The 57,671-nt window shown below is 71.6% G+C and carries 45 protein-coding genes (2 of these 45 only partly in view); 24 read left to right on the top strand and 21 right to left on the bottom strand.

What is annotated here, in order from left to right:
- On the bottom strand, window positions 1–1,529 hold the 5' end (the start) of the coding sequence (locus WME76_RS13580; RefSeq protein ID WP_437960551.1) for a Kelch repeat-containing protein. It extends 1,888 nt beyond the left edge of the window; 1,529 of the gene's 3,417 nt are visible here — the first part of the coding sequence; its start codon is at window positions 1,527–1,529; its stop codon lies beyond the left edge, outside the window.
- A 208-nt stretch (window positions 1,530–1,737) separates the two neighbouring features.
- Between WME76_RS13580 and trpS the strand changes: the two genes are divergently transcribed.
- The 4 genes from trpS to WME76_RS13560 all read left to right on the top strand — a co-directional run bounded on the left by trpS (window position 1,738) and on the right by WME76_RS13560 (window position 7,963).
- A complete protein-coding gene (gene trpS / locus WME76_RS13575) occupies window positions 1,738–2,814 on the top strand; it encodes a tryptophan--tRNA ligase (protein WP_437960550.1) in 1,077 nt (358 codons plus the stop codon).
- Between the two features lie 771 nt (window positions 2,815–3,585).
- On the top strand, window positions 3,586–6,759 hold the full coding sequence (locus WME76_RS13570; RefSeq protein ID WP_437960549.1) for a DEAD/DEAH box helicase: 3,174 nt from the start codon (window positions 3,586–3,588) through the stop codon (window positions 6,757–6,759).
- A complete protein-coding gene (locus tag WME76_RS13565; RefSeq protein WP_437960548.1) occupies window positions 6,756–7,694 on the top strand; it encodes an SWIM zinc finger family protein in 939 nt (312 codons plus the stop codon). The genes WME76_RS13570 and WME76_RS13565 overlap by 4 nt, the downstream gene beginning before the upstream one ends.
- 137 nt (window positions 7,695–7,831) lie before the next feature.
- The gene (locus WME76_RS13560) at window positions 7,832–7,963 is read left to right on the top strand and encodes a hypothetical protein (RefSeq protein WP_437960547.1); all 132 of its coding nucleotides are present in this window, start codon (window positions 7,832–7,834) and stop codon (window positions 7,961–7,963) included.
- A 135-nt stretch (window positions 7,964–8,098) separates the two neighbouring features.
- Here WME76_RS13560 and WME76_RS13555 read toward each other — a convergent pair whose 3' ends face one another.
- On the bottom strand, window positions 8,099–9,400 hold the full coding sequence (locus WME76_RS13555; RefSeq protein ID WP_437960546.1) for a hypothetical protein: 1,302 nt from the start codon (window positions 9,398–9,400) through the stop codon (window positions 8,099–8,101).
- A gap of 895 nt (window positions 9,401–10,295) precedes the next feature.
- Here WME76_RS13555 and WME76_RS13550 point away from each other — a divergent pair.
- The 4 genes from WME76_RS13550 (at window position 10,296) to WME76_RS13535 (ending at window position 15,626) form a co-directional block, all read left to right on the top strand.
- Window positions 10,296–11,195, top strand: coding sequence for an MbnP family protein (locus WME76_RS13550; protein ID WP_437960545.1), 900 nt, complete (start codon window positions 10,296–10,298; stop codon window positions 11,193–11,195).
- 92 nt (window positions 11,196–11,287) lie between these two features.
- Entirely contained in the window at window positions 11,288–12,238 is a 951-nt protein-coding gene (locus WME76_RS13545; protein ID WP_437960544.1) for a cytochrome-c peroxidase, read from the top strand.
- 130 nt (window positions 12,239–12,368) lie between these two features.
- The gene (locus WME76_RS13540) at window positions 12,369–12,755 is read left to right on the top strand and encodes a hypothetical protein (protein ID WP_437960543.1); all 387 of its coding nucleotides are present in this window, start codon (window positions 12,369–12,371) and stop codon (window positions 12,753–12,755) included.
- Window positions 12,756–13,547: 792 nt separating this feature from the next.
- Window positions 13,548–15,626 carry a hypothetical protein gene (locus tag WME76_RS13535; protein WP_437960542.1) on the top strand — a complete coding sequence of 693 codons (2,079 nt, stop codon included), beginning with the start codon at window positions 13,548–13,550 and terminating at the stop codon, window positions 15,624–15,626.
- 242 nt (window positions 15,627–15,868) lie between these two features.
- On the opposite strand, the gene WME76_RS13530 is transcribed toward WME76_RS13535, so the two are convergent.
- The 4 genes from WME76_RS13530 to minD all read right to left on the bottom strand — a co-directional run bounded on the left by WME76_RS13530 (window position 15,869) and on the right by minD (window position 19,194).
- Complete coding sequence (locus WME76_RS13530; protein WP_437960541.1) at window positions 15,869–16,504, bottom strand: hypothetical protein; 636 nt, start codon at window positions 16,502–16,504, stop codon at window positions 15,869–15,871.
- Window positions 16,501–17,766 (bottom strand): AAA family ATPase, encoded by a 1,266-nt coding sequence (locus tag WME76_RS13525; protein WP_437960540.1) that lies wholly within the window; start codon window positions 17,764–17,766, stop codon window positions 16,501–16,503. Before WME76_RS13525 ends, WME76_RS13530 begins: the two co-directional genes overlap by 4 nt.
- A gap of 277 nt (window positions 17,767–18,043) precedes the next feature.
- Window positions 18,044–18,355 carry a cell division topological specificity factor MinE gene (minE, locus tag WME76_RS13520; RefSeq protein ID WP_433936556.1) on the bottom strand — a complete coding sequence of 104 codons (312 nt, stop codon included), beginning with the start codon at window positions 18,353–18,355 and terminating at the stop codon, window positions 18,044–18,046.
- Window positions 18,356–18,366: 11 nt separating this feature from the next.
- Window positions 18,367–19,194, bottom strand: coding sequence for a septum site-determining protein MinD (minD, locus tag WME76_RS13515; RefSeq protein WP_437960539.1), 828 nt, complete (start codon window positions 19,192–19,194; stop codon window positions 18,367–18,369).
- A gap of 400 nt (window positions 19,195–19,594) precedes the next feature.
- On the opposite strand from minD, the gene WME76_RS13510 reads away from it, so the two are divergent.
- Window positions 19,595–23,560 (top strand): serine/threonine-protein kinase, encoded by a 3,966-nt coding sequence (locus WME76_RS13510; RefSeq protein ID WP_437960538.1) that lies wholly within the window; start codon window positions 19,595–19,597, stop codon window positions 23,558–23,560.
- 33 nt (window positions 23,561–23,593) lie between these two features.
- On the opposite strand, the gene WME76_RS13505 is transcribed toward WME76_RS13510, so the two are convergent.
- Entirely contained in the window at window positions 23,594–24,163 is a 570-nt protein-coding gene (locus WME76_RS13505) for a dihydrofolate reductase family protein (RefSeq protein WP_437960537.1), read from the bottom strand.
- A 398-nt stretch (window positions 24,164–24,561) separates the two neighbouring features.
- On the opposite strand from WME76_RS13505, the gene WME76_RS13500 reads away from it, so the two are divergent.
- From WME76_RS13500 to WME76_RS13485, 4 genes are all read left to right on the top strand, one after another.
- Window positions 24,562–25,077: a hypothetical protein gene (locus WME76_RS13500; RefSeq protein ID WP_437960536.1), complete on the top strand. Its 516-nt coding sequence runs from the start codon at window positions 24,562–24,564 to the stop codon at window positions 25,075–25,077.
- 16 nt (window positions 25,078–25,093) lie between these two features.
- Complete coding sequence (locus WME76_RS13495; protein WP_437960535.1) at window positions 25,094–25,978, top strand: hypothetical protein; 885 nt, start codon at window positions 25,094–25,096, stop codon at window positions 25,976–25,978.
- Window positions 25,979–26,132: 154 nt separating this feature from the next.
- On the top strand, window positions 26,133–26,762 hold the full coding sequence (locus tag WME76_RS13490; RefSeq protein WP_437960534.1) for a winged helix-turn-helix transcriptional regulator: 630 nt from the start codon (window positions 26,133–26,135) through the stop codon (window positions 26,760–26,762).
- Window positions 26,763–27,076: 314 nt separating this feature from the next.
- Window positions 27,077–28,951 carry a c-type cytochrome gene (locus WME76_RS13485; protein ID WP_437960533.1) on the top strand — a complete coding sequence of 625 codons (1,875 nt, stop codon included), beginning with the start codon at window positions 27,077–27,079 and terminating at the stop codon, window positions 28,949–28,951.
- A gap of 45 nt (window positions 28,952–28,996) precedes the next feature.
- Here the strand turns inward: WME76_RS13485 and WME76_RS13480 are convergent, their stop codons facing one another.
- Window positions 28,997–29,947, bottom strand: coding sequence for a LysR family transcriptional regulator (locus WME76_RS13480; protein WP_437960532.1), 951 nt, complete (start codon window positions 29,945–29,947; stop codon window positions 28,997–28,999).
- Window positions 29,948–30,070: 123 nt separating this feature from the next.
- Between WME76_RS13480 and WME76_RS13475 the strand changes: the two genes are divergently transcribed.
- The gene (locus WME76_RS13475; protein WP_437960531.1) at window positions 30,071–30,919 is read left to right on the top strand and encodes an oxidoreductase; all 849 of its coding nucleotides are present in this window, start codon (window positions 30,071–30,073) and stop codon (window positions 30,917–30,919) included.
- Window positions 30,920–31,013: 94 nt separating this feature from the next.
- Here WME76_RS13475 and WME76_RS13470 read toward each other — a convergent pair whose 3' ends face one another.
- Entirely contained in the window at window positions 31,014–32,087 is a 1,074-nt protein-coding gene (locus WME76_RS13470) for a hypothetical protein (protein ID WP_437960530.1), read from the bottom strand.
- A 200-nt stretch (window positions 32,088–32,287) separates the two neighbouring features.
- Here WME76_RS13470 and WME76_RS13465 point away from each other — a divergent pair, with 200 nt between their 5' ends.
- The 4 genes from WME76_RS13465 to WME76_RS13450 all read left to right on the top strand — a co-directional run bounded on the left by WME76_RS13465 (window position 32,288) and on the right by WME76_RS13450 (window position 37,097).
- Window positions 32,288–33,064, top strand: a complete 777-nt coding sequence (locus tag WME76_RS13465; protein WP_437960529.1) for a hypothetical protein — start codon at window positions 32,288–32,290, stop codon at window positions 33,062–33,064.
- A 221-nt stretch (window positions 33,065–33,285) separates the two neighbouring features.
- Window positions 33,286–33,723 (top strand): NADAR family protein, encoded by a 438-nt coding sequence (locus tag WME76_RS13460; RefSeq protein ID WP_437960528.1) that lies wholly within the window; start codon window positions 33,286–33,288, stop codon window positions 33,721–33,723.
- Between the two features lie 160 nt (window positions 33,724–33,883).
- Window positions 33,884–36,010, top strand: coding sequence for a hypothetical protein (locus tag WME76_RS13455; RefSeq protein WP_437960527.1), 2,127 nt, complete (start codon window positions 33,884–33,886; stop codon window positions 36,008–36,010).
- 565 nt (window positions 36,011–36,575) lie between these two features.
- Window positions 36,576–37,097 (top strand): hypothetical protein, encoded by a 522-nt coding sequence (locus WME76_RS13450; RefSeq protein ID WP_437960526.1) that lies wholly within the window; start codon window positions 36,576–36,578, stop codon window positions 37,095–37,097.
- 115 nt (window positions 37,098–37,212) lie between these two features.
- On the opposite strand, the gene WME76_RS13445 is transcribed toward WME76_RS13450, so the two are convergent.
- Entirely contained in the window at window positions 37,213–37,764 is a 552-nt protein-coding gene (locus WME76_RS13445) for a hypothetical protein (RefSeq protein ID WP_437960525.1), read from the bottom strand.
- A gap of 288 nt (window positions 37,765–38,052) precedes the next feature.
- The gene (locus WME76_RS13440) at window positions 38,053–38,736 is read right to left on the bottom strand and encodes a hypothetical protein (protein ID WP_437960524.1); all 684 of its coding nucleotides are present in this window, start codon (window positions 38,734–38,736) and stop codon (window positions 38,053–38,055) included.
- Between the two features lie 109 nt (window positions 38,737–38,845).
- Between WME76_RS13440 and WME76_RS13435 the strand changes: the two genes are divergently transcribed.
- Window positions 38,846–39,811, top strand: coding sequence for a DUF4423 domain-containing protein (locus WME76_RS13435; protein ID WP_437960523.1), 966 nt, complete (start codon window positions 38,846–38,848; stop codon window positions 39,809–39,811).
- A 73-nt stretch (window positions 39,812–39,884) separates the two neighbouring features.
- On the opposite strand, the gene WME76_RS13430 is transcribed toward WME76_RS13435, so the two are convergent.
- Entirely contained in the window at window positions 39,885–40,556 is a 672-nt protein-coding gene (locus WME76_RS13430; RefSeq protein WP_437960522.1) for a cyclase family protein, read from the bottom strand.
- A 303-nt stretch (window positions 40,557–40,859) separates the two neighbouring features.
- On the opposite strand from WME76_RS13430, the gene WME76_RS13425 reads away from it, so the two are divergent.
- Window positions 40,860–42,587: an ABC transporter substrate-binding protein gene (locus tag WME76_RS13425; protein WP_437962110.1), complete on the top strand. Its 1,728-nt coding sequence runs from the start codon at window positions 40,860–40,862 to the stop codon at window positions 42,585–42,587.
- A gap of 47 nt (window positions 42,588–42,634) precedes the next feature.
- Here the strand turns inward: WME76_RS13425 and minC are convergent, their stop codons facing one another.
- A complete protein-coding gene (gene minC, locus WME76_RS13420; protein ID WP_437960521.1) occupies window positions 42,635–43,474 on the bottom strand; it encodes a septum site-determining protein MinC in 840 nt (279 codons plus the stop codon).
- A 221-nt stretch (window positions 43,475–43,695) separates the two neighbouring features.
- Between minC and WME76_RS13415 the strand changes: the two genes are divergently transcribed.
- The gene (locus WME76_RS13415; RefSeq protein WP_437960520.1) at window positions 43,696–44,475 is read left to right on the top strand and encodes a hypothetical protein; all 780 of its coding nucleotides are present in this window, start codon (window positions 43,696–43,698) and stop codon (window positions 44,473–44,475) included.
- 16 nt (window positions 44,476–44,491) lie between these two features.
- Here WME76_RS13415 and WME76_RS13410 read toward each other — a convergent pair whose 3' ends face one another.
- The 4 genes from WME76_RS13410 to WME76_RS13395 all read right to left on the bottom strand — a co-directional run bounded on the left by WME76_RS13410 (window position 44,492) and on the right by WME76_RS13395 (window position 48,409).
- Complete coding sequence (locus tag WME76_RS13410) at window positions 44,492–45,064, bottom strand: hypothetical protein (RefSeq protein ID WP_437960519.1); 573 nt, start codon at window positions 45,062–45,064, stop codon at window positions 44,492–44,494.
- Between the two features lie 2 nt (window positions 45,065–45,066).
- Complete coding sequence (locus tag WME76_RS13405) at window positions 45,067–46,425, bottom strand: hypothetical protein (RefSeq protein ID WP_437960518.1); 1,359 nt, start codon at window positions 46,423–46,425, stop codon at window positions 45,067–45,069.
- A complete protein-coding gene (locus WME76_RS13400) occupies window positions 46,422–47,375 on the bottom strand; it encodes a hypothetical protein (RefSeq protein ID WP_437960517.1) in 954 nt (317 codons plus the stop codon). Before WME76_RS13400 ends, WME76_RS13405 begins: the two co-directional genes overlap by 4 nt.
- Window positions 47,376–47,455: 80 nt before the next feature.
- Window positions 47,456–48,409: an STAS domain-containing protein gene (locus WME76_RS13395; protein ID WP_437960516.1), complete on the bottom strand. Its 954-nt coding sequence runs from the start codon at window positions 48,407–48,409 to the stop codon at window positions 47,456–47,458.
- A gap of 174 nt (window positions 48,410–48,583) precedes the next feature.
- On the opposite strand from WME76_RS13395, the gene WME76_RS13390 reads away from it, so the two are divergent.
- Together WME76_RS13390 and WME76_RS13385 are read left to right on the top strand one after the other, a co-directional pair.
- A complete protein-coding gene (locus tag WME76_RS13390; protein WP_437291151.1) occupies window positions 48,584–49,435 on the top strand; it encodes a DUF350 domain-containing protein in 852 nt (283 codons plus the stop codon).
- Complete coding sequence (locus tag WME76_RS13385; RefSeq protein WP_437960515.1) at window positions 49,432–50,676, top strand: glutathionylspermidine synthase family protein; 1,245 nt, start codon at window positions 49,432–49,434, stop codon at window positions 50,674–50,676. Before WME76_RS13390 ends, WME76_RS13385 begins: the two co-directional genes overlap by 4 nt.
- Before the next feature lie 67 nt (window positions 50,677–50,743).
- On the opposite strand, the gene WME76_RS13380 is transcribed toward WME76_RS13385, so the two are convergent.
- On the bottom strand, window positions 50,744–53,515 hold the full coding sequence (locus WME76_RS13380) for a DUF2961 domain-containing protein (protein WP_437960514.1): 2,772 nt from the start codon (window positions 53,513–53,515) through the stop codon (window positions 50,744–50,746).
- A gap of 289 nt (window positions 53,516–53,804) precedes the next feature.
- On the opposite strand from WME76_RS13380, the gene WME76_RS13375 reads away from it, so the two are divergent.
- Window positions 53,805–54,926 (top strand): ADP-ribosylglycohydrolase family protein, encoded by a 1,122-nt coding sequence (locus WME76_RS13375; protein WP_437960513.1) that lies wholly within the window; start codon window positions 53,805–53,807, stop codon window positions 54,924–54,926.
- On the opposite strand, the gene WME76_RS13370 is transcribed toward WME76_RS13375, so the two are convergent.
- The 3 genes in view from WME76_RS13370 to WME76_RS13360 are tightly spaced (at most 7 nt apart) and all read right to left on the bottom strand, a layout consistent with a single transcriptional unit that may run on beyond the window.
- The gene (locus WME76_RS13370; protein ID WP_437960512.1) at window positions 54,907–55,848 is read right to left on the bottom strand and encodes an ABC transporter permease; all 942 of its coding nucleotides are present in this window, start codon (window positions 55,846–55,848) and stop codon (window positions 54,907–54,909) included. The two genes, WME76_RS13375 and WME76_RS13370, sit on opposite strands and share 20 nt — an antisense overlap.
- Window positions 55,845–57,347 (bottom strand): sugar ABC transporter ATP-binding protein, encoded by a 1,503-nt coding sequence (locus tag WME76_RS13365; RefSeq protein WP_437960511.1) that lies wholly within the window; start codon window positions 57,345–57,347, stop codon window positions 55,845–55,847. The genes WME76_RS13370 and WME76_RS13365 overlap by 4 nt, the downstream gene beginning before the upstream one ends.
- 7 nt (window positions 57,348–57,354) lie before the next feature.
- A protein-coding gene (locus tag WME76_RS13360; protein ID WP_437960510.1) for an ABC transporter substrate-binding protein crosses the window boundary here: on the bottom strand, window positions 57,355–57,671 show its 3' end. 703 nt of this gene lie beyond the right edge of the window; the window shows 317 of its 1,020 coding nt (coding positions 704–1,020); its start codon lies off the right edge, out of view; it ends in the stop codon at window positions 57,355–57,357.

Raw genomic sequence — 57,671 nt, 5'->3', positions numbered from 1 at the left:
CAGGCGCCCCCCACACAAGCGCTCGCCGTCGAGCACGCGTCGCCGCCGCTGCACGGCGTCCCATCCGGCGCGGCAGCGCCGCCGACGCACGCCCCTGCCTCGCAGACGCCCCCCGCGATGCAAGCGTCCGCGTCGTCGCAGGCGACGCCCGTGAGCGGCGCGCAGACGCCGTCCTGCGGCGCGCCCGAGGCGGCCGCGCAGGCGTCGCAGGGGCCGGCGCAGCGCGCGTCGCAGCAGACCGAATCCGCGCAGAAGCCGCTCCCGCAATCGCTGTCCGCGTCACAGCTCGCGCCGAGCTGCGATCGCTCGCGGAAGAGCACGGCGGACGCCGTCGGGGTCGAGGCGCCGACGTACCCGCCGGCGACGAGCACGCTGCCGTCCCTGAGGAGCGTCGAGGAATGGTACGCGCGCGCGATCGTGACCGGCGGTTCCACGTCGAGGCTCGACCAGGCGCGGGTCGCCTCATCGAAGAGCGCCATGGTCGCGTAGAAGGGAACGATGAACTCTGACGAGTCCTTCGGGCTGCAGGGCTCCACACCGCCGGTCAGCAGCACCCTCCCGCTCGGGACCAGCGATGTGCGCATCCCCCGGATGCTCGAGCTGTTCGGCCGGCACGGCGTCGAGGCCGGAGCATACGGCCCGGGCGTCGCCTCCCAGCGGTCGTCTTGCGGGAGGTAGATCTGCGAGAAGGCGTGAACCTCCGGGTCCGGCCCGTATTGGGTACCTCCCACGACCAGGACACCGCCGCCCGGGAGCGTCGTCGCGTCAGGGTAAGCGTACCCCGCCGTCGCCAGCACGGCCCCGCGCTCCACGGTCCAGAGGCGAGTCTCCAGGTCATAGAGGCTGCAGTGGATCCCGACCGCCATCACCCGGCCGTCGTGGAGCAGCGTCGCGGTCATGGGGGTGAGTCTGGATTCGCCGTCGCAGCGCGGGAGTCCGGTCCACCTGCGCGACTCCGGGTCATAGACGGCCGCGTCCAGCTCGGGGGTGAACAACTCGATCTCGGACGAGGCCATGCCGACCAGCACCGGCCTGCCGCCGGCGAGCATCATCGAGGGCGAGGGGTGGGGCACGCGCAACCGCTCCACGAGCGTCCACGTGTCGCTCGTCGGGTCGTAGATCTCTGCCGAGCTGAGCTCTGGCGCGTAGGACCACATGCTTCGTCCCCGGCCGCCGGCCACGAGGACCTGGCCGCTCGGAAGGAGGATCGCCGCGTGTCCGCTGCGGCCGTGGGAGAGCGGCGCCGCGGGCGACCACGTCCTGGTCGCCGGATCGTAGATCTCGACCTCCCGGAGGCTCACCGCCGTGTTCCCTTCGGTGTACAGCCCCACCTCGTCCACCTCCGTGTACCCACCCGCGACGAGCACCCGGCCGTCCTGGAGCACCGTGGCCGTGTGCTCGCCCCGCGGGGTGATCATGGGCGGCGCGCTCTCCCACGACGGCGCGCCGTCCGCCCGCGCGACGCCCGTGGGCAGCATCGCGAGCCCGCCGGCGAGCACGCTCCCGAGCCTCCACATCGATGGTTTCATCGTCATTTCCCTCCGCCGCCCTCAGGTGCCTTCGGCCCGGTGGGCATTCACCGCAGCACGAAACCGCCCGGCGCGACGCCACCTCGGCGAGCCGCCGCGCGCGCTCGCGCTCCGGTCGTCCGAACCGGGGAGCCCGCCCCGCTCCCGCGCGGGCCCAGGACAAGGCGGGCGTTTTCCCGTAGAGTGCCGCCGCCACAGGAGACCCAGCATGGACGAGAACTACTCAGGAACTTACGAGGCCGCGCTCGAGCGGAGCGCCAAGCTCGAGGCCGATCTCATCGCGAATCCCGGGAAGTACCGGGTCATGACCGGCGACCGGCCCACCGGGCGGCTCCATCTCGGGCACCTCTTCGGCTCCCTCCAGAACCGCGTGCGCCTTCACCGGCTCGGGGTCCACACCTTCATCCTGATCGCGGATTACCAGGTGCTCACCGACCGCGACACCTTCGAGAACATCTCCGAGAGCATCAAGCAGCTGACGATCGACTACCTCGCCGCGGGCATCGACCCGGAGGACGGCAAGACCTTCATCTTCCCGCACAGCCACGTTCCCGAGCTGAACCAGCTCCTCCTCCCGTTCCTCACTCTCGTCACGAACGCCGAGCTCGACCGCAACCCGACCGTCAAGGAAGAGATCCAGGCCGCTGGCCTCAGCCGCGTCAATGCCGGCATGTACACCTATCCGGTGCACCAGGCCGCGGACATCCTGTTCTGCAAGGGCAACGTCGTGCCGGTCGGGAAGGACCAGCTGCCGCACCTCGAGCTCATCCGCACGATCGCGCGCCGCTTCAACGAGCGCTTCGCCTCGAAGAAGGCCGTGTTCCCCGAGCCGCAGCCGCTCCTGAGCAAGGCGCCGGTCGTCCTCGGGCTCGACGGCTCGCAGAAGATGAGCAAGAGCCGGAACAACGCCATCATGCTGAGCGCCACCGCCGACGAGACGGCTGGCCTGATCAAGAAGGCGAAGACCGACTCCGAGCGCGTGATCACCTGGGACCCCCAGAACCGCCCCGAGGTCGCGAACCTCCTCACGCTGCTCTCGCTCTCCACGGGGAGGGACCAGCGCGAGATCGCCGACTCGATCGGCGACGGCGGCGCGGGGAAGCTCAAGGCCCTGCTCGCGGAGAGCCTGAACGACTACCTCGCCCCGCACCGCGCGAAGCGCGCCGAGCTCGAGGCGAACCCCGACTACATCCGGAGCGTGCTGCGCAAGGGCATCGAAGAGGCACGCAAGTTCGCGAGCGCGACCCTCGACGAGGTGCGCGACGTGATGAACATGAGGTTCTGACCGCGTGTCACGGGCGTGACAGGCTCCCTGTCGGTCTGCCGCGGCGCGCAGCGCCGCCGGCGGCAGCGGCTTGTGGGTCGGGAGACAGAGAAAGAGAGAGTGCACAGGGAGGCGGGGAGGCGGGGAGGCGAGAAGAAGAGAGAGAGAGTACATCGACCGACCCGAAGCAGCTGGCGCTGAGGCTGCTGGTCCGAACGACTGATCCCGGCTCTCGCCTCCCCGCCTCCCCGCCTCCCCGCCTCCCTGTGAATCTCTCCCTCTCCATCCTCCTCTCCGCCCAACCACCTCTCCGCCCAACGACGCGCTCGACCCCACGCTCCCGCCCATCGTGGCCGACGAGACCTTCGAGACGCGCGGCCTCTCCGTGTGGCTCCTGTTTCCGAAGCACCTCTCCCGGCTCCAGAGCGACATCCGCGCGGCGTGAGCCGATTCAGGTCGGCGCGTGACGCCGAGGGCGTCGCTCCGGCACGAGCGACCGGACCGAACCGCGCTGGTCACGCGAGTACAGCGACGGATCGCGGATCGAGCAACAACCCACGCACCACCCATTCCCTTGAACGATGTCGGTTTCTACGATCCTGGCGCCGGGTCGGGTGGGCATCAGGGTTTCCAAAATAAACAGGCAAATCGAGACATCATCTCGCAAAGAGTCACAGGGCCGCTGGGACGATGTCTGCGGGTGCGCTCCTGCCCGGTCCATTGTTTTTTCGACCTCGCGACGTGCGAAGTCCCTTTTCCTCCGCGTCGGTTGTGCAATGAATTGACGCGCCGATGCCGCTCGTCTTCCTGCCCGACGATGTCCGGTTGTTCTTCTGGGGCGACACCGATGCTGACCGGCTCGCGGCCCGGTCGCTCGGCGCGACCACCCCGGCGGAGGCGATCGTGGTGTCCGAGGCGGGCCGGGTCGAGCGGACGGCGGGCGAGGCCGCCCCGCTGCTCGACGGTGTCGCCGCGCTCGCCAGCATGGCCCAGGAAGACCTCGGGCGAGCGCCGCCGTCCGTCGCGGCGTGGAGCCTGGCGAGCAAGCTGGCGCTCGACCTCGTGGTGCGCGAGCGGGTCGTGCCCCGCGTCACGCCCGGCGACGGAGGCGCCGCGGAAGCGCGCTGGGCGGTGTCGCTCGCCGCCCCGGAGGACGCCGCGCGCGTCGCCGCGCTCGCCCGCGCCATGCCCGTCGCCGCGCACGCGGTGGCCGCGCACGCCGAGCCGGCCGCCGCCAGGGACGGGCGCCCGCGGGCGGCCGCCGCCCCGGAGGTCTGGTCCGCCGAGGCCCTGCTGCGCGCCTTCCTGGACGCCGTGGCCGACGCGCTCGCGCGCGGCAGCGCGACGAACCCCCCGAAGACCCCGCCGCGGCCGACGCGCGACCCCTGGGAGCACCGGCTGGTCCTCGCCCTGACCGGTGAGCGGCGCGCCTTCGCCACGGCGGGGCTCGCCGAGCGGGCGCTCGTGGCCGACCTCGACGCCTGGGTCCGGCCGGCGCTCGGCGTCTGCGACGCGCTGCGCGCCTGCTTCCGGCTGGAGCTGCCGGAGGGCGACCGGGGCTTCGCGCTCGGCTTCCTGCTGCAGGCGACCGACGATCCGAGCCTGCTCGTGCCCGCCGCCGACGTGTGGAAGGCCAGGGGGCGCACGCTGAAGGCGCTCGGGCGCGCGTTCTCCGACCCGCAGGAGGCGCTCCTCGGCGCGCTCGGCGCCGCGGCGCGGCTGTTCCCGCCGATCGCGCGGGCGCTCGGCGAGGCGAAGCCGGAGCGCGTGGCCCTCGATCCCGCCGAGGCGTGGGCGTTCCTCGCGCAGGCCGCCCCGGCGCTGGGCGAGGCCGGGTTCGGCGTGATCGTGCCGGGCGAGCTCCTGGCCTCGGGGCAGCGCCGCCTGCGCCTCCGCATGCGCGTCGGCGCGACGGGCCGCACCGCCGGCGTCGTCGCGGGCAGCGCCGGGCTCGGCCTCGACGAGGCGCTCGACTTCCGGTGGGAAGCAGCGCTCGGCGACGAGGCGCTCTCGGCGCGGGAGCTCGCCGCGCTCGCGCGGCAGAAGTCGCCGCTCGTCCGGCACCGCGGGCAGTGGATCGTCGTTGTCCCCGAAGAGCTCGCCGAGATCCAGCGGCGCCTCGAGGCAGGCGGCGGGCGCCTCCCGACGCGCCAGGCGCTGGAGGTCGCGCTCGCGGGCGAGGCCGAGATCGCCGGCGTGGCGGTGTCCGTGGTCGCCGAGGGGCCGCTCGCGCGGGCGATCGAGCAACTGCGCGCCGGCGCGGAGCGCGCTGCCGCGCCGCCGGAGGGGTTTGCGGGGACGCTGCGCCCGTACCAGGCGCGCGGCGTCGCCTGGCTCCAGACGATGGCGGGCCTCGGCCTTGGCGCCTGCCTGGCGGACGACATGGGGCTCGGTAAGACCGTGCAACTCCTCGCTTTTCTGGTCGGCCGGCGGGCGGCCGCGCCCGGGGACGCGCGCCCGACGCTGCTCGTCGCGCCGACGTCGGTGGTGGGCAACTGGGAGCGCGAGGCGGCGCGCTTCGCCCCTGCCCTGCCCCTCGTGCGGCACCATGGCGAGGGGCGCGCCCGCTCCGCCGACGAGCTCGCGGCGCGCGCGGGCGGCGCGAACGGCGACGGCGCGGCGAACGGCGACGGCGCGGCGAACGACAACGGCGCGACGAACGACGACGGCGGCGCAGGCGGCCCGAACGGCGCTCGCGCCGCGCACGGCGCGCTCGTCATCACCACGTACGGCCTCCTGCGCCGGGACGCCGCGATGCTCGCCAGGGTGGACTGGGCGGCGGTCGTGCTGGACGAGGCGCAGAACATCAAGAACGCCGCGTCGCGCACCGCCGCCGCCGCGCGCGCGCTCCGCGCACCGCACCGCTTCGCGCTCACCGGCACGCCCGTCGAGAACCGCCTCGCCGAGCTCTGGTCGATCCTCGAGTTCGCGAACCCCGGCCTGCTCGGCCCGCTCGAGGCGTTCCGGCGCGCCTACGCGGTGCCCATCGAGCGGTACGGCAACCGGGAGGTGGCGGAGCGGCTCCGGCGCGTCGTCGGGCCGTTCTTGCTGCGCCGCGTGAAGAGCGACCCGGCCGTGGCCGGGGACCTCCCGCCGAAGAGCGAGGCCAGGGTCTACTGCACGCTCACGCGCGAGCAGGTGACGCTCTACCAGGCGGCGCTCGACGAGGCGATGCGCCGCATCGAGGAGGCCGAGGGCATGGCCCGGCGCGGGCTCGTGCTCGCGCTCCTGACGATGCTGAAGCAGATCTGCAACCACCCCGCGCAGTGCCTCGGGGAGGCGGGGCCGCTCGCGGGCCGGTCCGGCAAGCTCGCGCGCCTCACGGAGATGCTCGAAGAGGCGCTCGCGGCCGGCGATCGCGCGCTGGTCTTCACGCAGTACCGCGAGATGGGCGACCGGCTGGTCCGGCACCTCGCGCCGGCGCTCGACGCCGAGGTCCTCTTCCTCCACGGCGGCACGCCGCGGCCCGCGCGCGACGAGATGGTGCGGCGATTCCAGGAGGATCCGCGCGGTCCGCGCATCTTCGTCCTCTCGGTCAAGGCCGGCGGCGCGGGGCTCAACCTGACGGCGGCGAGCCACGTGTTCCACTTCGATCGCTGGTGGAACCCCGCGGTCGAGGACCAGGCGACCGATCGCGCGCACCGGATCGGGCAGCGGCGCGCGGTGCAGGTCCACAAGCTCGTGTGCGCCGGCACCGTGGAGGAGAAGGTCGACCGGATGCTGGAGCAGAAGCGCGATCTCGCGGCGCAGGTGGTGGGCCAGGGCGAGGCGTGGATCACCGAGCTCGACAACGTCGCGCTGCGCGAGCTGTTCGCGCTGTCGCGGGACGCCGTGGCGATCGCGGGCGAGCTGGACGATCGCGACGAGCCGGAGGGCGACCCAGGTGACGAGCGCGAACCGGCAGCGCGGCGCGCGGGGAGCCGGCGGCAGGGCGCGCGGCGCGCGCGGGGGGAGGCGCGGACATGAGCTCGCCGGCGCGCTGGGCGCCGTTCCGCCGCGAGGCCGGGCCGAAGCCGCCGCCGCCGGCGCGGGGCATCCGGATGAAGAGGGCCGGCACGACCTGGTGGGGCAAGCGCTGGGTCGAGGCGCTGGAGCGGATGGCGCCGGACGAGGTAGGCCGCCTCGCGCGCGGGCGCACGTACGCGCGCGCCGGGCGGACGCACGACCTCACGGTGAAGCCGGGCCTCGTTGTCGCGCGCGTGACCGGCTCGCAGCCGAAGCCGTACAAGGTGATCCTCACCCTCGCGCGGCTCGACGACGCCATGTGGGCGAAGGCGATCGCCGCCATGGCGAAGCGGGCGAAGTTCGCGGCGGAGCTCCTCGCGGGCCGGATGCCGGAGGACATCGACGAGGCGTTCCGGAGCGCCGGGACGAGCCTGTTCCCGGCGAAGCCCGAGGACCTCACCACGGCGTGCTCGTGCCCCGACTGGGTGAACCCCTGCAAGCACGTCGCGGCGACCCACTACGTGCTCGGCGAGGCGCTCGACAAGGACCCGTTCCTGCTGTTCGAGCTCCGCGGGCGCACGCGCGAGCAGGTGATCGAGGCGCTCCGCGCCGCGCGGAGCGGCACGGCGCCCGGCAAGCCCGGCAGACGAGCGGGCGCTGGCAGGGCCGCCCCCTGCGACAAGGAAGCGCCGCCGATCGCGACCGTGACGCTCGGCAAGATGGCGGCGAGCGACTTCGACGCCTGGCGCGAGCCGCCGCCGGCGCTCGATGTGGCGCTGGCGCCGCCCGCGGCCCACGCGGCGCTGCTGGCGCAGCTCGGCGAGCCGCCTGGCTGGCGCGAGGAGCGATCCCCCGCGGAGCTGCTCGGCCCGCTGATCCGGGCGGCCTCCGAGCGGGCGCGCGAGATCGCCCTCGCCGAGGGCGCCGGCGCCCCGCCGCGCCCAGGCCGCGGCTAGTCGAGAGCGCGCGGTCTTGTCCGGGCGGGCGGCGCGGCGGATAGCCGCCCCTGACGCCGCCTGCCCGGCGGCCCCCGTCGAACCGTGCAGCCGCCCCAGCCGAGCCCCGAACGCGAGCGCGTCCTCGCGTTGCTCCGGTGTCACGGCTGGAACGCGACCTCGCTCCAGACCCTGGCGTGGCGATCGCCGCGCCCGCGGTGGCGGCGATCCTGCTCTGGAGCGCCCGGACGCACGCGCCCGGCGGGCTCGCGCGGGCGGGCAAGCCGTGAGGAGCAGCCGAGTCCTCCGGCGACCTGCGGCAACGACGGCCGGCCCGAGAGCGACGGCTGGTCTGACCACGCCGAGGCGCCGTTCGGGTGGGAGCAGCGCTCGCGACCGCCCCCCACGGAGCCCGGCCTCTACCTCTAGTAGAAGTCCGGGTGCACGCAGACGTCGACCGCGCTGTCATCGAAGCCGAAGTGGTGGCCGACGTTCGCCTTGCACTTCAGGAAACCGCGACACGTCCCGTGATTGCTGGAGTCGCAATCGCCGTCGCCGAGAGCGCACGGCTCGTCCACCGTGCATCGCCCCTGTGTCGAATACCGGTACTCGTTGAACTCCCTGGTCCCCGGCATCCGCGGCAGGTCGCACACGTTGGTCGTGTCGCTCTCTCCGATGGCGTACCCGACGTCGGGACGACACACCAGACCCTCCTTGCACTCGCTGTGCTTGTTGCAGTTCCCCTCGTAGATCTGGCATCCGCCGACCGAGGCGCAGAACCCGCTCGCGCTGCTCGACTGGCGAGCGCCGGGCTCGACGCAGACGTCGAAGACGTCGGGCAAGCCCACGAGGGCGCCGTTGTTGTTGCCACAGACGAGACCGGCCTTGCAATCCAAGTCCGTGTCGCAGTCGCCCTCGCCGACGCCGCACTTGCAGTCCGGGGAGCAGAAGCCGTCATCGATGTCGCTGGTGTCGAACGGCCCGCACTTGAGCGCGTCCATGACCCATGCCGCGAAGCTGTAGCTGTGGGTGGCGCCGGCACTCGTGTCAACCCCCTCGAGCGTCCACTCGCCGCTCGGATGCTCGCTCTGCCAGACGGGGCCGCCTTCATCGGCGGCGTAATAGTCTGGCACCACTTCGTTCACCATCATGTGAGACTTCCACTGGGAGTCCGCCTTGCCGGTCGCCGTGTCGTCAAACGAGAACCCCCACACCCTGTCATCTATCGCGCTCTCCTGGATCACGCTCCTCTCGCTCCTGAAGAACGAGAAGGTCATCGGAGGGGCGTTCAGGTCCACGGTGCTCGCGAGATGAGCGAGCACGATGTCAACCTTACCGTAGCTGTCGACCAGCCCAAGGTCCCATTCGGCGAGCGGGTGGTAGTAGACCTTGTCCACGTTGGCGACGGCGCCGGTCGTGGAGACCACCGAGTAGGTCGAGCCCAGGTCGCTGGTGCAGTACTCGCTCGTCAGGACCCAGTTCGAGTCGCCGCCCTCCAGCAGTTGGTCCGGGAGGAACACGGCGGAACACCAGTTGTCGCCATTCATTCTCCAGAGGCCGACGCGGCCTGATAAGCTCCCGGCGATGCCGTTGTGCAGCGCGGACTGGGAGGTCTGCAGCTCCTCGGCGCCCGCGGCGTCGGAGCTCTCGGTCTCCGGTGTCTCTGAGACGCAGCCAGCAAGCGCTACCGCGAGCATCGCGAACCTCAACCGAACGATCTTCTTCATGTCTCTCTCCTCGCTGCCATCTCTCGATGGCGGGCATCGGAAGATGGCCCCATGCCTTCTCCTCTGCATGGGGCCGTGTTGGCGCGCTTTCGAAGTCGCGGTTGCGGCATGGGCTGCCGTTCGTTGGCGCTTCCGGGCTCCCCCGGCCATCCAGCAACGCGCATGCCGGGCAAGGCTCCGCGGATGTCTCGCCCGGCCCATGACGGCTCGGGAGAGAACGCCGGAGCGCCACCGCGGCGAATCGCGCGGAGAGGAGAGGCGTCCCGACGACTGAGCTCTTCCGCGAGGGCAGCGAGAGCGCGCCGCGCGCAGGTCACCGCAGCACGCTGGCACCCTGGCACGCTGGCACTCTGGCACTCTGGCACGGACGCCACCGGGGGGCGCGCGCGCCTCGTTGGAACGGACCGGTGCTCCAGCACGTCCCGGTGCGCCAGCATCTCGCCGCTGGCCACGCGCGCCGGCGCGTACCGCATGAGCAGGAGGTGCGTCTTCACCGCCTCCTCGCCGAGCGCCGCCCGCTGCGATCCTCACCTTCGCGCGGCTCGACGACGCCACGTGGACGAAGGCGATCGCCTCCATGGCGAAGCGGGCGAAGTTCGCGGCGGAGCGCCTCGCGGGCCGGATGCGGAGGACATCGCCCGCTGATGCGGGCGGCCTCCGAGCGGGCGCGGGAGATCGCGATGGCCGAGGGGCCCCCGCTGCACCGGGCGTCGCCGTGCGCCGGCAGCGCGCCCCCCGCGTCTCGCCCAGCAAAATCCCAGCGGAGCGTCATCTGTTCCCGCGCGGTGCGTCAACGCGTACAATCGATCTCACGATGAAATATCCTGAGTTGTTCCGATTCATCGGGTGGCTATTGGGCGCGGCAGCCGCTTGCGGCGCGTGCTCGTCTCAGCAGATGGCGTCCGGGACCGGCGGGGCCGGCGGCAGCCAGCCCGACGGATCCGGTGGGGCGGGCGGCACGGGTGGAGCGGCCGCCCAGCCCGACGCCGCCGGCGCGGGCGGCCAGGCCGAGGCCACCTGGCCGACCGGTTGCGCAGAGCGGCCGGCGTCCATCAGGACCCAGGGCACCATCGTCGAGCTCGCGTTCGAGCTTGTCCTCGGCGACGAGCCGTTCGTGTTCGGCGAGCCGAACGTCGCGCCGGACGGCAGCACCGTCACGCCGCTCAACGTTCGCTTCTACGTCTCGCACGCGGCGCTGATCGGGGCGGACGGAGATCTCGTGTTCGTCGATATCGTCGGCCCGGACGGCGCCCCCACTCCTTACGGGGTCCACTTCTACAACGCCGAGGACCCCGGCTCAGCCACGCTCCGGCTGCGCGCTCCGGCTGGCAGCTATGAAGGCGTCAGCTTCGTCTGGGGCCTGCACCAGGCCTGCAACATCTCCCGGCCCGAAACGAGCGTCGCGCCTCTGTCGGAAGCCTCCCAGATGACGTGGCCGCACACTGGCTACCTTTTCCTGCGCTACGAGGGCAGCGTGGCTCCGCCGGCCGGGGGTGGTCCCGTCGATCCGGACGGAGGGACGGACAGCGTTCCGCGGGCGATCCACATGGGAGGCAACCTGGTCATGGATCTCGCCCCCACCGTCGAGGTACGAGGCGCCCTGTCCGTGCCCGCGAGCGGCGCGACGGCCAAGGTCGTCCGGGTCGTCATGGACGAAGTCTTCGAGGGCGCCACGGCGGACGTCGACTTGACCGGGTTCGTGTCGCCGCCCGGGCCCGTGGGAGACGAGCTCCTCGCGGGTGAGCGCCTGCGGCGCGGCATCCCCGACCTGACGGTGTTCGCCTTCGGCCCGTGATGCCGCGCTTCAACCGTGGAGGGGCCATCGGCCTGGCGGCGCTGCTCCTTGCGGGCGGATGTGGCGACGACGGGGCGGCGGCCCCTGCACCTTTGCCGCCGCTCGTCACGGACGCCATCCCCGCCGGGTTTCCGGCGCGCAGCGCGGCGGCCAGAGCGCCGGCCGAAAGCGCGCTCACCGAGGCGAGGGCCCAGCTCGGCAAGAGGCTCTTCTTCGACAAGCGCCTCTCTCGCACCGGTGAGATGGCGTGTGCGAGCTGCCACCGCCCGGAGCACGCCTTCGCCGATCCGGACCCCGTCTCCCGGGGGGTCGACGGCCGCCTGGGGCAGCGGAACGCGCCCGCGCTGGTGAACCTGGCCTGGGGCGAGAGCTTCTTCTGGGATGGCCGCGCGGCCACCCTGGAAGAGCAGGCCGGCAAGCCCATCGAGCACCCCGACGAGATGGATCTACCGCTCGCCGAGGCCGTCGCTCGCGTCGCCGGCGATGACGTCTATGTGAAGGCGTTCGCGGATGCCTATGGCGGGCCTCCGGGCGAGGCGTCCTTGCGCCAGGCCATCGCCAGCTTCGTCCGTTCGATCGTCAGCGCCGACAGCCCTTACGACCGGCACCAGCGCGGGGATGACACGAGCTTCGGAGACGCCGAGCGCCGCGGCGAGGCGCTGTTCCTGACCGAGCGGGCTGGGTGCTTCCATTGCCACCCGTCCGGAATGCTCACTAACGAAGGCTTCTTCAACAACGGCACCTACCTCGACGGCGGTGACGTCGGCCGGCAAAAGATCACCGGACGGACGGGAGACCTTGGCAAATTCAAGGTGCCCGGCTTGCGGAACATTGCGGCGAGCGCCCCCTATATGCACGACGGATCGCTGGCGACGCTGGAGGAGGTGGTCGACCATTACGATCGCGGCGGGCTGGGCCATTTCTCCACCGATCCGCAGATCGATGAGCTGGGGCTCTCTCCGGACGAGAAGGCCGATCTGGTGGCGTTCCTGCGGTCGCTGACCGATCCCGCCTTCCTCGACGATCCGCGGTACCGCCCCTGAGCGGCAAGCCAGGGGCATGGCGCGATATACCCGGATGCCCTCTGTGCCGCTGGTGGCGAACCTGCCGAAGCCGTGCGGTGATGGTCGAAGGTGGCGCGCCTGCACCTCCAGTGGGATGCAGCCGCGGACCGTGGAACCAGCTCTCGTCGCCGGCAAGGCCGCAGCCTGCGAAAAGGACGCGCCGCCGATCGTGACCGTGACGCTCGCCAGGAGGGCGGCGAGCGACTTCGACGCCTGGCGCGAGCCGCCGCCGGCGCTCGACGTGGCGCTCGAGCCGCCCGCGGCCCACGCCGCGCTCCTGACGCAGCTCGGCGAGCCACCGGGCTGGAACGAGGAGCGCTCGCCGGCGGAGCTCCTCGGCCCGCTGATCCGGGCGGCCTCCGAGCGGGCGCGGGAGATCGCGATGGCCGAGGGCGCCCCGCCGCGGCGGACGTCACCGAGCGACGGGAGCGCGCCGGGGTCGTCGGCCACCTCGGCGCGTCGCGCCCGCGGCGTCCGTCATCGGCGCCTTGCCTGACCGGCTCGACCTCCTCGGACCTGGGCGCGGCGGGGACATGGCAAACTTTGCCATCGCACCATGGCAAGAATTGCCAGCGAGGCAAACGTTGCCAGCAGGCGTCGCTGCGGCGACCTCGGCGACCTCGACGTGGGTCGCGTCGGGATCCGGCAACCAGGCCATCCCTCCCGTGGGATCGCGCGCTCGGCATACCGGATGCTTCCGGCGGGGATCCAGGCCGCGCGAGGCTCCCCCTCGCCGCTGGCCCGGCTATCGGATCTGGCTATCGCATCTGAGAGACCCAGGACGCATCTTCCCGCCACAGCCCGGTGACCGCAGCGTGGACGCGGCCCCTTCGACACGGCCCGAGCCGCCATGGCGGTGCGCGTCGGCGTCACCCATTTTGTGCACCGAGCAAAGCATCTTCGCGGCGGCGCGCGAGCCGGGAACAGAGAAGCTCGCGACAGAATGTAATGCTTGCCCCGGACGTAAACACCATCCATATTCCCGTCGCGCTCGGTTGTAACTGATCGCGAGAGCGACCGGCGCTCGAGCAGGGCATCGCAGGATCGTCACCTCGAACGATCCAGAAGGCCGCGCTGCACGACAGCGCGGGCCACGGCGGCGCGTGTCCAGGCCATGGCGAGCGTGATTGATCCGCTCATCAGGCCGGCGCGCGGCGTTCTCCAGCGCTCGCCTCGACTCCATCTCTCTTTGTCCTCGAGCGCGCGCCCATCGGCGGGCGCGCGCTCGTCATCATGGTCGTTTCCAGGAGGTCTCATGTTCTGCAAGCGTTCGAGTTCGAGCACTTCGGTGCGCTCGTTGTCTGTCTCTGGCTCCGCCGGGACATGGCGGAGGGCGCGGCACGCCGCGCTGGCCGCGCTCGCGCTCCTGCCTGCTGCGTGCGCGGACTTCGAGCCGGAGGACGGGGACGTGGACGGCTCGAGCGAGCTGTTCGACGCGACGGAGGTCGAGCTCGGCGAGGCCGCCGAGGAGCTCTCGTTGCAGTTCCCGATCGACCCCCTGAAGTCGCTCACCGTCACGGAAGTCGACATCGTGTCCCAGTTCTCGCTGAAGGACGTCCTTCAGCAGCTCGTCACCCAGTCGGGCGTCCCGGGCCTCACGCCCCTCACGCTGTTCCGGCGGTTCATGGACACGTACCGGGAAGCCCCCGGTCTCTTCCCCTCCGTCGCGCATTGCAATGACGTGGCCGCCAACCCGAACGACGTGTTTCCTCCCCCGCAGCCCGGCGAGACGCCCACGACGGGGTCCATCAACGGGTGGCCGGTCCGGTGCCCCCGGACCGTGGGACAGGAGTCCGCCAGCGATCCGTTCTCCACGACGGCCGGCGACAATGCGTACATGGCGACGACGCTGGCGAACCGCTTCGATCTCGCCCCTCCGGACGGCGCCCACTGCGGGGAGTACCGGATCGTGTTCGCGCGGAAGTCGGGCCACCCCGACTTCGACTCTGCGAGGCCCGACCAGACCTCTCGGCGCAATTTCATCATCTTCGAGGGCCGGCTGCCCAACCCGACCCCCAGCCTCGGCCGGGAAGGATGCCGTCCCATCGTCCAGTTCTGGCTGAACCAGTCGAGCCCCTCGAAGAGCGTGGCGACCCGGGCGGCGGAGCTGAAGTCCTTCTACTTCAATGGCCTGCCCGCGTCCGGCGTCGGGCCCGTCATCCACATCGACAACTACGGCCACACGCCGGGCCCGAACAACGGCCAGATCCGGACCAACGAGTTCCTGCTGTTCCAGGAGGCGTTCGACGCCTGGTCGCTCCGGGAGTACAGGCTCACGCACGGCACCAGCGTCAGCCCCTCGCTGAACGTCGTCCCGTCCTTCGTGAAGGACAACCCGTCAGCGAAGCTCTTCGCGCCCGGCATCTCGGGCGATTCGCGGGTCACCAGCTTCCAGAGCACCGTCCTCCCGAACATGGTGGAGAGGCTCGCCGCGGCCGATGACGTCAACCGGTTCGCGTACCCGTCGGCCCTGCCCAGCTCGATGAACGCGGGCGAGAGCCTGATGATCCCCCTCCAGAACAACTACCTGAACGCGATCGGCAGCGGGACGTCGACCCTGAGGACCAACATCGCGAACAAGCTGACCGCCATGGGCAGCAACCTGTCCGGCACCCCCGGCAACCTGTCCGTGGATCAGATCGTCGGGCGCGCTCAGTCCCTCGCCTGCGCGGGGTGCCACGAGCCCGTGGACGCCAGCAACAGCCCCAGCAGCAGCCTCAACGTGGGCCTGTCGGATCCGTTCCCCAAGACGCTGATCTTCACCCACACCTCCGAGAAGACGGAGCCGGTCGACCCGAACAACGTGAATGGTCCGCGGCGCTTCATCCTGTCGACGGCCGTCCTCGACGTGTTCCTCCCGTTCCGCGAGAGGGTCATGACCGACTTCCTCCTCGACAATGCGACCCTCGGGTTCGAGAAGCCGGGCGCGTGGACCTCATCGCAGGCCCTGCTCGCGACCCACACGGGCCGGGTGCAGGAGGGCATCGCGTCGCTGGAGGTCCGGACGCCGAGCTCGTTCAACGCGATCGTCAGCCCGAACTTCAGCACCTCGGGCCTCACGCCGGTGGGCAACAAGATCAAGCTCGATCTCTTCGTGTCGAAGCAACAGCCGAACCCGAGCTGGGTCGGCAACCTGGAGGTGCTGATCTCGATCCCGTCCGCCGGCATCAACAACCAGTGGGTCGGCAACGTCGTGCTCAACGGCCTCACCCGGGGCGTGTTCAACACCGTCTCGTTCGCGCAGCTCCCGGCGGCCACCTTGGCGGCGCTCAACGCGGCGCCGAGCGACGTGAAGCTGCAGTTCAACTTCAACGTGACCGCCAACTCCGGCCCCTACTACATGGACAACATCCGGTTCGAGAACTGATTCGCGCCGCGCTCTCGTGAGCAGGGTCCCGGCGTCCCCGCGCCGGCCCCCTGCCTTGCGTGGCCGATCTACCTCGACCCTCGCACGATCCGCGCCCCCTCGCGGGCCCCTGCTACGAGACCCCACAGGACGAGCACATCCGTTGCCTCGAGCGGGAGCGGGAGATCGCCACGGCCGAGGGCACCCCGCCGAATACAGCAGTCAGGCACGCCGCAATCGTCAAGTCCAGGAACGATCCCGGGTCATGCCCCTCCGGGCAATCCTGGCGAGGGCGCGAGCGCTGCCTGGGCGGTATCTCTCCAGCGGATGAGCCCCTTCGCGTCGTCGGGCACCTCGCTCAGATCCGGGCACTGCTCGACGACACGCACCATGGACGCCGTGCTCTTGAGGGCGAGCCCCGCTTTTTCTATTTCCCGACACGCGCGCGCCGGAGTCATGCCCTCTGTCCCACGCTGGCCGAGCAGCGCGAGGATCCATCCCTCGAGCGATGGGAGCGCAACCTCTCCGACCACCGCGAGCGGCCTGGACAGCCCCGCGCGGGCACGTTGAACCCCCACGAGGACGGCTTCTTGCCGCGCCGCGCCTTCATCGTCGCCGTCCCGGCTGAAGGCGACGATGTCCGCCTCGGCTTCCTCCGCGCGCAGGATGAGCCGCTCTATCTGCTCCGCTTCGGTGGGCGAAGGGCCGCGCGCCCGCAGCTTGCAGAGGTGCTTCCATTGAAGTGCACCCACGACGGTCCAGCCGTCGCGGCGAATCCGAGCGAGCAGCGCCTCGAGGATCCCGACCTCCACGTTCGACTGGTACGACGGGTGCCCGGCTCGCGAGCCGAGCTCGTTTCGCCCTTCGCCTGCCAGGAAGACGCGCAGCGGGCCACTCACATGCGCACCTGGCCGTGAAGCAACGGGGCCTCGTCGGTGCCATTCGCGTAGCTCACCCACAGCTCACCGAGGGCGTAGACCTTGGAGCGCTTCTCGAAGCCGGGCGTGTCCTCGAGCAACGTGCCCTTCGATCCCTGCTCCTCATCGCGCACGACGACGGTGACCTCGCTACCCGAGAGCTCGTTGACCACGAGGGGGCTGTGCGTCGCGATGAGGACCTGCGTGGTCGTCGATATCTCGCGGAGCACGCTCATGACCTCGCCGATCCGCGAGGGGTGAAGGCCGTTCTCCGGCTCCTCGACGAGGAGGACGGGCGCGCGATCGGCGTTCGATGACGCGAGGAAAGCCAGGAAGTAGAGCATTCCTTCGCTCATCAGCGCGGCCGGGACCGGCTTTCCGCTGTGCAGCGTCACCTCGACGCTCTTTTCGGTCTCGCTGATCGAGGGGATATGCAGGCTTCGCACGCGTGGAAACATGCGCAAGAAGCGGTCGCGCAGCGCGAGGTAGCCGGCCTCGTCGCGGTCGCGGATCGCCTCCAGCACGCCGGGCAAGCCGTAGCCACGCTCGTCGCGGAACCCGATCCGTACGTTCCGCGGGATCAACGAGCACGGGCGGCGGAGCGCGTCCGGGTCGAGACGGAGCAGGCTTGCTGGGGCGATCCACGCGGCGAGCTCGTGGGCTTCTCGGTCGATGTCGGCTGCCACGGATGCCATACCGCCATCGACGAGCCTGCCGACGTCCGTAGAATTGACCAGCGCGAGGTTCCCGGGTTTTATGGGAGTGCTTCCGGACGGTGTCTTCGATGACACAGAGCCGTGGACAACCCTCACGACCGCGTGCGTGGCGACCGAGGGAAGCAACCCGGGCAGGTTGCCGTGCTGGAGCGGCCACTCGATCGCTTCTTGTCCCTGCGTGTCGGAGACACGCAGTCGTTCGACGCTATGACCGCCCTGCCGCGCCAGCTCGTACCACGTCGAGTGTCCGCGGAGGCGTGCCCGGATCCGTGCTTCTCCTGCGTCCGGCGCGGGCCAGCGAGCATCCCCTCCGGCCAGGAGCTGCATCCCCTCGCCGCCCCTGGCCGCCCCTGCGATGAGCAGCGTCTGTACCGCGCGGAGGATCGTACTCTTGCCGCTGTCGTTCGGCCCGACGAAGGCATGGAGGGGCGACAGGCGAAACGAAGCGTTCGAGACGCAGCCATAGCCGCTGATCTCGAGATCCTCGATGAATCGCTGCGAGCCGGCCTCTGGAGCGGTTGTGGTCATGGCGTTCGCTGCGGGCAATGAGACGAGGGGCGTCAGCCGTCGCGCGCGCGAGTGCGTCCCACGGCGCGGCTACGCTCGCCAGAGAAGGGAAAGCAAGGGGCTTCGACGATGTCAAGGGTGAACCGCCGCGTCCGCCCTCGGCGCATCCGGAGCCGGATGGCCGCCCTCTTCGATGGGCGCGACGCGGCCCGCAGGGGCCCTCGGGCCTTGCTCATCCACGCGGTGACGGGGTGCTCGGCACCCCGCGCCGCCAGAGCCGCGCCTGGGCGACGAGCGTCTAGACCCGCGCTCCGGTCGGCGCCCGCGTCGCCGCCGCGGCGCGCACCGCCGCCTTCTCCGACTCGGACAGCACCACGTTCAGCTCGAGCACGTCGCAGTCGCCGCTGCGCTCGACGTTGACGCTCACCTGATCCAGGTCGATCCGCTCGTACTTCGAGATCACCTGGAGCAGCTCCTGCTTGAGCCGCGGCAGGTAGTCGGGCTCGCCCGTCGGGCGCACGCGCTCGCGCGCCACGATGATCTGCAGTCGCTCCTTCGCCACGGTCGCCGACTTCGGCTGCGACCTCCGGAAATAATCCATGATCGACATGGCAGAACCCCCTAGGCGGTAGCCGCCTGGCCGCCGAAGATCCGGCTGAAGAACCCCTTCTTGGCAGGCTCCAGGAAGCGGTGCGGGCGCTCCTCGCCGAGGAAACGCTGGACCACGTCGAGGTAGGCCTGCGCCGCGTCGCTCGTCGGATCGAGCACCACCGGCGTCCCGGCGTTCGACGCCTGGAGCACCGCCGTCGACTCCGGGATCACCCCGAGCAGCGGGATGCCGAGCAGCTCGAGCACGTCCTGGTGCGCCAGCATCTCGCCCTTCGCCACCCGCGACGGCGAGTACCGCGTCAGCAGGAGGTGCGTCTTCACCGCCTCCTCGCCGAGCTCCGCCCGCCGCGTCTTCGCGTCGAGCAGGCCGAGCACGCGGTCCGAGTCGCGCACCGACGAGACCTCGGGGTTCGTCACCACGATCGCCTCGTCCGCGAAATACATCGCCATCTGGGCGCCCCACTCGATGCCCGCCGGCGAGTCGCAGAAGATGTACTGGAACCCCGCCGCGCGCAGCTCGTCGAGGATGCGACCCACGCCGTCCAGCGTGAGCGCGTCCTTGTCCCGCGTCTGCGACGCAGGGAGCACATAGAGGGTCTCGATCCGCTTGTCCTTGATCACCGCCTGACGAAGCGTCGCCTCGCCGCGGATCGCGTTGACGAGATCGTAGACCACCCGGCGCTCGCACCCCATCACGAGATCCAGGTTGCGCAACCCCACATCGAAATCGATGGCGATCGTCTTGTAGCCGAGCGCCGCGATGCCGGACGCGAGGTTTGCGGTCGTGGTGGTCTTGCCGACTCCGCCTTTGCCCGAGGTGACGACGACTACCTTTGACACCAGAAACCTCCTTGAATGGTTCGTAAGACGTGGCTTGTCCGACGGCCGAGCCCGCTCGGATGCCCGTCTGCCGGCGTTCACTCAGCGCCGTTGACGCAATGGGAGCTCGGCGCCCACCGGATTCCATCGAGGCCGGGGACGCGCTCGACTGGGTACGTCATCGCGAACCGAACGAACAACTTTTTCGCGGCGAATCTTGCAGCGTACCTCGGCTTCAGAACTGGATCCAAGTTCCCTACATGTAGGACAACCCAGCGCCCCCTGCACGCCGCGGATTTCTGCCCATGGACGCGGCAGCCCGGCCGCTGGATCGGTCGATCGGCGCCATCGCGCGCCGGGCCCGTGATGCGCCGGGCCGGCGACGCGCCCACCTGTACGCTCATGCGATACTGTTGCGCCGATGACACCGGGGCAGCGGATCGGACCGCACTACGAGGTGGAGCGGCGGGCGGGGGCAGGCTCGCTCGGGACCGTCTATCTCGCGCGGAACGTCGCGACCGGCGCGCCGGTGGCCATCAAGCTCCTGAGGGATCCGAGCGAGGAGGCGCGCAACCGGTTTGCCCGCGAGGCGCGCGCGCTCGCCGCGCTGGATCACCCCCATATCGTCCGGTACGTCGACGACGGCGCGATGCCGGACGGCGAGCCGTACCTCGTCATGGAGTGGCTCGACGGCGAGGACCTCGCCGCGCGGCTCCTCCGCGGCCGGCTGGAGCCGACCGCCGCGCTCCGGCTCGCGGCCCGGGTGGCCGAGGGGCTCGCCGTCGCGCACGCGCGGGGGGTCATCCACCGCGACATCAAGCCGCAGAACCTCTTCTTGCCTCACGGCGATCTCGACCAGGTCAAGATCGTCGACTTCGGCCTCGTCCACCTCCACGACGCGACGTACGCGCTGACGCGCACCGGGCAGACGCTGGGCACCCCGTCGTTCATGCCGCCCGAGCAGGTCACCGGGGAGCAGGAGATCGATCCCCGCGCGGACCTCTACTCGCTCGGGTGCGTCCTGTTCACGTGCCTCGCCGGCCGGCCCCCGTTCGCCGCCGCGCAGCTCGTGGCCACGCTCGCCAAGGTGGTGTTCGACGAGGCGCCGCCGCCCAGCGCGCTCTGCCCCGGGCTGCCGCCGGCGCTCGACGCCTTCGTGGCGAAGCTGCTCGCCAAGAAGCCCGCCGCGCGCCCCGGCGACGCCCTCGCGGTCGTCGACGCGCTGCGGGCGCTCGAGGCGAAGCTCTCCGGGCCTGTCTCGTCGGCCGCGCCGGCGTCGTCGGCCGCGCTCACCGGCCGCGAGCGGCGCCTCGCCAGCGTGATCCTCGCCGCGGACGTCGGCGACCTCGGCCGCGGCCTCCTCGCCGCCGGCCTGCTGCGCGACCGCACCGTCCCGCTCTCCGACGGGCGCGCGCTCGACAGCGCCGGGCTGACGGCGCAGGCGCTCCGGCAGGTGGTGACGCGGCACGGCGCGCAGCTCGAGCTGCTCGGCGACGGCTCGCTCGCGGCGGTGCTCTCGGGCGCCGGCTCGCCCACCGAGCTCGCCACGAGCGCCGCGCGCTGCGCCCTGACGCTGCGCGGCCTCCTGCCCGGCGCGCGCGTGGCCCTCTCGACCGGGTGGGACGAGATCGAGCGGGCGCAGCCCATGGAGCAGGTCATCGACCGCGCCAGCGCGCTGCTCGAGGGCCGCGCCAGCGCGCTCGTCGAGGGGCGCGCCGCCGACGCGGTCGACGGCGCGCCGCCGATCCTGCTCGATCCGATGACCGCCGCCCTGCTGAGCGACAGGTTCGAGGTCGCGCGGGCTCACGACGGGCTCGTCCTCGTCGACGAGATCGAGGCCGCCGACGAGGCGCGCCGGCTGCTCGGCAAGCCGACGACGTGCGTGGGCCGCGAGCGCGAGCTGCTGCTGCTCCAGGCGACGTTCGAGGAGTGCGCCGCGGAGTCCGAGGCGCGCGCGGTGCTCGTCACGGCCGGCGCCGGGGTGGGCAAGTCGCGCCTGCGCCACGAGCTCGTGCGCCGCCTCGCCGGCCGCGGCGAGCCCGTCGAGATCTGGACGGCGCGCGGCGACTCGATGCGCGTCGGCGCGCCGTTCGGCATGCTCGGCCAGATCGTCCGGCGCGCCGCGCGGCTGCTCGACGGCGAGCCGCTCGAGGCCCGGCGGCAGAAGCTCGCCGCGCGCGTCGCGGCGCACGTGCCCGAGCACCTCCGGCGGCCGGTCACCGAGTTCCTCGGCGAGATGGTGAGCACGCCCTTCCCCGACGAGGACAGCGTGCTGCTCCAGGCCGCGCGGCAGGACGCGAAGCGCATGGGCGACCAGATGCAGTGGGCCTGGGTGGAGTTCGCCCGCGCCGAGTGCGCCGCCCGGCCGCTGCTGCTCGTCCTCGAGGACCTCCACTGGGGCGACCGGCCCACGGTCGAGTACGTCGACGCGGCGCTCCGGCTCCTCGTCGACCAGCCGCTCATGGTGCTGGCGCTCGCGCGCCCCGAGGTGCGCAAGGCGTTCCCGGGCCTGTGGGAGGAGCGGGCGCTCACCGAGCTCCGCCTCAAGGAGCTGTCGCGCAAGGCGTGCGAGCGGCTCGTGCTGGAGGCGCTCGGCCCCGCGACGCCGTCCCCCCTGGTCGAGGAGCTCGTGGGGCGCTCCGCGGGCAACGCGTTCTTTCTCGAGGAGCTCGTGCGCGCCGCGATGGAGGGCCGCCCCGACGGCGTGCCGGAGACCGTGCTCGCGATGACGCAGGCGCGCCTCGCGGGGCTCGTGCCCGAGGCGCGGCGGCTGCTCCGCGCCGGCAGCATCTTCGGCGAGGTGTTCTGGCGCGGCGGGGCGCAGGCGCTGCTCGGCGACCCGGTGGACGAGGCCGAGCTCGACGCCTGCCTCGCGGACCTGGAGCAGCGCGAGCTCGTCGCGCGCCGGCCGGACGCGAAATTCCACGGCGAGGTGGAATACATCTTCCGCCATGCGCTGCTGCGGGACGCGGCGTACGAGATGCTGACCGAGGACGATCGGGCGCTCGGGCATCAGCTCGCGGGCGGGTGGCTCGCGCGGGCGGGCGAGACCGACGCGATGGTGCTGGCGACGCACTTCGAGATCGGCGGGGAGCGCGAGCGCGCGATCAACTGCTACCGGCGGGCGGCGGAGCAGGCGCTCGGGGGCAACGACTATGCGGCGGCGATCGAGCGCGCCGAGCGCGCGATCGCGTGCGGGGCGGCCGGCGAGGAGCTCGGGGAGATCGCGACCATCCAGGCGGAGGCGCACCGGTACCGCGGGGATTTCGCGTCGGCCGAGCAGCACGCGATCGCGGCGATGGGGGCGCTGCCGGAGGGGAGCATCCGCTGGTACCGCGCGGCGAACCTGGTGGCGCTGGCGGCCTGCCCGCTGGGGCACGAGGAGACGGCGACGGGGCTGGCGAGGGCGCTGTGCGAGCGCTGGTCGGAGCGGGCGGCGCGCGGGCCCGAGCTCATCGTGATGGCGCAGGCGGCGAGCGGGCTTTTGGTGCTGCGGGGCGAGTGCGAGGACGCGGCGGCGCTGTGCCGGCGGATCGACGCGGTGGAGGGGCGGTTCCGGACCGATCCGGCGGTGAGCGCGGCGATCCTGCGGCTCGGGGTGCACCGGGCGATCCTGGCGGGGGATCTCGGCACGGCGCGGGAGCGGTGCGAGGCGGCGGCGCAGCGGTTCACGCACGCGGGCGACGCGCGCATGGCGTGCAGCTCGCGGAGCAACGCGGGGCACCTCTGCAACGAGCTCGGGGCGTACGCGGAGGCGGCGGCGCTGCTGCGGGCGGCGCTGGCGGACGCGGAGCGGCTGGCGCTGGCGAACACGGTGGCGCACGCGAAGGAGAACCTGGGGCGCGCGCTGCTGCACCTCGGGGCGCTCGAGGAGGCGCGGGCGCTGGAGGTCGAGGCGCGGCGGCACTTCGTGGCGGCGGGGCAGCGGCGGCTCGAGGGGGGGACGTACATCTACCTGGCCGAGGCGTTCCGGCTCGCGGGGGACCTCGCGGCGGCCGAGGCCGAGGCGCGGCGGGCGTGCGAGCTGCTCGCGGACATGCCGCCGCTGGCGCCGTGCGTGCTCGCGACGCTCGCGAACGTGCTGCTCGCCCAGGGGCGCACCGCCGAGGCGCTGGAGCACGCGGGGCGCGCGGCGGAGCTGGCGTCGGCGGTGGTGACGTCGCTGGGCCACCTGGAGACGGGCGAGTCGCTCGTCTACCTGGTGCACGCCGAGGCGCTGGCGGCCTCGGGCGACGGGCGGAGGGCGCGCGCGGCGATCGCGCTCGGGCGCGACCGGCTGCTGGAGCGCGCCGGGAAGATCGCGAACCGGGCGTGGCGGGCGTGCTTCCTGGACAACGTGCCGGAGAACGCGCGCACGCTGGCGCTCGCGCGCGCGTGGCTGGGGTAGCGCCGCGGCGCGCGTGTTCATCCGGCGCGCGCGTCACCTCGGCTCGTACGTCGCGACGATGTTGCCGTTCTCGAAGGTGCGCTCGGAGACGCGGCGGAGCCCGATGGCGTGGTCGAGGCCCTCGAAGAGGGTGCGGCCGCCGCCGAGCAGGATCGGCACGATGACGAACGTGTAGCCGTCGATGAGCCCGGCGCGCGCGAGCTGCGCCACGATCGTGCCGCTCCCCATCACCAGGATCGGCTCGCCGCTGCCCTGCTTCATCGCGGCGATCCGCTCCACCAGGTCGTCGCGGAGCAGGGAGGCGTTCGTCCAGCCGACCTGCTCGAGCGTGCGCGAGACGACGAGCTTCTCCATCCGGGCCATGCCCTCGGCGACCTCGGGCATCTGCTGGCGCGCGGCCTCGGTCGTCCAGAAGCCCGCCATGAGCTCGTAGGTCTTGCGGCCAAAGAGCAGCGTGCCCCGGCCGCGCCTGGCGTTCTCGGAGGTGAAGCGCGCCCACTCGGGATCACCCGCGGAGGACGCGTGGGCCCAGCTCATGTCGCCTCGCGCATCGACGAAGTAGCCGTCCAGCGAGACGTTCTCGAACACCGTCAGCTTTCTCATCGCAACCTCCTCGCGTGACCTCGTCGTCAGGCGTCAGTCCTGAATTAGGACTTGGTGGTCCTGAAGTCAAACTCCATCGTTGGCCCCATGCGTAGCTACCAGGATCCGTGCGGGATCGCGCGCGCCCTCGACCGCGTGCCCTCGACCGTGTGGGAGCGCGGTGGCGCTCCTCGTCGTGCGCGAGCTCCTCCTCGGCCCGCGGCGCTCCACCGATCCGCGCGCCGGGCTCCCTTCCACGCGACCAGACGCTCGAAAGCGCGGCGCCGACGGCGCAAGGGCCGTCCGTCCGAGGTGAATACGGGCGCCCCATCGTCACCGCGCGCGCCGTTCAGCGCAGGCGCTGCGGACCGGGTGCGCTATGGTCGCGGCGCGCTCGCAAGCGCGAAGGAGGAGCGAAGATGCTCGAATGGCGATGGCTCGGCGCGCTCTGTCTCGCCGGGCTGCTCTCGGGAGCGACCGGCTGCAAGGACAAGAACGAGCGCTGGGAGGGGGCGCAGGAGGCGGCCGAACAGCGCGCCGAGGAGAAGGCCAAGGGTGACGCGCCCAAGGCGGTCGAGGGCGGCAAGCTGAACGCCTTCTTCCCGTCCGACGGCGTCGATGGACTGAAGCGCACGTTCGAGCAGGAGAAGGACGGCTTCGTGCAGGCCAAGTACGCGAAGGAGGGCGCCGAGGCCACGCTCTCGATCAGCGACCTCGTCCAGAACGAGGACGCTCGCAAGAAGTTCGCCGACGCCACCGAGAAGCTGGGCAGCGACCCGCTGACCACGGTGGGCAAGAACCAGACGACGGCGCTCGTCGCCGACCGCTGGCAGATCAAGGTCTCGTCGCAGGCCATGGATCACGCCGCGCGCAAAGCCCTGATCGAGAAGTTCGATCTCGGCGGGCTGCGCTCCTTCAATCCCCCCACCAAGTAGCCACCGGAGAGAGTCCATGAGCGACAGCGACGATCCCATCTTCAAGCTGGTCAACGACCTGCCCGGCACCAGCGTCACCGGCGCCGTGCTCCACGCCCTGGACTGGATCGCCCCCGGCCAGTGGAAGAACATCACGAACTTCGACGAGCTCATCGCCGACGAGACGGGCGAGAGCGACCAGGACCTCATCCAGCAGGTCGGCCAGCGCGCCATCCAGCTCTACACCGACCCGTCGAACGGCTACCAGAAGGCGGTCTGGTGCTTCCAGATGGTGGACAGCCTGGACAAGACCATCGCCGCCGCCTCGGCGGTGAACCTCATCGGCCAGAAGTTCGATCTCGGCTTCCTGAAGGCCATCACCCCGCAGCCGGAGGCGGCGCAGGCGGTGGACGCGGGCATCAAGTTCGCGTGCGAGCTGGCCTCGTTCGTGTTCGTGAACGGCATCCCCGGCGACGGGGTGGCCGACTTCGCCAAGGCCATCGGCAGCTACGGCAAGAGCGACATCATGCGCCTGGCGGCCTTCGCGGCCATCGACTGCGTGCTGCCGCTGGGGCCGAACTTCATGGAGAAGATCACCGCCGCCGTCTCCGGCTCGGCGCTCACCGAGAGCAAGCTCTACAACGCCGTGGCCAAGTACCTTCCCGGTGGCGGCCCGCAGGAGCACAAGGCCCTCATCCAGAAGAACCTCGAGCAGGCCGGCGGCAAGGTCACCCAGCTCGTGCAGGAGAAGGGCATCACGCAGTCCGGCGTCCTCGACAAGGTGCGCGAGCGCATCTCCCTCTCGGACGACAAGCTCGACGTCGTGGCCGCGGCGCTCGACGTGATGACCAGCTACTACGAGCACACCGGCGTCCAGTCGGTGGCCCGGCGGGTCATCTCCCGCGCCTACTCCGAGATCTAGGCATTCGGACCATGCCCTCGGCGACCTCGGGCGTCTGCTGGCGCCCGGCCTCGGTCGTCCAGGAGCCCGCCAACCTCCTCGCGTGACCTCGTTGTCAGGCGTCAGTCCTGAATCAGGACTGGACGGTCCTGAAATCAAACTCCATCGTGGACCCATGCGTAGCTACCAGGATCCGTGCGGGATCGCGCGCGCCCTCGACCGCGTGGGAGAGCGGTGGGCGCTCCTCGTCGTGCGCGAGCTCCTCCTCGGCCCGCGGCGCTTCACCGATCTGCGCGCCGGGCTTCCTTCCGCCAGCCCCAACGTGCTGTCGCAGCGGCTGCGGGAGCTCGAGGACGCCGGCGTGGTGCAGCGGCGCGCGCTCGCGCCGCCCGTCGCGGCGACGGTCTACGAGCTCACGCCCCGGGGGCGCGAGCTCGAGCCGGTGATCGTGTCGCTGGCCCGCTGGGGAAGCCGGGCGGTCCCGCTGCCGAGCGGCGAGCTCAGCCCGAGCGCGCTGATGATCGCGCTCCGCACCACGTTCGACCCCGGCGCGCTCTCGCGCGGGAGGCTCGCGGTCGTCCTCGACGGCGAGCCGTTCTCGGTCGAGATCGCGTGCGGCGCCCTGTCGGTGGCGCGCGGCGAGCCGGAGGCGCCCGACGCGACGATCACCGCGACCGCGCGCGCGCTCCGCGCCGTCGTCTTCGCCGGATTCGCGGGACGCGAGCCGCGCGGCGTCGCGATCGCCGGCGACGCCGCCCTCGCGACGCGCTTCCTCGGCGCGTTCGCGCGCCCCGCGCCCGCCTGAGCGTCCCGGCCGGGGACCTGTCGGTCTGCGACCTCAACCTGGTCCGGGTCGCGCCGCTGTCGATCGCCACATGTGGAATCGCGGCAACACGCTATCCTTCCAGCGTATACATCTTGCGTCATCCGGCACGATTCCGGCCGCCGGAAGGCTGTGCCCCAGGCGGAGAAGGCGAATCCATGCGCCGTGCGCGCGCCCCCTGAATCCGGCGCGCCCGCTGCGATCTCGCCTATCACGGGGAGAGCGGTTGTCGTCCGAGGCTCGATGCACGACCCCGGCAACCTTCTTGCAATGCCGCGCCGGTCGCAGGAGGCGCAATGAAAGCTCGATCCGGAGCGGGGCTCACCACGCTCACCGCCATGATCTCGGCCATCGCCGGGTGCAACGTGCTCTCAGGCTATAACGAACCGTGGGACGAGAACGCACCGTCCGGCGAGTCCCAGGAGCCAGCTCCGCCCCCCAAGATCTCCGCGGTGCCGCCTCCCCCGATCAGCGGCGGGACGCTCCTTGTCACTGCCGACAAGGCGGTCGCCGTTGCTGCGGATCCGGACCGCGACAGGATCTCGATCGTCGACCTCGCCAGCTTCGAGGTGGACGCCATCCTCCGTCTGGAGAAGGACGACGAGCCCGGGCGCGTGGCCGAGGGGGCGGCTGGCTCCGTTCATGTGGCGCTCCGCCGCGGGGGAGCGGTGGTCACGATCGATCTCGCCACCAAGGAGATGCGCCGCAGGGCCGTTTGCCCCACGCCCCGCGGGATCGCGTACGACGCCTCGACAGACCTGCTCCACGTGGCGTGCGCGGGCGGCGAGCTCGTGACGCTCTCCTCGGATGTCGCTGCCCCGCCGCTCCGCGAGCTCCGCCTCGACCGCGACCTGCGCGACGTTGTCGTCGAGGGGGACTCGCTCCTCGTGAGCCGCTTCCGGTCCTCCGAGCTCCTCGTGGTCGCGAAGGACGGGACGGTGGTCGAGCGCATCAGGCCGCTTTCGTACATCCCGGGCGAGCTGTACGACCTCGAGAACGACGCGCGTGAGTTCGAGCCGGGGGTGGCGTGGAGGACGGTCCCGCTGCCCGGGGGCGGCGTGGCCATGCTGCACCAGCGCAGCCTCGTCAGCCCCGTCAGCAGCACGGGGGACGACGTCTACTACTCGTGGCACTGCGACCGGCGCTTGCTCCATACCGCGGTGACCCTCATGCGACCGCTGCCCGGCGAGGCCCATCCGTCGAGCCCGCCCCTGTCCAGGCATGGTGTTGGCGGCATCGGGGTCGGGCTGCTCGCGGTCGACATCGCTGTGTCGCCGGATGGGCTCAGCGCCGCGATCGTGCAGGCGGGCAGCGGCGATGTCATCGAGGCGCCGCTCGAGTCCCTCGAGCGGAACGACGGGATCGACACCTGCTCGCTCGCCCCTGACCAGCGCCGCTTCTTTGTCGGCGCCAGGGAACAGCCCATCGCCGTCGGCTACGACGGAGAGAGAAACCTGCTCGTGCAGATACGGGAGCCGCCGAGCATCCGGCGCTTCGGGGCCATCAGCGGCGAGGCTATCGGCACGCTCGAGCTTCCCGGGGAGAGCCGGCTCGACGATTCCCATACCCTCTTCCATGGCGACGACCGTGGATTCCGCGCCATCTCCTGCGCTTCCTGCCACCCGGAGGGGCATGAGGATGGCCGGGTATGGAACTTCGAGCCCGTCGGACCGCGCCGCACGCAATCGGTCGCAGGCGGCGTCCTCGCGACGGCGCCGCTGCACTGGGACGGTGACCTGAAAGACTTCAGGGGCTTCATGAGGGAGGTGCTCGAGAAGCGGATGGGCCGCTCGCTTCCGGACGCCGCTCACCTCGACGCGTTCGCGGCGTGGCTCGACGCGATCAAGGCCCTGCCCCCGTCGAAGCCGGCGGACGAAGGCGCCGCGGCGCGCGGCGAGGCGCTCTTCAACGACCCGACCCTCGCGTGCGCGACGTGCCATTCCGGCGAGACGCTCACGAACAACGAGACCGTCGACGTGGGCACGGGCCGGCCCTTCCAGGTGCCCTCGCTGCGCGGGCTCGCCGCGCGCGCCCCGTACATGCATGATGGCTGCGCCGCGACGCTCCACGACCGCTTCGGCCCGTGCGGCGGAGGGGATCGACACGGCGTCACCTCGGCGCTCACGCCGGCCCAGATCGACGCGCTCGTCGCGTACCTCGAGACGCTCTGACGCCGAGAGCTCCAGCCACCCCCGGGTGGCGCGGTGGATCCGGAATCACGCGGGGCCCCCACCACCGGAGACGCCGGTCCGACCTGAACGACGCTTGACCTTCTGCCGGCGAGCGCTCGTGACGCTCTCGATCAGCGCGCGGAGCTTTGGCTGCTCCTGCGTGCGCGCCGGGAAGTACAGGTAGAAGCCAGGTCCCTTCGTGATGAACGCCTCGAGCACGCGCTCCAGCCGTCCCTCGGAGAGGTCGCGCTCGATGGCCTGGTCGGGTACGTACGCGAGGCCCGACCCCGCGCACGCGAGCGCGACCATGAGCGCGATATCGTCGACGACGATGCCGCCGGGAACATCGACCGTGATCGTCTTGCCCCGGCGTTCGAGCTCCCACCGATAGACGGTGCCGCTCGCGATGAGGCGCTGGCGGATGGCGCGATGGTGGACGAGCTCCTCCGGCGCGCGCGGCCGCCCCGCCCTCTCGAGGTAGGCCGGCGAGCCGACGATCGACCACGACGAGTGGCTCGTGATCGGAACCCGCACCATGTCCTTCTCGACCGCGTCGCCGAGCCGGATGCCCGCGTCGAAGCCGGCCGCCACGAGGTCGACGAAGGCATCGTCGAGCGAAACCTCGATGGACAGCTCCGGATACGCCTCCCGCATCTGCGCCACGAGCGGAGCGAGGAGCCATGCGCCGCTCATGCGCGGCGCGGTGATGCGGAGGTTCCCGGAGGGACGTCCGCGGTAGTCACCGAGCGCGGCGAGCGCGCCTTCGACGTCGGCGAGCGCGGGCTGCAGGCGCTGAAAGAGGCTCGCGCCAGGCTCCGTGAGCGCGACGCGCCTCGTGGTCCGCTGAAACAGCACCACGCCGTACCGTCGCTCGAGGAGCTTGATCTTCTGGCTCACGGCGGTGGGGGTGACGCCGAGCGCGGCGGCGGCGGCGGTGAAGCTCCTGCAGCGGCCCACGGCGAGGAACGTCGTGAGCCCGTCGAGCGCGTCGGCCATGCCGGATTATGAATCATGGGTTCATGAAGCATCAACCATTTTGCGCATTATCTTCATGGTCGCGATGCTGCATCTTCGTTCTTGCGAGGGGGGCGCAACCCCCGGACACGAGAGGAGATCCCCATGGAAGCGAGCGAGAACAAGCGGGTGTGGTTCATCACGGGCGCGTCGCGCGGAATCGGCGCGGAGATCGCGAGCGCGGCGCTCGCCACCGGCGATCGGGTGGTCGCGACCGCGCGCGATCCGAGGAGCATCACGGACCGCTTCGGGCAGCCCGAGGCGCTCCTCCCCCTCGCGCTCGACGTGACGGACGAGGCGTCCGTCGCCGCCGCGGTCGAGGCTGCCGTCAACCGGTTCGGCCGGATCGATGTGCTGGTGAACAACGCCGGCTACGGCGTCGTCGGCGCGATCGAGGAGACCGAGGGCGACGAGGTGCGGCGCGTCTTCGAGACGAACGTGTTCGGCCTCCTCGCGGTGACGCGCGCCGCGCTTCCGCAGCTCCGGAAGCAGCGCGCCGGCCTGATCTTGAACCTCTCGTCGGTAGGCGGCTACCGGTCGGGCCCTGGGTTCGGCATCTACTGCTCGACGAAGTTCGCCGTCGAGGCGATCTCGGAGGCGCTGCACGCGGAGCTCGCGCCGCTCGGCATCGGGGTGACGGTCCTCGAGCCGGGCTACTTCCGAACGGAGTTCCTGGAGGCGAAGTCCGTCGTGGCGACGGGAAAGGTCATCGCCGATTATGCGGAGACGGCGGGCAAGGTCCGGAGCCACGCGAAGGAGGTCAGCCTCCAGCAGCCTGGCGATCCGGCGCGGCTCGCCCGCGTGGTCGTCGAGCTCGCCGGCGCGAAGAACCCGCCGATCCGGCTTCCGCTCGGCACCGACGCCATCGCTGCGATCGAGGCGAAGAACGCGTTCGTGACGCAGGAGCTCGCCGCGTGGCGCGCCGTCTCGGCGTCGACGGACTTCCCGACGTGACGCGCGCGGCGGAGAAGCTCGGCGCCCCCGCGCCGCCCCTTGCGGGGCCGCCGAACGCGGCCTGGCCGCGCGCGGCGCGGGCGCGCCCCCGCGTCTACTCGACGCAACAGAGCGTCGACTGCCCCGTCGGATCCAGCGAGCCGCTGAGGCTCGTGCGCGCGGTGCAGGTCGAGTTGGTCGGCGTGCCGACGAGGTGCGCTGGGGGCGAGTAGGCGTAACCGCAGTACCGGCCGTCCTGCGACAGATGCGCGTGATCGAAGCAGCTGTAGTCGTTACCGAGCTCGACCCGCACGTTGTTGCAATCGCCGCCGCTCGCCCTGCAGGAGCAGGACGAGCACGTCCGGGTGTCGGTGTAGCCCCGGAACCAGTCGCTCTCGCGCCGCCCGTAGCCGCTGCAGGTGGCGCTGCCCGACACGAGCGCGCACTGCTCCGCCGGGGAGCGCTTCGGGACGCAGACCTCGCCGGCGCGGCAGCCGGCGCCCGGGCTCGCGTGGCAGAGCTTCTTCGACTCGGCCCAGCGCGCCGGCGCCGGGATCGCCGTGCCGGTCGCGGTGCAGCTCTGGATCACCTCGAAGGGGCTCGCGCGAACGCCGCCCCAGCTGACGAACCCGTTGTTGATCGGCATCGCGTCGCACGTGAACCCGACCCGCTTGGCCAGGGTGCCGCCGGTGAGGCCCTCGTCCGCCTCGCACTGCGACGTGTTCGCGTAGAGGTAGAGATCCGCCGCGCAGTCCGTCGGGTTCGGCGTGCAGCCGCAGCCCTCGCACCCGCTGCCGGAGAGGCCGCGGAAGAGGAGCGTCTCCTCTTCGGTGAAGCCGTCGGGGCACGGCTCTGTCGCGTCCACGAGGACGCCGGGCTGGAAGTTCGTGGGTGCCGTCAGGCAGACCGCGCCCTCGGCGCAGTCCGGGTCCGCGCAGTCGACGGCGTCGTCGCAGTCGTCGTCTGCGCCGTTGAAGCAGTCCTCTGATCGCATGCACCCCGTCGTGGCGCTCGTGCCCGTGCTCGCGCTGGAAGGCGTCGTCGTCCCGGCACCGTTGTCACCGCCCGCACCGTCCGTACCGCCCGCTCCGCCCGCGCCCGCGCCCGCGCCGACGAAGTTGCGATCCTGGGCGCTGCAGGCCGAGAGGCCGACGAGCGCTGCGACCGCAAGCCCGCGAAAATTCATCATGCTGCCAGGATATCCGGCCTCCGAGGGCACGTGGCAGCCTCAAATGACGCGGGCGGACGCGCGCGCCGCCCGGTGGGGGCGCACACCTGGCCGCACGTGCCGCCCGTGGCGACGCTGGACGCAGGGCGGAGCCGTCCCGCCGCGCGCGATACGCTCCAGCGCCCAGCGCAGGCGAGGTCTGAGGTAGGCTCACCTACCTCATGAGCCTTCTGCTCTCGATGACCTCTTGCCCCAACTGCGGGGCACCGCTCTCCGTCGCGTCGGGGCAACGCCACGTCATCTGCATCTTCTGCAACACGAACCTCTTCGTCGAGCGGCCCGCCACCGGCGCTCCCGTCGCGCAGATCAGGGCTCAGACCGCCTCGAAGGACGACATCGAGCGCGTCAAGCAGCTGCTCGTCGACGGCAAGCGCGACGAGGCCGTCGACCACTATGCGCGGGCAGCGTCGGTGTCCAGAGACGAGGCCGAGCAAGCCGTGGCGAACGTGTTTCTCTCGGCCTACTGGACGCTCGTCCGTCACCTGCCGATCAACGGCTTCGGCTTCTTCCTCTACGCGGTCTTCGTCCTCGGGGGCGCCGGGCTCGCCGCCTGGGCCGCGACCCGGGCAGTCGAGTCGCCGGCGTACCTGATCCTCGTCGCGGCGGGGGGCCTCTTCGCGATTCTACAGCTCGCGCGGTTCCTGCGGCACCTTGCCTCCACGCTGGTCGCGTCGTTCGGCTCCCTTGGCCGCGGGCGCGTCCTCCGTTGCTCGGTGGTGCGGGAGTTCGTGAAGCAAAAGGGCTTCTTCGTCGTGGTCGTCTTCGAGGTCGCCCCCGACGACGGCAGTCCGGCCTTCGTCGACCAGGAGACCCTCTTCGTCGGCGAGGAGTCTCTCCGGAAGCTATCGCCGGGCAACGTCGTCCGCGTGCGCTTCGATGGCCGTCGCGAGCACGTCTTCCCGGCCACGCCCGTCACCGTGCTGGCGACCGCGGTCTGACGCGGAAGCCCGGGCCGCGCGAGGGCGTGGAGAGGCGGAGCAACCGCCCCAGACCACCGAGATCGGTCCTGGAGGGGCGGTCCAACCGCCCTCCTGGCGCCGTTCCCGGTCCTCGCGCGTGGTCGAGGTGCCTTCGATCCCCGGTGTGTCGAGGCCGACCTGACCCAGGTGGGGTCGCCCGAACAGCGCCGTCGCGCGAGCGCGTGGGGTAGAATCGGTCCATGACCGTCATCAACTTCTATCGCGCCGGCGACGCCTACGGCTTCTTCTCCAACTTCTCGCGCCATCCGGTCACGCTGAACGGCAAGGTGTGGCCCACGAGCGAGCACTACTTCCAGGCCCAGAAGTTCCCCGGCACCCACCACGAGGAGGAGATCCGCAACGCCCCCGGCCCCGGTGAGGCGGCCCGCATGGGGCGACAGCGGAGCCGACCGCTGCGCCCCGACTGGGAGCAGGTGAAGGACGACATCATGCGCGAGGTGGTGCGGGCAAAGTTCACCCAGCACGAGGACCTCAAGCGCGCCCTGCTCGACACCGGGGACGCCGAGCTGGTCGAGCACACAACGAACGACGCCTACTGGGCCGACGGCGGCGACGGGAGCGGGGTCAACATGCTGGGAAAGATCTTGATGGAGATCCGCGAGGAGCTGCGCCGCTGACGCTCGACAGCGCCTCTCTCTCGGCGGCCCCGGGTCTCCGGCGGCATGCAAGAGGAGCGCGCGTCCACCGGGGCACGCGGAGCCCCGTGGAGCCGTGCTTTGACGGAGACGCGAGGGCTGGTCGGGTGTACCAGGACGCCCGCGCATGAGGAGAGCATCCATGTCGAGGCGCCTGTCCTTACCCAGAGTTCTCACCGCGGCCGGGCTGGTCGCGCTCGCGTCCTGCGGAGGCACCACCGCGGCGACGCCGCCGTCGCAGTCGGCCGCGGCCGCGGGGACCGCGGGGACCGCGGCAACCGCGCCGCCGACCGCCCCCACGATGCCGCGGAGCGTGGAGTCGCTCGTCGACGTCGTCCCGAGCGACGCGGTGCTCGTCGCGAGCCTCCCGCAGGCGGGCGCGCTCCTCGCGAGCGCCCCGGCGGTCCAGGAGGCGCTCGTCCAGGAGCTCGCGGCAGTCCTGGCGCGCCAGCCCGGCGTGAGCCCGGACCTCGCCCGCGACGTCACGGCGTCGCTCGACGGCGCCATGGTGTTCGTCGGCGGCGAGGCGTCCCAGGGCGGCGCCGTGTGGGCCCTGCTCGGGCATGGCTGCGCGGCGGCGCGATTCCGCGACGGGGCGCCGGTCGAGCGCCTGCTGAAGGCGCTGCCGCAGGAGACCGGCGAGGGCGGCGCGTTCGCGCTCCGGGACGACAAGGACAGGGTGCTCGCTCACGGCGTGTGGCTCGCGGAGGCGCGGGTCGCCCTCCTCTGCGCCCGGCCAGAGCCGCTCGCGAGGGCCCTGCGCGTCGCGGGGCAGCGCGAGGCGTCGTTCAGGAGCTCCGCGCTCTTCCAGGCCGAGCGCGCGAAGGACCCGTGGCTCGCGCTCGACCTCCACCGCATGAGCAGCGGCGGCGCCACCGCACCCGAGCCCGGCTCACGGCTCTTCATGGCGCTGCCGATGAGCCAGGACACGCCCGGCCTCCGCGTGGAGCTCGCGGTCCTCGGACCGGAGTATCCCCGCCTCGGCACCGTGCTCGCGGCGACGGACCACGGAGCCATGGCGAAGCTGCCCTCGGGTGCCCTGGTGGCGCTCGGGCTCTCCCTCCAGCGAGCGCCCGGAAAGACCGTGAGCGACGTCCTCGGCGCCTTCAACGGGCTCGCCGGCGGGCCCGTCGCGGCCGCCGCCGCGGGCGCGCTCGCCGAGGTCGGGCTCGAGCTCGGCGACGTGGACAGGGCGCTCGGCGGCGAGGCCGCGATCGGGATGTACCGCGATCCGAAGCACAAGCTCGCCTTCGCGGGCGGCGAGCGCGATGCGGCGCTCCGGCACAACGCCGTGCTGATCGCGATCGCGACCGCGGATGCGGCCGCGCAGAAGAAGGTGTTCGACGCGGTCGCCGCGCACATGAAGCGGACATCGAAGAAGGTCCGGACCAGGCCGGGATGGGTGGCGGACGATCTCGACGACCACAACGAGCTGAGGGCCGAGTCGAGGCAAGGCTTCGTGCTGATCGGCGTGGGCGACCGGAGATTCCTCGCTCAGGTCGCCGCGCGCTTCGGGAAGGACAAGGAATCGCTGGCCGCGAGCCCGTCGTTCGCGGAGGCGCGGGCGCGCGCGAAGGCGCCCTCGCACCTGGAGATGTACCTCGATCGTCAGACCTTCGCGGGCCTGCTCGAAGGGGCCGCGGCGGCGAGCTTCGGCGCCCTCGGCGCCTCGCCGACGCTGCTCTCCCTGACGCTCGCGTCGAGCGACCGCGGGCTCGAGCTCGCGCTCGGCGGCCAGGGCGGCGTCGAGATCCTCGGCACGAGCGCCGCGCTCGCCGTCTACGGCGTCCGGCGTTACCTCGCCTCCGCGAAGACGGCAGAGGCGAAGAACACGGTCCTGGCGATCGCCCGCAGCGCGGTGGGGGCGTTCGAGCGCGCGGCGGGCTCGCAGAAGAACGTGCCGCCGTCGTCGCGCCACCTCTGCAAGTCGGCCAACCCGGTCCCCGCCGCCGTGCCGCGGGGAGCCCGCTACACGCCGTCCTCGAGCCCCGGACAGGACTTCAACCAGGGCGACGACACCTCGGGGTGGCGGTGCCTGCAATTCAACCTGGCGATGCGGGCCTACTACCAGTACGACTATCGCGCCGGATCGGGCTACAAGGGTCCGGCGCGCGGCGGGCCCGATCCGGGCAAGGATGGCTTCGAGGTCTCCGCGGAGGGGGATCTCGACGGTGACGGGACGACGAGCCTGTTCACGAGGACCGGGAAGATCGTCAACGGGAAGCTCGTGCTGAACCCGGAGATCTTCATCGCGGAGGAGATGGAGTAGAGCGCCCGAGGACTCTCCTCCTTTTGCCGCCCTTTCAACCGGGAAGATTGAACAGGGAGGCGGGGAGACAGGGAGTATTTTCTGGATCTTGCTCCCCGCCTCCCCGTCTCCCTGTAAATTTTCTGAAGAATCCGGGGGGATGCCTGGGTCGGGATCGGCATGCGCGGCACGCTCTGGAAGTATGGCTATGCCGAGCTTGGCGTGGGGGTCGTGTCAGCCGCTGAATCTGGCGGCTTCGCTGAGACCGCCTGCGTGGTCACAGCCGATGGCGAACTGACAGACCAGTGCGACACGTCCAGTTCCAGCGTTGCAGGGGCGATCCTCGCGGCAGAAGCTGGGCTGATGTATCGATTTCTGGGTCGCCCCCAGTCTGACGGCAATGCATTTCAGGTCGCCGTTCTCGTCGGCCCCGGGTCTCCGGCGGCATGCAGGAGGAGCGCGCGTACCGCAGCCCGGGCGGGCCTGGGATGGTGTGCAAGAAGACTCACTCTGGCACAGGCACAACCTCGTCCCGCAGAAAACCTCGCGGTTTACGCTGGCACGTCACGTGCCTCAGCGGCACGGCATGAAGACCTCGATTGGATGGCTCATCCCCGTTGCGCTGCTCCAGGTGCTCGCCTGCTCCGATCCCGTCGAGCAGCCCAGTGAAACCGGCTCGGGGGGCAACTCGTCCGGAGCAACCACGTCGTCGGGCGCGTCGAACGGCACCGGCGGCGGCCCCGGGACGTCGTCGAGCGCGTCGGGCGATACCGGCGGCGGCCCCGTGGAGTGCGACCACTCGGGAGGCGGCGCTCAGCCGGGAGCGGCCTGCACGAACGAGGACGAGATATGCGACAACGCCTGCTCGGGCTGCTGGAGCCGATGCATCGACGGCGTGTGGGTCGAGGAGTGCAATCCGTGCCCCGATGCGCTGCCCGAGAGCGGGACGAGCTGCGAGGGCTATGACGGCGTGGGGCCGTGCCTCTACAACAACGAATGCGGCACAGAGTTCGCCGAGTGCGACGGAGCGACCGGGCTGTGGGTCGTCGAGGGGGACAACTGCGGCGGCGGCGGCGGCGGCGGGGAGGACCAGGGCGGCTGCGGCTGAGCGTCGGTCTACCTCTCCGCAACCGGCGACGCAGGGCGACGCCGAGCACGGACGCCCGCGCCGCTCGCGTTATGACGACGCCGGCCCATGGCCAATCCCGCAGACGGCGCTCCCCTCACCGCTCCCGCGGCGTGACCACGCGCAGGGAGGCGCGCGCCTCGCCGATGCGCACCACGATGTCGCCCTCGCCCCAGCGCTCGTGGAGAGGGTAGGCGCGCATGAGGGTGCCATTGCCCAGAAAGCCGCTGCACAGGGCCGCCATGTGGCCGCAGCGCCGCGGCTTGACCATCAGGAAATCAGGGTGGCTCCAGGCCACGCTCTGCGATGACACCATGTCGAGATCGAAGGGCTCCCCGCGCGCGGTCAGGGCCTCGGCCACGAGCTCCACGTCGCTCTCGATGACGGCGGGCCCCTTCACGGTCAGCTTCGCGATCGGCGCGACGACCAGGGCGATGTCGCCGTTCTCGCACCGCACCACGCCGCGACCCGCGCGCCTGGCCTCGACATGGACCGGCGGCCGGTCCCCGGGGTCCACCCGGAGGACGTCGCCCCCCTCTCGGACGCGGCACGCGCCGCCGCTCTGCTCCGGAAGGAATACCTCCACGCCGACGGGCACGCGGTGCTCGCCGAGCAGCGGGTGACACCCCACCAGCCAGCAGAGCGACACGAGAACACCGGCGCAGCGGGCCAGACCGCCGCGGCGCACGGCGGCGGTGCGAGGGCGCCGCCTGCCGGGTCCCCGCGCAACGCCGGATGGGAAGTGGGGCCGGCGCATGAGCACAACCTATCATGGAGGGGCGCGGCTCGATGGGGGCATCTCTCGATGCTGATGACGGAACACTGGCGGTGGATGCATGCACCGCCAAGCCCTCCCCTCCCCCTCCCACGTCTGCCCTCTTCCGCCTGCCCTCTCCGGCGCAAGCTCGCCCCCACGACCCCAGCGCGGAGCCTCGACTCAGAAATCCGCCACGTTGAACATCCGCGCGGAGACCGATCCATCCGGTCCGTCGCTGGTGGGGAACGTCTCGGCGACCCCGCTGATCACGCCGTCGACAGCGGTGCTGCTCACCGTACCGTTCAGGTACACGATCACCTCCCTGAACTCCGCTGGATCCACCTCGGTGACCTCGTACGTTCCCTGGAGCGCGTCGAGATCGATCCGGTGGGTGAAGCTCGCCGAGCTGACCTGCAGGGCCCTGAGCTTGACCGTGAACGTCTCGTCGAACGCGCCGTCCTCCGTCGAGAAGGCCAGAGGGACCTCGATCTGCAGGTGATCGGCGCAGTCGACGGCGAGCGCCATCTCGGCGCCGCCCGAACCGCTGCTCGGCGGCGTCGTGGACCGGACGAAGCTCGCGGAGACGATCTCGCCCAGCGACACCGTCGCGGTCGTGCTGCCCCCCTTCGCCCACGTGAGCGGGGCGGAGCGCTCGCCCGACAGCGCGGCCACCACGTCCTGCGCCGAGAAGCCCAGCGCGGTCTCCGCGTCGGCGGCGATGGCCTCCGCCTCCTCGTGGCACGCCCCCTCGCCGGCATGAACTCCGCCGATCTGGCCGCTCTGAGGGTTGCCCTCGCCGCACCCGAAGAGCCCGGCGCTCATCACCGCCGCGACCGCCCAAGAAAGCCAACGCCGCTCGCCCATGATCAAGACCTCCTGCGGCCTACCTTGCGTTCGCTCACCGACCCGCGCCAGGGCAGCTTCGCACATTCCATACCGCAACAAGGCCTATGGATGTGCGAACCTGCGAGACATGGACCACGAATCCCTCGCGCAGGAGCTGATCCGCGCCCTCCGCGGCCGGCGCTCGCAGCGCGCCTTCAGCCGGCGGCTCGGGTTCCGCACCAACGTCGTCTACACGTGGGAGTCCGGGCGGCGATGGCCCACCGCGGCCACGTTCCTCGCGGCGGCGCGGCGCGCTGGTGTCGACGTCGCGGGGGCGGTGGGGCGCTTCTTCCCGTCGCTGCCGGCGTGGCTCGCGCACGCCGACCCGGCGTCGGCCGAGGGCGTCGCGGCGCTCCTGAGCGAGATGCGCGGGATGTCGCCCATCGTGGACGTGGCGCGGCGGGCGGGCAGGAGCCGGTACGCTGTCGCGCGCTGGCTCGCGGGCGAGGCCGAGCCGCGGCTGCCGGACTTCCTGCGGATGGTCGAGGCGTGCTCGCTGCGCCTGCTCGACTTCGTGGCGCTGTTCGCGGACCCGGCGGCGCTCCCCGCGGTGAGCGCGGCGTGGCGCACGCTGGAGGCGCAGCGCCGCGCCGTCTACGAGGAGCCGCTGCTGCCGGCCATCCTGCTCGCCCTGGAGATGCCGTCGTACCGGGCGCTGCCGCGGCACGAGCCGGGGTGGATCGCGCGGCGGCTCGGGTTCCCCGCCGAGGACGAGGCGCGCTGCCTGGAGCGGCTCGCCGAGGCCGGCCAGATCCGCAAGAGCCGCGGGCGGTGGAGCGTCGCGCCGATCCGGACCGTGGACACGCGCGCCGACCCGGACGCCGAGCACCGGCTCAAGTGCTTCTGGGCCGGCGTCGGGCTGGAGCGGCTCTCGCGCAAGGCGGAGGGGCGCTTCTCGTTCAACGTCTTCACCGTCTCCGAGGCCGACCTCGCGAAGCTGTCAGAGCTCCACGTGAGCTATTACCAGAACATGCGCGCGGTGATCGCCGAGTCACGGCCACCCGAGCGCGTGGTCGTCGTGAACCTGCAGCTCTTCCCGCTGGACGGGCAATGAGCCGCTCGCGGCGATGCGGCGATGCCGCCGTCCCTCGATCGGGCGATCCCGCGAACCGCGCGAACCGCGCGACTCACAGGATCGCGAACGCCCGGACCGGGAATGTCCCGAAGGCGCGGACCTTCACCGGGACCGCGAAGAGGCGGGCTCCGGCGGCGGGGAGCTGGTCGAGCGCGGTCATGTGCTCGCAGATCGGGATGTCCGCGCCGAGCAAGATCGAGTGGACCGGCCGCGTGGGGTCGGCGGTGTCGTCGATGTTGTAGGTATCGACGCCCACGAACGCGACCCCCGCGCCGGCCAGGAGCTGCGCCGCGTCCCGCGTGAGGAACGGATGGCCCTCGAAATAGCGATCCGTGCGCCAGTGCGCGCTCCAGCCGGTGCGCACGAGGACGGCCTTCCCGGCGAGGTCGAGCCCGTCGAACGCGTCCGCGTCGATCGCCCGCGCGGACCGGTCCCGCCCCTCGACGACCACGCTCTCCAGATCGGCGAGCGACTCGAGCCGCAGGTCCGCGAGATCCTTCCCGTCCGCATAGCGATGGAACGGGCTGTCCAGGTACGTCCCCGTGTTCGCGACCATGTCGATGCGGCCGATGTGGAATTCGACGCCTTCCGCGTACACCTCGCGCGACCGCTCGCGCGAGAGGAAATCGCAGATCACCGGGGCCGGCACACCCCTGTATGTCGTCATCCCGTGCTCGACGGTGTGGCTCAGATCGACGAGGCGTCGTGATAGAGGGGTGGTCACGGTCCGCTCCTTGGAGGGGCTCGACGCGACCGAGCCCCCGGCGCCCGGTCCGATGCCGGGCCGCCGCCAGTTTCGCGATACGGCGCGAGGAGGTCCAGAAATCGGGTAAGTTGACATGCTCGCACATCCACCGATAGAGTGTGAAATCGGGGATGAAGCCCTCGACCGAGGCACCTTGGGGCGGGCGCCTTGCGGTGACGCCTCGGCGGAGGCCAGGCTGGAAGTGTTTCCATTGCAATGAATCATCGCAGGGGAGCCGGAATCGCGCGTGTGGAGAACCTTATGCCTGCGGTGAATCGAGCCATTCCCCGTCGCGCTTTCATCCTGTCGGCGCTGGTCCTGTCTGCCGGCGGCGCGGCGGGCTGCTCGTCCAAGGAGAGAGCGGAGGCCACCCCGGTCGCGCCGGACCAGGGGGCGCAGGCGTCCACGCCGGCGCCGCTGCCGGCGGAGGCGCCCCCGAAGGGCGCCGCGATGGTCACGATCGCCAGGGAGCAGCAGGCGACCTGGGTGCGCAACTTCAATCCCCTGCTCCCCGAGGGGAACTCGCGATTCCCGACCGTCGCCGGCATCTACGAGCCGCTCCTCATCTACAACACGATGAGGAACGAGTACACGCCGTGGCTCGCGACGAAGCACGCGTGGAGCGAGGGCAACAAGAAGCTCACGTTCACGATCCGGTCCGGGGTCAAGTGGTCGGACGGGCATCCGTTCACGGCGAGGGACGTGTCGTTCACGTTCGCGCTCCTCAGGAAGCACCCGGCGCTCGATCTGTCGGGGATATGGAAGTTCCTCGGCGGCGTCACGGCCGAGAGCGAGAACGTCGTCGAGTTCACGCTGAAGCGGCCCTATGTCCCGGGCCTCAGCTACATCGGTCACCAGCCGATCGTGCCGGAGCACAAGTGGAAGGACGTCGCCGACCCGGTGACGTACCCGAACGAGAACCCCGTGGCGACGGGGCCCTTCACCGAGGTGAAGACGTTCCAGAACCAGGTGTACGAGCTCGGCAAGAACCCGAATTACTGGCAGGAGGGCAAGCCGGCGGTCGAGGGGCTGCGCTTCCCCGCGTACCCGGGCAACGATCAGGTCATGCTGGCGCTCATCAACGGCGAGATCGACTGGGCGGGCGCCTTCGTGCCCGACATCGAGCGGGTCTTCGTCGAGAAGGACCCGGCGAACCATCATTACTGGTTCCCGCTCGTCGGCGGCGCGGCCACGCTGTACCCGAACTCCACGAAGAAGCCGTTCGACGACGTGCGCGTGCGCAAGGCGATCAGCATGGCGATCGACCGGGAGCAGATCGTGAAGCTCGCGGCCGACAACTACACGCACGCCGCGGACGCGACGGGGCTGGACGACTCGTACGAGCGGTTCCGCAACGAGAAGGCGGTGGCGGCGGGCGACTGGGTGACGCTCGACGTGCAGAGGGCGAATCAGATCCTCGACGAGGCGGGCTACCCGAGGGGCGCGGACGGGATCCGGACGAGGAACGGCAAGCCGCTGCGCTTCGAGATCAACGTGGTGAGCGGCTGGTCGGACTGGGTCCGCGCGGTCCAGATCATCGCGCAGAACCTGCAGAGCGTGGGCATCGACGCGTCGATGAGGACGTACGACTTCAGCGCGTTCCACGAGGCGCTGCAGAAGGGCGCGTTCGATATGTCGATGGGGTGGACCACGGTGGAGCCCACGCCGTACAACTTCTACCGCGATCTCATGAGCGCGGAGCTCGTGAAGCCGGTCGGCGACATGGCCGCGCGCAACTGGCACCGCTTCGGCGCGAGGGAGGCCGACACGCTGTTCCACGCGTTCGAGGCCGCGACGGATCCCGCCGATCAGAAGCGCATCCTGGACGCGCTGCAGATGATCTTCGTGCAGACAGCGCCGGTGATACCGCTCTTCATCAACCCGTCCTGGGGCGAGTACAGCACGAAGCGGTTCACCGGGTTCCCCACCCTGAGGAACCCGTACGCCAAGCTGACGCCGAACAACCCGCCGGAGTATTTGCTCGTCCTGGTCGAGCTCCGGCCGAGGTGAGCTCCCTACAGGCGCCGGTCGCGCGGCCGTGAGGGCTCACCCGGAGATCACAGCCGCGTGATCACGAGGCCGTCGTTCTGCACCGAGATGCGGGCGGGCTTGCCGCGGTGCTCGTCGGGGATCTCGTCGGCCATGAGGTAGCGGCCGGCGATCGAGACGAACTCCGCCTCGAGGCTCATGCAGAAGATGCTCGCGTCGGCGTTGTTGTGGGCGCCGGCCATGGCGCGGCCGCGGAGCGGGGCGTAGACGTGGATGTTGTCGTTGGCGATGAGCTCCGCGCCGGAGCTGACCGGCGAGAGGACCACGAGGTCGCCGTGGGGCACATAGATGACCTGCCCGCTGCGCACCGGGTGCCGGACGGTGAGCCCCGCGGGCGGCGGCTCGGCCGCGTCGGGCGGCGGCGCGGCCTCGCGCGGGCGCCGGGCGGGCCCGGCGGGGCCGCGATCCGGGGCTGACCCGGCCGAACCGCGCTCCGCGGCCGCGGGCGCCACGGCCACGGGCGCCGGCGTGGGCGTGTTCCCCTCGGCCGACGGCTGGCGCGTCGAGCGCGAGAGGGGCGTCCGCAGGACGCCGAGGCCGGCGGCGACGGCGCGCTCGCGCTGGGCGTCGGTCGGGTTGCGCACCGCGATGGGCACGAGGTTGTGCTTCCTGAGGATCTGGGCGAGGGCGCCGAGGTCGACGTGCTCGTCGCCGAGCGCCTCGAGGTCGAGCAGGATCGGCAGGTGCAGGAAGAAGTGCGGCATCTGCGAGATGTGGTCGGCGAGCTGACGCTCGACGGCCGAGACGTCCGCCGTCTTCAGACAGAGCATCGTGATGGCGGGCATCGTGCCCTTGAGCGCAAACGCCTGCTGCTCCTGCCGCTTCTCCCCTCGCCTGCCCGACACCATCGCTGTCCTCGCTCGCAAAAAGGTGCTTCCGCGGCGGCACTGTAACCCGGAACCGGGGGCGCGCGCCGGAAAAACCGGCCGGCTCGCCGGCCCGGAGCCTGTTGGCGCGCGCCGGAAAACCGGCCGGCGCGCCGGGCGCCGCTGCCGGCGCGCGCTCGCGTCCACGGCCGCGCGCCGCTGGTTGGCTGGCCCCCTCGGAGGGTGCTAACGGTGGTTTGGCCATGCCCACCGCGCGCCGCGCCTCCGTACGGCGGCTCGATGATCTCGATCTCCGCGGGACCTCCTCCCCCTCCCCGCGCGCGGGCACGCCGCCCGTCGACGCGCTCGACCGCCACTTCGCCCTCGAGATACCGCGCGTGTTCTCCGAGGAGGAGCGCGCCGCGCTGGTCGCCGGGGTCCGCGCCGCCCGCGCCGAATGGACCGCCGACTTCGGAGGCGAGCAGTTCTCGCTGGGGCGCGCCTTCTACACGCACCTGGAGACAGGGCGCTCACGGCTCTATTTCGCCGACGCGGCCGCCTCGGACGCGCGCGTCGAGCGCCACCTCCCCGGCCTCCAGCGCCGGATGCGCGAGCTCGTCGCGGCGCTCACCGGCGGTCTCGCGCAGCCCCGGCGCGGCTTCTGCGGGCCCGGCGTGCACATCTTCCCCGCCGGAGAGAAGGTCGCGCGCGAGGGGGGCGTCGTCCACTTCGACACGGAGGGGCTCTCCGACTACCACCTTGCCCGGCGGCGCCGCGCCATCACCGTGGTGGTGATGCTCGATCTCCCGGAGGCGGACGGCGGGCTCAAGCTGTGGGACGTCCTCTACGACGGACGCGACGATCCGGGCGGCGAGGCCGCCTCCGCCCGGAGCCTCGTCGCGCGCTACAGCCCGGGAGGCGCGCTCGTCATCGACAGCTACCGCCTCCACCAGATACAGCCCTTTCCAGGCGACCGCGACCGCATCTCCGCCACGGTGCACGCCGCGGAGATCGACCGTGGGCGCTGGGAGACGTGGTTTTGAACGGAACGCCGCGGGGCTACACGATCTGCCGCAGATAGTGGAACTTGGGATCCTTGAGGTCCTCGGCGGTGAGCGCCCAGCCCTCGTCCCGCGGGATCAGGTAAATGACGTCCGACGTGACGCTGGCGAAGCTCACGTGTCCGAGGTTCTGGAGGATGTGGCCGAACACGTCGCGGCGCCAGAGGCGATCCTTCGGGACGTTGCAGACCGCGCGGAGCATCCGGTCGGTCGGCGAGCCCTGGACCAGCAAGAACGCCATCGTGAAGGTCAGGTAACGCGGCTGGCCGCGGTACACGTCGGGCGTCCCCGAGGGGCCCTTGCGCGCGCCCTCCTCGGTGATCATGCCGCGGGACCACATGCCGTAATCGTTGAGCGCGCGGGAGTCGTCGTCGAAGTAATCCCAGCACCCCTTCTCGAGGACGTTCAGGTTGTGGAGCAGCGCCACCTGCGCGCGGCGGTACTGGTGCCACTTCTGGTTCAGGCTCATCGTCTCGCAATGGCCCATGATCGACTCGTGCAGCGTGCGCTGGAGGGGGCTCCCGGGGTCCATGCGCGCGCAGACCTCCATCGCGAAGATCGAGTGCTCCACGATCAGCCTCCGTACCCGCCCGAAGCCCGGTTCCACGAGCCGCTGCGGCTGAGCGCCGCGCCGAGGATCGCGCCGGTGCCGAGCGCCACGACGACAGGCACCGTCCCGAAGGTCTCCGGGACCGGCGGCGACCCGCCGAGCGCGCTGCTGCTCGCGAACGGCGTCGCGCGCGACGTCGGCATGTACTGCTTGCCCGGCCGCCGCACGGCCGGCTCGACCGGAGCGGGCCGGGGCGCCGGGCCCCACGGATAGTCCACCCAGAACCATCCGTGCGACGCGGCGCGGCCGCCATAATGGTACGGAGGCCACTCCTCGGTGGCGTTCGCTGGGCTCGCCTCTGCGGGATCGGCGGAGAAGATGTCCGCGGCCATCAGGCCCACGTCGATCTGGCGCATCCGGCAAGCGACGAAGTCATCGTTGAGGTCGTCGGACTCGGTCGTGACCATCTCCGTTGGGACGACATAGAGCACGTGGCGGATCCCCCGATCCCAGAGCGCATCGGCCGCCGGCAGCCTCGCGACATACCGGTTGTCGAACTGCGTCGCGTCGTCCGAATAGGCCGAGAGCCGCTGCCGGTCGAGCACGAACATCGTCGCGCGCGGGTTCGGGTACGAGCGGGCGAAGAGCGGCTGGTAGTACGCCGCCGCGGCGAGCGTCAGGTGCGCCTTGACGACGCCGCGGGGGTGCGGCCAGTTGTCGAACGTGAACACCGGCTCGAACGCCTCCGCCGCGCCGGCGGCGAAGGCCACCGACTCGGGGCCGTCCAGGTCCACGATGACCACGATGTCTCGACGAAGGCCGCTGGTCGTGCGGGCGGCGAGGAGCAGGGACGCGAGCGCCTTACCGCTCCGGTACGCCCTGTCCATCGCCGGCGTGAAGATCGGCCGGAGCACCGTGCCGAGCGGCGCCACGGGCGCCGGATCGCCCTGGGGGACGCTCGTCGGCGTCGCGTACGGCGCCTCGAACAGCGAGGGCACGTAATAGGCGCGCAGCGACTCGTCCACGGGCCTCAGGTCCGTGGACATCCTCGCGAGCGCCCCCTGGTCGAACGGCTTCTTCGACTCGCCGTCGAACGTCACGCTCTCCTGCGCTGCGCCGAAGCTCCACCCGAAGCTCCGCTGCATGTCGAGCGCGCGCTTCCTCTGGACCTCGGTGTCGTCGTCCGAGCACCCGTCCGCGGCCACGGCGATCGCGGCCGCGACCCCGGCGAGCCCGACCGCGCCGAGCGCGATCATGATCGCGCTCCGCCGCGAGGCGTCCTTCGGCGCGTCCGCGAGGCCCTGGTGCCACCAGCGCGCGCCCACGATCCCGGGCTTGTCGAGCACCTCGGCTCGCTCGAACGGCTCATCCAGCTTGCTCACGCGGCGGCCTCCCCGGCGTCGCGAGGCGCGCGCGCGGTCGACGGCGGCGACGGCGGCGACGGCGGCGGCGGCGGCGGCGCGGGCCTCACGCCGTTGTCGCGCCGGAGCGCCTCGAGGAACCCCGGCGCGAAGGTGCCGTCGATGCGCAGCGAGTACCTGAAGAAGGGATCCGCCTCGACGCCGTGGTAATCGTGATCGTTGAACCAGTAAGCCCGGCCGGCGACAGGCGTCTTCCGCTGCGCCTGCTCGTCCCATAGAAATAGGCGCTTGTTGCCCAGAGGACACAGCGTGATGAAATGGTCGGGCTCACCCTGCGTCCCCTCTCCCCGCATCCCCTCCCCGTCCCGGTGCACCGTGCCGTGGTCGTTCGCCTCGAGACCCATGATGTTGCAGCGCCCGATCGACGAGAACGGCAGTCGCTTCACGTGGGCGATCGTCCTCGGGAAGAACGACCGCGCGAGCCGGGTGAAGTCCTTCCCCTCGCTCCGGCTCTTGTCGCTCCAGGTGCGGTTCGGGATCAGCTCGACATAGACCTTCCAGGGGAAGTAGACCCCGTGGCGGAACTTGAGCCACAGCATCTGTCGCCGCGAGAGCGGGAGCTCGCGCTCCTCGCCGAACTCGAGCGCGTCGCGCGCGGAGACGTCGATCGCGGCGGGGTCGTCCGAGAGGCGCTGGAACGTGCGGAAATCCTCGTCGCTCAGGCCGCGGATCACCTCACCGTAGTCCGCGAGCGCCTCGCCGACGCGCGACGGCGGCATGATGCCCATCGCGCGGTGGCTGCCGCCTGTGTAGTCGATCGGCACCTGCGTGAGCCCGAGGCAGATCTCCTCGTGGATCTCGTCGAGCGCGGAGAGATCGAGGTACGGCTCGAGGTCGATGTAGGGCCGCGCGAAGACGCCCTGAATGCCCTGAATGCCCTGGGTGGCTGATTCGCGAGGAGGTTCGACCATGGGTGCGCCGCGGGAGCCGGGCCGCCCTCGCCCGGGAGGCCTACCCATATCACAAAGGGCGGTCCGCCCCGCAAACCCGGCTACTCGGCCCCGGGGCGGCGGGACAGCAGGCGCCGCAGCCCCTCCTGCAGCGTGGCGAACGTCGGGACTCCCTCGAAATCGAGGCCGCACTCGACGAGCATCCGCGCCGTGTGGCCCGAGATCCCGACGATCATGCACTGTGCGCCGAGGAGCGCGGCGGCGCGCACCGTGTCGCGCAGGTGCCGCGCCGCGGGCGCGTCGATCTGCGGCACGCCGGTGACGTCGATGATGACGTGCTCCGCGCTGGTGGCCACGATGCTCTGGAGGAGCACGTCGAGGACGCGCGCGGCCCGGTCCGGGTCGATGTGGCCGATCAGCGGCACGGCGAGGATGCCGCTCCAGACGCGGAGCACGGGCGTGGACAGCGCGGTGATGGCGCGCTGCTGCTCCTCGCTGATCCGGAGCTGCTCGGCCAGCTCGGCCGTCCGCTCGACGACCGCCGCCTCGAGCTGCTGTTTCTGGGCCCGCAGCTCGTCCTCGGAGTGCATGAGCTCTCCGACGTCCAAGTGGAGCTGGATCACCTCGCGCGGGCTCGCAGAACCCTTCACAGGGATCAGCGCCGAGGCGACCCAGCGGGCTGCGCCGTACCCGATCAACGCGACGGGATCGTACCGGATCGTCGGCAGCCTCGTGGCCTCCTCGTGGTGGAAGGCCCGCTCGACGAGGGGCAGGAACCCGCCCGCGGCCACCTGCGCGTCCTCCAGGAGGGAAAAGCTGCCGTGGATTTCCTCCGGCCGGAGCCCCCAGAGCTCGTCCCAGCAGGCGTTTGCCTCCGCGCTGTAGCCGTCGCGGTAGATCTGGACGCTGACGACGCCCCCGTCGTAAAGCGCCTGGAAGCGGCGCGCGGGGCCCTCGAGCTCGGCGACGCGCCGCCGGAGCTCCTCGTTCTCGCGCCGGAGCTCCTCGATCGTCTGCGCTTCGTGAGAGGCTCCGGTGGATTCGGTGGGTTCCATGCTCGTCCGTACGGTCCGGCAGCGCTGGCCTCGCGTGCTCGACCTCGCAGCAGCGACGCCGGGGACCCGGGGAGACCGGATATCGGAGTCACGAGGACATCGCAAGCGGCAGCGTCGAGACTGTACGCGTGCCCACGTAGACGAGTCATGGCGCGTTCTGTAGCGTGCGGGGCCATGGAACTGTCCTACGTCATGGGGTTCGGGCTGGGCACCACGCTCGCTCTGCTCGCCCTCCTGCGCATCGGGCAGCGCATCTTCTCGCCGGCGCACACGGTCGCGCGCGACCTCGCCGAGGGCAACGCCGCGCGCCGGCTGCTCACGGTGGGCCAGGTGCTCGCGGTGTTCCTCGTCGCCGCGAACGCCGTCAAGAACTGCCTCGACGGCTCCGGCTTCGCGCGCGATCTGCTCTGGGTGAGCGCGTTCGCGGTGGTGGGGCTCCTCCTCGTGATCGCGACGGGCCAGCTCGGGATCCGGCTCCTGCTCCGGGCGCGGCTCCCGGCCGAGATCGAGCGGGGCAACGCGGCGGCGGGCCTCGCGGCCGGCGCGCACTACGTGGCGACCGGGCTCATCACGTCGCGCGCGATCGCGGGGAAGGACCTCGGCGATCTCGCGATCTCCCTCGGCTTCTTCCTGCTCGCGCAGGTCACGCTGCACGTGTTCATCTCGCTGTTCCGAGCGCTCACCACCTACGATGACGCCGAGCAGATCCAGGGAGAGAACCTCGCCGCCGCCCTGAGCTACGCGGGCGCCACGATCGCCGTGGCGATCCTCATCGCTAGGGCGCTCGAGGGCGACTTCGAGGGGCTGTTCGTGTCGCTCAAGGGCTATGGCGGCGTGCTGCTCTACCTGTTCGCCCTCTACCCCGTCCGGCAGCTCCTCGTGCAGAGCCTGCTGCTCGGCGCGCCGCTCTCGCTGCGCGGCGGCCGGCTGGACGCCGGCATCGCGGCCGAGCGCAACGAGGGCATGGGCGCCCTCGAGGCGGCGACCTACCTCGCGACCGCGATCGCCATCGCGCGCCTCCTATGAGCGACGCTGTCCGCGCCTACGACGCGTTCGCCGCGAAGATCGTCGAGACGGGCCTCATCACCGACCCGTGGGTGGACGGCGCGCCGCGCTTCCGCGAGGAGCCTGTGTTCGTCACGGCGGCGGAGCAGCGCGCCCTGTACCGGGCGGCCGAGGAGGTCGCGGCCGTCTACAACGAGCTCTGCCTGCTCGTCGCGGACGAGCCCGCGCTGCTCGACGACTTCTTCTGTCTCACGCCCTGCCAGAAGGCGATGTGGCTCTCGTCGCAGCCGCTGTGGCACGGCATCGCGCGCGCGGACGTGTTCCTGACGGACGAGGGCCCCGCGATCGCGGAGCTCAACTGCGATACGCCGACGGGCGAGGCGGAGGCGGTCGTGCTGAGCGCGCTCGCGGCGCCGGACCACCCCGGCGCGCGCGACCCGAACCGCGAGCTCGGCGGCAGGTTCTGCGCGATGGTGGAGGAGGTCGCCCGCGCGCTGCTCGGCGAGGGCGCGACGCGGCGCCTCGGCTTCGTGTATCCGACGGAGTTCACCGAGGATCTCTCGGTGATCCGCCTCTACCGGCGCTGGCTCGAGGAGCGCGGCCACGCGGTGATCCTCGGCTCGCCGTACAACCTCGGCCACGACGAGCGCGGCCTGTCGCTGTTCGATCTCCCGTTCTCGGTGCTGCTCCGCCATTACAAGACGGACTGGTGGGGAGAGCGATCGAGCGTGTGGACCGACGAGCAGATCCCCGACCCGGAGCCGCTCGTCGGCCCGCTCGGCGCCGTGCTCACCGCCGCGGCCGACGGGCGCGTCGCGATCCTGAACCCGCTCGGCGCCGTGCTGCCGCAGAACAAGCGGTCGATGGCGTTCATGTGGGAGCACATCCATCGCTTCTCGCCGCACGCGCAGTCGGTGATAGAGCGCTACATCCCGGTGACGTCGCGGCTGGAGACGGTGCACCCCGAGCTGCTCCTCGCCCAGCGCGAGGAGTGGGTCCTGAAGAGCGATTACGGCGCCGAGGGAGAAGAGGTGATCCTGGGGCGCCACACGCCCGATCATGTCTGGCGCGCCTCGCTGGCCAAGGCCCGCGAGGGCCGGTGGATCGCCCAGCGGTACTTCGCCGCGCTGGAGAACGAGCGGCGGGAGTCGGTCAACTACGGCGTCTACCTCATCGCCGGCGAGGCGTGCGGCCTCTACGCGCGCGTCCAGGCGGGGATGACCGACGCGACCGCCCTGAGCGCGCCGGCCCTCGTGCGGTAGGGGTACGCCGTAGCGGACAGCGTACGGCGGGGCGTCCCCGGCGAGCCGGAGGGCCGGTGCGCCCGGCTCAGAGGCCGAAGAGCTCCTGGAGGAACACGCCGCCCTTTCCGGGGCCTGCGTGCGTGAAGAACAGGCGCCCCTTGTCGAAGTCGCCCCCCTCGGCGACCCACTCGGCCGCGTGCGCGCGGAGCCGGGCGATGGGGCGCGGCGGGAACGCGAACGGCGAGCGCGAGCGGTGGACGAACGTGGCGTCGTGATCGACAGGGTAGCTCGTGAACGTGAGGTAAAACCACCCCTTGCGCTCGAACACGAACGGAGACTCGGTGTGACCGCTGTTGGGCATCGCGGTCTCCGGCCCGAGCGTGAGCGCCATGGCCGGCGGGCTCCAGCGCGCGAGATCCGGCGACGTGCGGTAGGCGACCCCGCTCAGGGGCGACTCCCGCGACGCGCAGCGCGTGTAGTAGATCACCCAGAGGTCGGCGAGCCGGACGAGCATCGGATCGCGCGCGACGCAGATGTCCTCGAAGAGCGTCCCTCCCTCGCGGGTCCAGGTGAGCCCGTCGCGCGAGCGCGCCATCCGGAAGCCGGAGCGGTCGGGGTCGTGCGTGCCCACGTGAAAGACCATGACCAGGCTGCCGTCGCGATCCCGGACCACGTGCGGGGCCCAGATCCAGCGCTCGTCGGCGAGGGCGCGGGCGGCGACGCGCTCGGGAGCTAACGAGAAGCTCGGCGAGGCGGCCTCGATCCAGCGCTCCGGCCCGGGGCCGGGCGCCGTGGCGAGGACGAACTCGCGCTCGAGCTCCGACCGATACGGCTCTTGACGGAAGATGCCTGTGAGGATCCACCGGCCGTCGGGGAGCTGGAGGATCGAATGGTCGTTCACGTAGAACGGCCCCCCGGGGAGGTCATGGGCGTCGAAGATCTTCACGGCCGGGCCCTGCGTGAGCTGCGGCGCGGGAGGTCCGGAGAAGAACCGCAGCGTGTAGCTGCTCTCGCTCCACGGCGCGGGGGAGCCCGTCGCGTCGATCTCGAGGACCGGGCGCCTGTCTCCACCGCATTCGCCAGGGAGCAGGTCGATCCAGAGCGCGTCCTCGGCGAGCGGCCGGACGGGGTTCGCCAGCATCTCGTGGATGACGCCGACATCCCGCCCGTCGAGCCGCACGCGGGCCGTCTGGGGGGCCTTCTCCGCGGAATACGCGCGGAGGAGCAAGAGCCCGCGCGCGTCGGGCGGGCACTGGACCTCGATCCGGGTGATCCCGCGGCCCTCGCGGAGCCGGAAGCGCCGCCGGGGCGCCGTGCGCTCGGCGTCGACGGCCGAGCGCGCGAGGCGCCGCGGCCCTCGCACGCGGACCTTCTGCTCGCCGATCACCCGGTGATCCGAGAATGCATAGGCGAGGCCGAGCGAGCGCACCCGCAGGGGCGCATAGGCGCCAGTCGGCCCGGCCTCCATGCCGAAGCGCATGCCGGAGCGGCTCACGATGGGGTCGGCCACGTGCAGGCGGTACAGGGAATGCTCGAACCGGGCGTTCCTCCAGTCGTCCTCGGGTTCGTGGACGATGAAGCGGAGCTGGCCGCTGAAAGGATTGCTGTGCGCGCCGATGAAATAGAACCCCCCGTTATAGTAGTCCTCGGTGCCGGTCCCGATCTGGAGGGGATACGACATCCCGTCGGTCCGGATCATCTCGTCCCCCTCGAGGTACAACCGGTCGCCGAGGCGGCCGCCGCCGAGGTGCTCGAGGAGGGCGACGAACTGGAGCGGCTCGTCGCTCTCGAAGAAGGGCATCGTCGTCTCGCGTCCAGGGGCCTCCTGATCGCGGTAGTGCGCGAGGAGCCGCACGCCGGGGCGCGCGGGCGCGAGGGTGACGGCCGCCTCGATTCCCGCCATCTCCCCCCCTTCCGCGACCTCGATCGAGAGCGCCTCTCCCTCGGCCAGCGGAATGGGCAGGCGGGTCGCGAGCCTGCCGGCGCCCGAGGCGTCGGGCGCCCGGGCGGCGTGCAGCGCGCTCCGGAAGGTGGACCATCCGCCGTCGGCCTCGGTGCCCGTGCTGGCCAGGCCGAAGAAGAACGACGCGGGTACGGGCGGCTGCCCGCCGATCCGCACCACCAGGTCCTTCAAGCGCCCGGCAGGGATCAGGAGGTCGAGGCCCGATACCGTCGCGGGGCCTGTCGCCAGGACGAGCGGGGCGCCGGGGCGCGGGCCCTGGCGGCGCGATCGCGCGGGCAGGGCGGCGGTCCAGTCCTCGGCCATGAACCGCGCGAGCTCCTCGGGGGTCGGACCCGACGCGGCGCCGGGGCCCTCGCGGTAGGTGACCTGGTAGTAGATGGGAACGCCCCGGAAGCGGACCTTTGCCTCGCTGGACCACGCGAAGGGGACATAGCTGGTGAACGCGCCCGAGCTCGCGTCGATGCCGAGCGCGAGCGGCGATCTCCAGGGGCCCCGGCCCTCGAAGAAATCGTGGGGTGACCCGCGAAAGACCGTGTGTCCGTCGATCTCGATCCAGAGCTCCTGGTCCGGCTTGTCGAGCTCCGCGCGCGGGGCCGTCATCCAGATCCGCGTGATCCTCCCCTCGCCCCGGGCATGGAACAGGACCCGGTGCTCCCCCTCGAGCGCGACCCCCGCGCGATATCCATCATCGTTGCCGCCCGCAGGGTCGTGCGTTGTCACGCTCCGCGTCATCCACCCGGGATGAAAGGAGAGGAGATCCTCCAGCACCGGATCGATCGACGCGACGTTCGGCGCCGTGGCGACCGGCGCGTCGAGGAGGTCGTGGACCGCGCGGGAGACGGAGAGATCCAGGTGCGCGCCGACGGCGGCCCCGTTGAGACTTCGGGCGCTCATGATCACAACCTAAGGGCAAGACGTCACCGGGGTAGCGGGGACATACGGTATCGCGCTTGCACCACCGCGACGCGAGACCAGGCGCGACGCTCCGGGCGCGCATGTCGACGAGCAATCCATGCGCACTCACGGCGATCGACGGCGTGCCGAAGGTTCATCCCCGCTCGGGGGCTCTGCGCGGTGGAGCGGCCTGCTCCTCGCGCTGCTCTCGCTCTCTCCGCCCGCGGGCGCAGGCAGCGCGCCGAGCCGCGCGTTCGCCGAGCGTGGGGAGCAACGGGAGCCGCCGGGAATGTCCTCCCCGCCGCGAAGGTGGCTCGATCGCGCAGCGTACGCGGAGCGACTCCGCGCGATGTGGGTCGGCGCCTGTATAGCCAACTGGACGGGGCTGCGCACCGAGGGCGTCCGCGTCGGGCGCCCCTTCTTCACCGACGCCGACTGGGGAAAGCCGCTGGGCCGCGACGGGGCGCGGATCGACTTCGTGCTGCTCGACCCCTGCCCGGCCGACGACGACACCGACATCGAATACGTCTACCTGCACCTCATGACCGAGGCGGGGACGCTCTTGCTCTCTCCCGAGGAGATCCGGGACGGGTGGCGCGCGCATATCAACGATTTCATCTGGGTCTCCAACCGGCGGGCGCGCGACCTCATGGAGCGCGGCGTGCTGCCCCCCGCCACGAGCGATCCGGCGCTCAACCCGGAGTCGCTCCACATCGACGCGCAGCTCACCACGGAGATCTTCGGCGCCCTCGCGCCCGGCAGGCCGGAGCTCGCGCTGCGGATCGCCGATCTCCCCATCCGGACCACGGCCTGGGAGCACGCCGCGCACGCGGCGCAGTTCCATGTCCTCCTCTTCTCGCTCGCGGCGACCGTCGATCCGGAAAAGCCACGACGAGAGGAGATCGTGCGCGTCGTCCGCGAGGCCAGGAGCTACTTGCCGGATGCGTCGAAGGCCGCCGACGTCATCGATTTCGTTCTCTCCGGGTATCTGGCGAGCAAGGATCGCGACGACTGGGAGGCCGTCCGCGACGCCATCGCGCGCCGCTACCAGGAGCAAGCCTGGACGCACGGCTTCGTCTATCGCGGGTTCACCGAGTCCGCGATCAACCTGGCGACCGGGACCATGGCCCTCCTGTTCGGCGAGGGGAGCTTCCCGCGCACGGTGCAGATCGGCACCCTGTCCGGGTGGGACTCCGACAACGGCACGGCGACCATGGGCGCGCTCGTGGCGCTCCTCGGCGGGATGGCGGAGCTGCACCGGGCCTTCCCGGGGGCGCGCCTGCCCGAGCGCTACCATGTCCACCGCACGCGCCCCACCCTGCCGGACCGGCTGCCGGACGACCCGGAGGCCGAGGATACGTTCACGGACATCGCGCGGAGGATGGTCGATCTCAGCGCGCGGCCGCGCTGACGCCGCGCGCGCGCCGCGCCCGATCGACGGCGACCGCGACCACGATGATCGCGCCCGTCGCGATCTCCTGCACCCAGCTCGGCAGCCCGAGGTGGACGCCGCCGGTCCGGATGGTCGTGATGAGCAGCGCGCCGATCACGCTCCCCGCGACGCTCCCCTCGCCGCCCGAGAGCGGCGCGCCGCCGATGACCACCGCCGCGATGACCTCGAGCTCGAGGCCCACCGAATCGGTCGGGTCGCCGACCGTCAGCGTCGAGAACTCCATGACGCCGGCGACGCCGGCGAGCAGGCTCGAGAGCGTGTACACAGCGATCTTCACGCGCCCCGTGTCGATGCCGCACAGCCGCGCGGCGGCCTCGTTGCTGCCCACCGCGAACACGTGGCGCCCGAAGCGCATGAAGGTGAGGACGGCGAACACCACGAGCGCGAGCGCCACGGTGATCCACAGCCCGGGCGCGGTGAGGTCGGCCGAGAGCAGCGCGTCGAGCCCGCGCGGATCGGCGTCGATCTTCTGCTCGGACGCGAGCCCCTTGGCGGCGCCGCGCAGCGCGCTCATCGTGCCCAGCGTCACGACGAAGGGCATCATCCGCGCGCGCCCCACGAGCGCGCCGGTGAGGACGCCCGCGAGGCCCGCCGCCGCCGTGGCGGCGAGCGCCGCCGGGAGCGCCGGCACCCCCGCGCGCAGGAGCGTCGCGAGGACGACGGTCGTGAACGCGACGAGCGAGCCCGTGGAGAGATCGATCCCGCCGGTCGCGATGACCAGCGTCATGCCGACGGAGCAGATGGCGACCACCACCGTCTGCCGCGCCATCGTGAGCAGGTTCTCGCTGCGCAGGAAGGTGTCGGGCGTGAGCGCCGCGAAGAGCGCGTAGACGAGCACCAGGGCGACGAGCGGACCGACCCACGGCGGGCGCTTCTTCACGAGGATGCCTCCAGGAGGAGCGACGCCTCCGTCCACGACGACGCGGGCCGCGGCGGCTCGAGGATCCCCCGGCGGAGGACCGCGACGCGGTCGCACGTCGTCACGAGCTCGTCGAGCTGGCTCGACACGAGCACGATCGCCTTGCCGGCGCCCGCGAGCTCACGGAGCAGCGACAGCACCTGCGCCTTGCTCGCAACATCGATGCCGCGCGTCGGCTCGTCGACGAGGAGCACGTCGAAGTCCTCGCGGAGCAGGCGCGCGATCTGGACCTTCTGCTGGTTGCCGCCCGAGAGCTCACCGGCGCGCTGATCCGGGCCCCGGGCGCGGATCGCGAGCCGCTCGATCCAGCGCGCCGCCTCCGCGAGGAGCGATCCCGGCGCGGCGAGGCGCGGCGCGCGCGGGGAGAGCCAGACGTTCTCGGCGATCGAGCGGCCGAGCATCAGCCCTTCCCCGCCACGATCCTCGCTGAGGAGCCCGACGCCGCGGCGAGCCCGCAGCGTGACCGTGCCGCTCCGCCTCGGGTCGAGGCCCGCGAGGATGCGCAGGAGCTCCGTCCTCCCCGAGCCGACGAGGCCGGCGATGCCGAGGATCTCGCCCCGGCGCAGCATCAGCGAGGCGCGCTTCGGCCGCTTCACGCCGGAGACGTCCCTGGCGTCGAGCACCACCTCGCCGCCGTCCGGGATCGCCGCCTCGGGCGCCCCGCTCGCGCGCGCCTCCTCGAGCGCGCGGCCCAGCATCTCGCGGACGATCTGCGCCGGCTCGGTCTCGCGCGGATCGCCCTCCCCGGCGACGCGGCCATCGCGGAGCACCGTGTAGCGATCCGCGTGCGCGCGCACATCCGAGAGGAAGTGCGTCACGAGCAGCACCGCGAGGCCCGCGTCCCGCAGGGTCCGGATGCGATCGAACAGGCGCGCGGCGTCGTCGTGGCCCAGGCTCGACGTCGGCTCGTCGAGGACGAGGAGCCGCGCGTCGAGGCGCCCGTCCTCGCGGAGGCCGCCCTGCGCGAGCGCCCGAGCGAGCTCGACGAGCTGCTGGTCGGCGACGCCGAGCGCGCCGACGCGCGCGTCGAGCGGCACGCGCGCCGGGTCGGCGGCGACGAGGGCGATCGCCCCGCGCGCGACGGCGCGCGCGCGCTCGCGGTCCCGGATCCCGAGCCCCGCGCGCGCGGTCGGCTCGATCCCGAGCATCACGTTGTCGGCGACCGTGAGGTGCGCGCAGAGCGTCCGCTCCTGCGGGACGAGGACGACGCCCGCGCGGCGCGCTTCCTCGGTCGACGCGGGCGCATACGGCGCTCCCCCGAGCAGGAGCGTCCCGGCGTCCGCGCGCTCCATGCCGAGCAGGACGCGCGTCAGCGTGCTCTTGCCCGCGCCGTTCTCGCCGAGCAGCGCGTGGATGCTCGCGGGCGCGATCCGCAGAGAGACGCCCCGCAGCACCGCGTTCTGGCCGAACGCCTTGGCGAGGCCCGTCACCTCGAGGAGGGGCGCGCGCGCACCGGCCATCGGCCGCTCACTCCCCGAGCCACCTGGCGAGATCGGGGCTCACGATCTCCTTCACCGCCGGGTCGTCGAGGTCCTGTCGCGTGACGACGCGCGAGCCCGTGTCGATGCGCTTCTCGACCGGTTCGCCGCGGAGGTGCGTCACCATCGTCTTGACCGCGACGTACCCCATGTTGAACGGGTGTTGCACGACGAGCGCCTCGATGTCGCCGTCGCGCAGCGCGCCGAGGAGCTTCTCCGACGTGTCGAAGCCGACGAACTTCACCTTCCTCGCGACGTTCGTCTTGCGGAGCGCCTGCAGCATCCCGAAGGTCGTCGACTCGTTCG

This window comes from Sorangium sp. So ce119 (genome assembly GCF_051524405.1).
Lineage (GTDB): Bacteria > Myxococcota_A > Polyangia > Polyangiales > Polyangiaceae > Sorangium > Sorangium cellulosum_G.
Note: the sequence above shows the minus strand (reverse complement) of the source record. Positions and strands in the feature narration are given on the sequence as shown.

Bases quoted from the DNA above. Each gene is read 5' to 3' on its own strand.
- trpS (WP_437960550.1), top strand. From the start codon at position 1,738: ATGGACGAGAACTACTCAGGAACTTACGAGGCCGCGCTCGAGCGGAGC.
- WME76_RS13570 (WP_437960549.1), top strand. From the start codon at position 3,586: ATGCCGCTCGTCTTCCTGCCCGACGATGTCCGGTTGTTCTTCTGGGGC.
- WME76_RS13565 (WP_437960548.1), top strand. From the start codon at position 6,756: ATGAGCTCGCCGGCGCGCTGGGCGCCGTTCCGCCGCGAGGCCGGGCCG.
- WME76_RS13555 (WP_437960546.1), bottom strand. From the start codon at position 9,400: ATGAAGAAGATCGTTCGGTTGAGGTTCGCGATGCTCGCGGTAGCGCTT.
- WME76_RS13550 (WP_437960545.1), top strand. From the start codon at position 10,296: ATGGCGTCCGGGACCGGCGGGGCCGGCGGCAGCCAGCCCGACGGATCC.
- WME76_RS13525 (WP_437960540.1), bottom strand. From the start codon at position 17,766: ATGACCACAACCGCTCCAGAGGCCGGCTCGCAGCGATTCATCGAGGAT.
- minE (WP_433936556.1), bottom strand. From the start codon at position 18,355: ATGTCGATCATGGATTATTTCCGGAGGTCGCAGCCGAAGTCGGCGACC.
- WME76_RS13510 (WP_437960538.1), top strand. From the start codon at position 19,595: ATGACACCGGGGCAGCGGATCGGACCGCACTACGAGGTGGAGCGGCGG.
- WME76_RS13505 (WP_437960537.1), bottom strand. From the start codon at position 24,163: ATGAGAAAGCTGACGGTGTTCGAGAACGTCTCGCTGGACGGCTACTTC.
- WME76_RS13500 (WP_437960536.1), top strand. From the start codon at position 24,562: ATGCTCGAATGGCGATGGCTCGGCGCGCTCTGTCTCGCCGGGCTGCTC.
- WME76_RS13495 (WP_437960535.1), top strand. From the start codon at position 25,094: ATGAGCGACAGCGACGATCCCATCTTCAAGCTGGTCAACGACCTGCCC.
- WME76_RS13490 (WP_437960534.1), top strand. From the start codon at position 26,133: ATGCGTAGCTACCAGGATCCGTGCGGGATCGCGCGCGCCCTCGACCGC.
- WME76_RS13485 (WP_437960533.1), top strand. From the start codon at position 27,077: ATGAAAGCTCGATCCGGAGCGGGGCTCACCACGCTCACCGCCATGATC.
- WME76_RS13480 (WP_437960532.1), bottom strand. From the start codon at position 29,947: ATGGCCGACGCGCTCGACGGGCTCACGACGTTCCTCGCCGTGGGCCGC.
- WME76_RS13475 (WP_437960531.1), top strand. From the start codon at position 30,071: ATGGAAGCGAGCGAGAACAAGCGGGTGTGGTTCATCACGGGCGCGTCG.
- WME76_RS13470 (WP_437960530.1), bottom strand. From the start codon at position 32,087: ATGATGAATTTTCGCGGGCTTGCGGTCGCAGCGCTCGTCGGCCTCTCG.
- WME76_RS13465 (WP_437960529.1), top strand. From the start codon at position 32,288: ATGAGCCTTCTGCTCTCGATGACCTCTTGCCCCAACTGCGGGGCACCG.
- WME76_RS13460 (WP_437960528.1), top strand. From the start codon at position 33,286: ATGACCGTCATCAACTTCTATCGCGCCGGCGACGCCTACGGCTTCTTC.
- WME76_RS13455 (WP_437960527.1), top strand. From the start codon at position 33,884: ATGTCGAGGCGCCTGTCCTTACCCAGAGTTCTCACCGCGGCCGGGCTG.
- WME76_RS13450 (WP_437960526.1), top strand. From the start codon at position 36,576: ATGAAGACCTCGATTGGATGGCTCATCCCCGTTGCGCTGCTCCAGGTG.
- WME76_RS13440 (WP_437960524.1), bottom strand. From the start codon at position 38,736: ATGGGCGAGCGGCGTTGGCTTTCTTGGGCGGTCGCGGCGGTGATGAGC.
- WME76_RS13435 (WP_437960523.1), top strand. From the start codon at position 38,846: ATGGACCACGAATCCCTCGCGCAGGAGCTGATCCGCGCCCTCCGCGGC.
- minC (WP_437960521.1), bottom strand. From the start codon at position 43,474: ATGGTGTCGGGCAGGCGAGGGGAGAAGCGGCAGGAGCAGCAGGCGTTT.
- WME76_RS13415 (WP_437960520.1), top strand. From the start codon at position 43,696: ATGCCCACCGCGCGCCGCGCCTCCGTACGGCGGCTCGATGATCTCGAT.
- WME76_RS13400 (WP_437960517.1), bottom strand. From the start codon at position 47,375: ATGGTCGAACCTCCTCGCGAATCAGCCACCCAGGGCATTCAGGGCATT.
- WME76_RS13395 (WP_437960516.1), bottom strand. From the start codon at position 48,409: ATGGAACCCACCGAATCCACCGGAGCCTCTCACGAAGCGCAGACGATC.
- WME76_RS13390 (WP_437291151.1), top strand. From the start codon at position 48,584: ATGGAACTGTCCTACGTCATGGGGTTCGGGCTGGGCACCACGCTCGCT.
- WME76_RS13385 (WP_437960515.1), top strand. From the start codon at position 49,432: ATGAGCGACGCTGTCCGCGCCTACGACGCGTTCGCCGCGAAGATCGTC.
- WME76_RS13380 (WP_437960514.1), bottom strand. From the start codon at position 53,515: ATGAGCGCCCGAAGTCTCAACGGGGCCGCCGTCGGCGCGCACCTGGAT.
- WME76_RS13375 (WP_437960513.1), top strand. From the start codon at position 53,805: ATGTCCTCCCCGCCGCGAAGGTGGCTCGATCGCGCAGCGTACGCGGAG.
- WME76_RS13365 (WP_437960511.1), bottom strand. From the start codon at position 57,347: ATGGCCGGTGCGCGCGCGCCCCTCCTCGAGGTGACGGGCCTCGCCAAG.